The 45,678-nt window shown below is 70.7% G+C and carries 46 protein-coding genes (1 of these 46 only partly in view); 23 read left to right on the top strand and 23 right to left on the bottom strand.

Translation table 11 applies throughout. The features are described 5' to 3' along the window. Positions 1–253: 253 nt before the first annotated feature. Both ACZ4WS_RS36935 and ACZ4WS_RS36930 read left to right on the top strand, forming a co-directional pair. The gene (locus ACZ4WS_RS36935; RefSeq protein WP_467987284.1) at positions 254–928 is read left to right on the top strand and encodes a response regulator transcription factor; all 675 of its coding nucleotides are present in this window, start codon (positions 254–256) and stop codon (positions 926–928) included. 8 nt (positions 929–936) lie between these two features. After that, positions 937–2,616, top strand: coding sequence for a hybrid sensor histidine kinase/response regulator (locus ACZ4WS_RS36930; protein WP_467987283.1), 1,680 nt, complete (start codon positions 937–939; stop codon positions 2,614–2,616). A gap of 34 nt (positions 2,617–2,650) precedes the next feature. On the opposite strand, the gene ACZ4WS_RS36925 is transcribed toward ACZ4WS_RS36930, so the two are convergent. The 4 genes from ACZ4WS_RS36925 to ACZ4WS_RS36910 all read right to left on the bottom strand — a co-directional run bounded on the left by ACZ4WS_RS36925 (position 2,651) and on the right by ACZ4WS_RS36910 (position 6,280). Next, a complete protein-coding gene (locus tag ACZ4WS_RS36925) occupies positions 2,651–2,779 on the bottom strand; it encodes a hypothetical protein (RefSeq protein ID WP_467987281.1) in 129 nt (42 codons plus the stop codon). Next, positions 2,776–4,176 carry a dihydrolipoyl dehydrogenase gene (lpdA, locus tag ACZ4WS_RS36920; RefSeq protein ID WP_467987280.1) on the bottom strand — a complete coding sequence of 467 codons (1,401 nt, stop codon included), beginning with the start codon at positions 4,174–4,176 and terminating at the stop codon, positions 2,776–2,778. Before lpdA ends, ACZ4WS_RS36925 begins: the two co-directional genes overlap by 4 nt. Positions 4,177–4,294: 118 nt before the next feature. After that, entirely contained in the window at positions 4,295–5,224 is a 930-nt protein-coding gene (locus tag ACZ4WS_RS36915) for a hypothetical protein (protein ID WP_467987279.1), read from the bottom strand. 138 nt (positions 5,225–5,362) lie between these two features. Further along, positions 5,363–6,280 (bottom strand): Lrp/AsnC family transcriptional regulator, encoded by a 918-nt coding sequence (locus ACZ4WS_RS36910; protein ID WP_467987278.1) that lies wholly within the window; start codon positions 6,278–6,280, stop codon positions 5,363–5,365. A gap of 235 nt (positions 6,281–6,515) precedes the next feature. Between ACZ4WS_RS36910 and ACZ4WS_RS36905 the strand changes: the two genes are divergently transcribed. From ACZ4WS_RS36905 to ACZ4WS_RS36860, 10 genes are all read left to right on the top strand, one after another. Beyond that, positions 6,516–7,619, top strand: coding sequence for an extracellular solute-binding protein (locus ACZ4WS_RS36905; RefSeq protein ID WP_467987277.1), 1,104 nt, complete (start codon positions 6,516–6,518; stop codon positions 7,617–7,619). Beyond that, a complete protein-coding gene (locus ACZ4WS_RS36900; protein ID WP_467987276.1) occupies positions 7,616–8,485 on the top strand; it encodes an ABC transporter permease in 870 nt (289 codons plus the stop codon). Before ACZ4WS_RS36905 ends, ACZ4WS_RS36900 begins: the two co-directional genes overlap by 4 nt. After that, positions 8,485–9,309 carry an ABC transporter permease gene (locus tag ACZ4WS_RS36895; protein WP_467987275.1) on the top strand — a complete coding sequence of 275 codons (825 nt, stop codon included), beginning with the start codon at positions 8,485–8,487 and terminating at the stop codon, positions 9,307–9,309. The genes ACZ4WS_RS36900 and ACZ4WS_RS36895 overlap by 1 nt, the downstream gene beginning before the upstream one ends. After that, a complete protein-coding gene (locus tag ACZ4WS_RS36890) occupies positions 9,306–10,361 on the top strand; it encodes an ABC transporter ATP-binding protein (RefSeq protein WP_467987274.1) in 1,056 nt (351 codons plus the stop codon). Before ACZ4WS_RS36895 ends, ACZ4WS_RS36890 begins: the two co-directional genes overlap by 4 nt. Beyond that, positions 10,358–11,290, top strand: a complete 933-nt coding sequence (locus ACZ4WS_RS36885) for an NAD(P)-dependent oxidoreductase (RefSeq protein ID WP_467987273.1) — start codon at positions 10,358–10,360, stop codon at positions 11,288–11,290. Before ACZ4WS_RS36890 ends, ACZ4WS_RS36885 begins: the two co-directional genes overlap by 4 nt. Beyond that, complete coding sequence (locus tag ACZ4WS_RS36880) at positions 11,287–12,138, top strand: sugar phosphate isomerase/epimerase family protein (RefSeq protein WP_467987272.1); 852 nt, start codon at positions 11,287–11,289, stop codon at positions 12,136–12,138. The genes ACZ4WS_RS36885 and ACZ4WS_RS36880 overlap by 4 nt, the downstream gene beginning before the upstream one ends. Continuing rightward, entirely contained in the window at positions 12,135–13,319 is a 1,185-nt protein-coding gene (locus ACZ4WS_RS36875) for an aromatic ring-hydroxylating oxygenase subunit alpha (RefSeq protein ID WP_467987270.1), read from the top strand. The genes ACZ4WS_RS36880 and ACZ4WS_RS36875 overlap by 4 nt, the downstream gene beginning before the upstream one ends. Continuing rightward, the gene (locus tag ACZ4WS_RS36870) at positions 13,306–14,049 is read left to right on the top strand and encodes a class II aldolase/adducin family protein (protein ID WP_467987269.1); all 744 of its coding nucleotides are present in this window, start codon (positions 13,306–13,308) and stop codon (positions 14,047–14,049) included. The genes ACZ4WS_RS36875 and ACZ4WS_RS36870 overlap by 14 nt, the downstream gene beginning before the upstream one ends. A gap of 3 nt (positions 14,050–14,052) precedes the next feature. Continuing rightward, positions 14,053–15,078, top strand: a complete 1,026-nt coding sequence (locus ACZ4WS_RS36865; RefSeq protein WP_467987268.1) for an isopenicillin N synthase family dioxygenase — start codon at positions 14,053–14,055, stop codon at positions 15,076–15,078. A 124-nt stretch (positions 15,079–15,202) separates the two neighbouring features. Further along, the gene (locus tag ACZ4WS_RS36860; RefSeq protein WP_467987266.1) at positions 15,203–16,117 is read left to right on the top strand and encodes an SGNH/GDSL hydrolase family protein; all 915 of its coding nucleotides are present in this window, start codon (positions 15,203–15,205) and stop codon (positions 16,115–16,117) included. Between the two features lie 6 nt (positions 16,118–16,123). Here ACZ4WS_RS36860 and ACZ4WS_RS36855 read toward each other — a convergent pair whose 3' ends face one another. Genes ACZ4WS_RS36855 through ACZ4WS_RS36825 form a run of 7 tightly spaced genes read right to left on the bottom strand, consistent with a single transcriptional unit; the run spans position 16,124 to position 24,055 of the window. Next, positions 16,124–16,246, bottom strand: a complete 123-nt coding sequence (locus ACZ4WS_RS36855) for a hypothetical protein (protein ID WP_467987265.1) — start codon at positions 16,244–16,246, stop codon at positions 16,124–16,126. Then, complete coding sequence (locus ACZ4WS_RS36850) at positions 16,243–16,890, bottom strand: TetR/AcrR family transcriptional regulator (RefSeq protein WP_467987263.1); 648 nt, start codon at positions 16,888–16,890, stop codon at positions 16,243–16,245. The genes ACZ4WS_RS36855 and ACZ4WS_RS36850 overlap by 4 nt, the downstream gene beginning before the upstream one ends. Next, complete coding sequence (locus tag ACZ4WS_RS36845) at positions 16,887–18,896, bottom strand: CocE/NonD family hydrolase (protein WP_467987261.1); 2,010 nt, start codon at positions 18,894–18,896, stop codon at positions 16,887–16,889. The genes ACZ4WS_RS36850 and ACZ4WS_RS36845 overlap by 4 nt, the downstream gene beginning before the upstream one ends. After that, the gene (locus ACZ4WS_RS36840) at positions 18,893–20,623 is read right to left on the bottom strand and encodes a dipeptide ABC transporter ATP-binding protein (RefSeq protein ID WP_467987260.1); all 1,731 of its coding nucleotides are present in this window, start codon (positions 20,621–20,623) and stop codon (positions 18,893–18,895) included. The genes ACZ4WS_RS36845 and ACZ4WS_RS36840 overlap by 4 nt, the downstream gene beginning before the upstream one ends. Next, the gene (locus ACZ4WS_RS36835) at positions 20,623–21,516 is read right to left on the bottom strand and encodes an ABC transporter permease (RefSeq protein WP_467987259.1); all 894 of its coding nucleotides are present in this window, start codon (positions 21,514–21,516) and stop codon (positions 20,623–20,625) included. The genes ACZ4WS_RS36840 and ACZ4WS_RS36835 overlap by 1 nt, the downstream gene beginning before the upstream one ends. Continuing rightward, a complete protein-coding gene (locus ACZ4WS_RS36830; RefSeq protein ID WP_467987257.1) occupies positions 21,513–22,469 on the bottom strand; it encodes an ABC transporter permease in 957 nt (318 codons plus the stop codon). Before ACZ4WS_RS36830 ends, ACZ4WS_RS36835 begins: the two co-directional genes overlap by 4 nt. Positions 22,470–22,471: 2 nt before the next feature. Continuing rightward, a complete protein-coding gene (locus ACZ4WS_RS36825) occupies positions 22,472–24,055 on the bottom strand; it encodes an ABC transporter substrate-binding protein (RefSeq protein WP_467987256.1) in 1,584 nt (527 codons plus the stop codon). A 251-nt stretch (positions 24,056–24,306) separates the two neighbouring features. Here ACZ4WS_RS36825 and ACZ4WS_RS36820 point away from each other — a divergent pair, with 251 nt between their 5' ends. Next, positions 24,307–26,094, top strand: a complete 1,788-nt coding sequence (locus ACZ4WS_RS36820; RefSeq protein ID WP_467987255.1) for an ABC transporter ATP-binding protein — start codon at positions 24,307–24,309, stop codon at positions 26,092–26,094. A gap of 72 nt (positions 26,095–26,166) precedes the next feature. Here ACZ4WS_RS36820 and ACZ4WS_RS36815 read toward each other — a convergent pair whose 3' ends face one another. The 3 genes from ACZ4WS_RS36815 to ACZ4WS_RS36805 form a co-directional block, all read right to left on the bottom strand. Then, positions 26,167–26,649: a VOC family protein gene (locus ACZ4WS_RS36815; RefSeq protein WP_467987254.1), complete on the bottom strand. Its 483-nt coding sequence runs from the start codon at positions 26,647–26,649 to the stop codon at positions 26,167–26,169. Positions 26,650–26,772: 123 nt separating this feature from the next. Further along, a complete protein-coding gene (locus tag ACZ4WS_RS36810; RefSeq protein WP_467987252.1) occupies positions 26,773–27,555 on the bottom strand; it encodes an aquaporin in 783 nt (260 codons plus the stop codon). A gap of 82 nt (positions 27,556–27,637) precedes the next feature. Then, complete coding sequence (locus tag ACZ4WS_RS36805) at positions 27,638–27,952, bottom strand: ArsR/SmtB family transcription factor (protein WP_467987251.1); 315 nt, start codon at positions 27,950–27,952, stop codon at positions 27,638–27,640. 67 nt (positions 27,953–28,019) lie between these two features. Between ACZ4WS_RS36805 and ACZ4WS_RS36800 the strand changes: the two genes are divergently transcribed. Beyond that, a complete protein-coding gene (locus tag ACZ4WS_RS36800) occupies positions 28,020–28,439 on the top strand; it encodes an arsenate reductase ArsC (RefSeq protein ID WP_467987248.1) in 420 nt (139 codons plus the stop codon). A gap of 13 nt (positions 28,440–28,452) precedes the next feature. Here ACZ4WS_RS36800 and arsM read toward each other — a convergent pair whose 3' ends face one another. Beyond that, positions 28,453–29,214 carry an arsenite methyltransferase gene (arsM, locus tag ACZ4WS_RS36795; protein ID WP_467987247.1) on the bottom strand — a complete coding sequence of 254 codons (762 nt, stop codon included), beginning with the start codon at positions 29,212–29,214 and terminating at the stop codon, positions 28,453–28,455. A gap of 150 nt (positions 29,215–29,364) precedes the next feature. On the opposite strand from arsM, the gene ACZ4WS_RS36790 reads away from it, so the two are divergent. From ACZ4WS_RS36790 to ACZ4WS_RS36780, 3 genes are all read left to right on the top strand, one after another. Further along, positions 29,365–30,561 (top strand): epoxide hydrolase family protein, encoded by a 1,197-nt coding sequence (locus ACZ4WS_RS36790; RefSeq protein ID WP_467987245.1) that lies wholly within the window; start codon positions 29,365–29,367, stop codon positions 30,559–30,561. A gap of 162 nt (positions 30,562–30,723) precedes the next feature. Beyond that, positions 30,724–31,377, top strand: coding sequence for an ATP-dependent Clp protease proteolytic subunit (locus tag ACZ4WS_RS36785; RefSeq protein WP_467987244.1), 654 nt, complete (start codon positions 30,724–30,726; stop codon positions 31,375–31,377). A 1-nt stretch (position 31,378) separates the two neighbouring features. Further along, positions 31,379–31,981 carry a ClpP family protease gene (locus tag ACZ4WS_RS36780; RefSeq protein ID WP_467987243.1) on the top strand — a complete coding sequence of 201 codons (603 nt, stop codon included), beginning with the start codon at positions 31,379–31,381 and terminating at the stop codon, positions 31,979–31,981. 30 nt (positions 31,982–32,011) lie between these two features. Here the strand turns inward: ACZ4WS_RS36780 and ACZ4WS_RS36775 are convergent, their stop codons facing one another. The 3 genes from ACZ4WS_RS36775 to ACZ4WS_RS36765 all read right to left on the bottom strand — a co-directional run bounded on the left by ACZ4WS_RS36775 (position 32,012) and on the right by ACZ4WS_RS36765 (position 34,736). Beyond that, the gene (locus ACZ4WS_RS36775) at positions 32,012–32,479 is read right to left on the bottom strand and encodes a helix-turn-helix domain-containing protein (RefSeq protein WP_467987241.1); all 468 of its coding nucleotides are present in this window, start codon (positions 32,477–32,479) and stop codon (positions 32,012–32,014) included. A gap of 155 nt (positions 32,480–32,634) precedes the next feature. After that, positions 32,635–33,156: a DinB family protein gene (locus ACZ4WS_RS36770; protein ID WP_467987240.1), complete on the bottom strand. Its 522-nt coding sequence runs from the start codon at positions 33,154–33,156 to the stop codon at positions 32,635–32,637. Positions 33,157–33,287: 131 nt separating this feature from the next. Beyond that, positions 33,288–34,736, bottom strand: a complete 1,449-nt coding sequence (locus tag ACZ4WS_RS36765; protein WP_467987239.1) for a DUF6777 domain-containing protein — start codon at positions 34,734–34,736, stop codon at positions 33,288–33,290. Between the two features lie 162 nt (positions 34,737–34,898). Between ACZ4WS_RS36765 and ACZ4WS_RS36760 the strand changes: the two genes are divergently transcribed. Further along, on the top strand, positions 34,899–36,206 hold the full coding sequence (locus tag ACZ4WS_RS36760) for a streptophobe family protein (protein WP_467987237.1): 1,308 nt from the start codon (positions 34,899–34,901) through the stop codon (positions 36,204–36,206). Between the two features lie 111 nt (positions 36,207–36,317). On the opposite strand, the gene ACZ4WS_RS36755 is transcribed toward ACZ4WS_RS36760, so the two are convergent. From ACZ4WS_RS36755 to ACZ4WS_RS36745, 3 genes are all read right to left on the bottom strand, one after another. Continuing rightward, complete coding sequence (locus ACZ4WS_RS36755) at positions 36,318–36,938, bottom strand: hypothetical protein (protein WP_467987236.1); 621 nt, start codon at positions 36,936–36,938, stop codon at positions 36,318–36,320. A 6-nt stretch (positions 36,939–36,944) separates the two neighbouring features. Next, complete coding sequence (locus ACZ4WS_RS36750) at positions 36,945–39,287, bottom strand: ABC transporter ATP-binding protein/permease (protein WP_467987234.1); 2,343 nt, start codon at positions 39,285–39,287, stop codon at positions 36,945–36,947. Positions 39,288–39,403: 116 nt separating this feature from the next. Beyond that, positions 39,404–39,814, bottom strand: a complete 411-nt coding sequence (locus ACZ4WS_RS36745; RefSeq protein ID WP_467987233.1) for a hypothetical protein — start codon at positions 39,812–39,814, stop codon at positions 39,404–39,406. A 339-nt stretch (positions 39,815–40,153) separates the two neighbouring features. Between ACZ4WS_RS36745 and ACZ4WS_RS36740 the strand changes: the two genes are divergently transcribed. Beyond that, positions 40,154–40,531, top strand: a complete 378-nt coding sequence (locus ACZ4WS_RS36740) for a nuclear transport factor 2 family protein (RefSeq protein WP_467987232.1) — start codon at positions 40,154–40,156, stop codon at positions 40,529–40,531. A 126-nt stretch (positions 40,532–40,657) separates the two neighbouring features. Here the strand turns inward: ACZ4WS_RS36740 and ACZ4WS_RS36735 are convergent, their stop codons facing one another. After that, complete coding sequence (locus tag ACZ4WS_RS36735; protein WP_467987231.1) at positions 40,658–41,587, bottom strand: AraC family transcriptional regulator; 930 nt, start codon at positions 41,585–41,587, stop codon at positions 40,658–40,660. 260 nt (positions 41,588–41,847) lie between these two features. On the opposite strand from ACZ4WS_RS36735, the gene ACZ4WS_RS36730 reads away from it, so the two are divergent. Continuing rightward, positions 41,848–42,024, top strand: a complete 177-nt coding sequence (locus ACZ4WS_RS36730; RefSeq protein WP_467987230.1) for a hypothetical protein — start codon at positions 41,848–41,850, stop codon at positions 42,022–42,024. Here ACZ4WS_RS36730 and mgrA read toward each other — a convergent pair. Then, a complete protein-coding gene (gene mgrA, locus ACZ4WS_RS36725; RefSeq protein WP_467987229.1) occupies positions 42,005–43,003 on the bottom strand; it encodes an L-glyceraldehyde 3-phosphate reductase in 999 nt (332 codons plus the stop codon). The two genes, ACZ4WS_RS36730 and mgrA, sit on opposite strands and share 20 nt — an antisense overlap. A 108-nt stretch (positions 43,004–43,111) precedes the next feature. Here mgrA and ACZ4WS_RS36720 point away from each other — a divergent pair, with 108 nt between their 5' ends. From ACZ4WS_RS36720 to ACZ4WS_RS36710, 3 genes are all read left to right on the top strand, one after another. Then, positions 43,112–44,005 (top strand): LysR family transcriptional regulator, encoded by an 894-nt coding sequence (locus tag ACZ4WS_RS36720; RefSeq protein ID WP_467987228.1) that lies wholly within the window; start codon positions 43,112–43,114, stop codon positions 44,003–44,005. Positions 44,006–44,103: 98 nt separating this feature from the next. Further along, positions 44,104–45,600, top strand: a complete 1,497-nt coding sequence (locus ACZ4WS_RS36715) for a carotenoid oxygenase family protein (protein WP_467987227.1) — start codon at positions 44,104–44,106, stop codon at positions 45,598–45,600. 27 nt (positions 45,601–45,627) lie between these two features. Further along, positions 45,628–45,678 carry the beginning of a mycothiol transferase gene (locus tag ACZ4WS_RS36710; protein WP_467987226.1) on the top strand. It continues 465 nt past the right edge of the window, so 51 of the gene's 516 nt are visible here — the first part of the coding sequence; the start codon lies at positions 45,628–45,630; the stop codon falls past the right edge of the window.

The following is a 45,678-nucleotide window of genomic DNA, read 5'->3' as shown; positions in this document are numbered from 1 at the left end:
CTGTCGTACACACACCGGGCAGATACACACAAAACAACACCAAACACCCCCCCCCCCCCCCCCCCCCCCCCCCTCCCCCCCCCGCCGCCCCCCCCCCCCCCCCCCCCCCCCCCCCCCCCCCGGAACTCCCCCCGGGCGGCTCCCCCTTGAACCGTGGGCGGTTCCTGTTCTACCTTCGCCACATGGTCGGGGCATCAACGCCCGCTCACCAGCGACACAACATGGGGGCGGCAGCTGGGCCGGGTGGTGCGGGATGCGTCCTCACCTCGCGCTGATCGAAGACGATCCCGATTTCGCACTGATGTGCCGTTCCTATCTGGTGCGCGAGGGGTTCACCGTCACGTGGGCGATCGACGCCCGGGCCGGGAAGGCCGCCATGTACGACGGTGCGATCGAGCTGGCCGTCCTCGATCTGGGGTTACCGGACGGCAGTGGCCTGGAGCTGCTGCGGGCCCTGCGCTCCACCAGCCGTCTCCCCGTGATCGTCATCTCCGGGCGCGGTGACGAGACGGACCGGGTGGCGGGCCTGGAGATCGGCGCCGACGACTACCTGGTCAAGCCGTTCTCGCAGCGCGAACTCGTGGCCCGGATCCGTGCCGTGCTGCGCCGCTCCCAGCCGCCCGATGCGCCGGCCGTCCTCCAGGTCGGGGCGTTGCGCGTCGACACGGCGGCCCACCAGGCCTACGTCGCGGGCGTTCCGCTGACGCTGCGGCCCAAGGAGTACGCCCTGTTGGAGCTGCTGGCCCGCTCCCCCGGCCGGGTCTTCTCCGCCGAGCAGTTGCTGGAGCAGATCTGGGGAGCGTCCTGGCAGCAGCCCGCGACCGTCGTCGAGCACGTCTACCGGCTGCGCGGCAAGCTCACCGGCCTGCCCACACCCGCACCGCGGATCACCACGGTGCGCGGCTACGGCTACCGACTCGATCCCTGAGGGCCGCCATGTCCGCGAGCGTCCCGCATCCCGTCCCGGACTTCCGGCGCCTGTTCGACTCGACGCTGTCCCCACTGCTGGTCCTGGCGCCCGACTTCACGATCGTGGAGGTCAACCGCGCGTATCTGACGGCCACCCGCACCGGGCGGAGCATCGTCGGGCGCCTCATCTTCGACGTGTTCCCCGACAACCCCGACGACCCCTCGGCGGACGGTGTCGCCAACCTGCGCCGCTCGTTGCGGACCGTGGTGGCCACCGGGCGCACGGACACCATGGCGTTGCAGCGGTACGACATCCCGACGGGCGAGGCGGGGGCGTTCGTCGAGCGGTACTGGAGTCCCGTCAACACGCCGGTGCTGGACGGGGACGGCCGGGTGTCGCACATCATCCATCGCGTGGAGGACGTCACCGACTTCGTCCATCTGCGCCGGGTGGGACGCGAGCAGGAGCGTGCCGCCGCCGAGGCACAGATGCGCGCGCAGGGCATGGAGATCGACCTCTTCGTCCGGGCCCGGGAGATCCGCGAGGTCAATGAGCAGCTCAGCCGCGCCAACGCCGAACTCGACGCGGCGGGGCGGACGTTGCGGGAGGAGCAGCAGGCCAAGGACCGGTTCATCGCGACCCTCTCGCACGAGCTGCGCAATCCGCTCGCCGCCGCCACCGCGGCCACCGAACTGCTCGCGCTCGACCTGCCCGAAGGCCATCCGGCGCTGTCGGTCCTGGAGCGGCAGCTCGGCACACTGGCGCGGATGAGCAACGACCTCCTCGACGGGACGCGGGCCGTGACCGGCCGCCTGGATCTGGTGCGCGAACGGACCGATCTGCGCGCCGTCGTGGACAGCGCCTGCGCGGACATCCGCGGCCTGTTCGGCCATGAGGGCCGTGTGCTCGACGTCGCGCTGCCCGCCGAGCCGGTGCTTGTCGACGGGGACCGGCTGCGGCTCGCCCAGGTGCTGACCAATCTGCTGTCCAACGCGCTCAAGTACACGCTCCCCGAAGGCCGTACACAGGTGCGTCTGTCGACGGCGGACGGACAGGTGCGGCTGACCGTCGAGGACGACGGCATCGGCTTCGAACCGGGCCAGGCCGAGGACCTGTTCGGGGTCTTCATGCGGGCGGCTCCGGCGGGCCCCAGTACCCCCGAGGGGCTCGGCCTCGGGCTCGCGGTGGTCCGCACGATCGTCGAACTCCACGGCGGCCGGATCAGCGCGCACAGCGACGGACCGGGTACCGGTGCCTCGTTCAGCGCCCTGCTCCCCCTCGCCCCCTCAGGCACCCCGGAGCCGCGCCTCGCACCGCCGGCCCGTCCCGCGCCCCGACAGCTGGCCATCCTGATCGTCGAGGACAACACGGACCTGGCCACGACCTATCGCACCCTGCTGGAGCGGCAGGGGCACCACGTCACGGCCGTACACACCGGCGCGGACGCCCTCACGGCCACCGAGTCCCACCTCTTCGACGTCGTGCTGTGCGACCTGGGGCTGCCCGACATCGACGGGTACGCGGTCGCCCGCGAGGTGCGCTCGCGCCCGCACGGCGACAGGCTGCGCCTCATCGCGGTCTCCGGGTTCAGCCGGGGCTCCGACCACGGTCAGTCCCGCGCGGCCGGGTTCGACGCGCACCTGGCCAAGCCACTGCCGCTGGCGGAGCTGCTGGAGCTGCTGACGGGCGACTCTCCGGAGAGGTGAGCGTCAGGAACACTCTGTGGTCCGGGCTTCACCGTCAGAGCATCAGCTGGAGGGTGACCGCCACCAGGATCATGGCGGTCACCGCCCAGCTCGGCTCACCCGCGCGCCGCCCGGCGCCACGCGGGTGCCACCGCCGGTCATGGCGACGATGGCTCCGGGTCACATGTTGATCATGTGACCGGCCAGCCCGTGGATGGCCTCCTTGACCGCCTCGCCGAGCGTCGGGTGGCCGTGCACATTGCGCGCGACCTCGTGGACGGTCAGGTCCCACTGCTGGGCGAGGGTCAGTTCCGGGAGGAGCTCGGTGACCTCGGGGCCGATCAGGTGAGCGCCGAGGAGCTCGCCGTACCGGGCGTCGCTGAGGATCTTGACGAAGCCCGCGGTGTCGCCCAGACCGTGCGACTTGCCGTTGGCGGTGAACGGGAACTTCGCCACCTTGACGTCGAAGCCCTTCTCACGGGCCTGCGCCTCGGTCCAGCCGAAGCTGGCGATCTGCGGCTGGCAATAGGTCGCCCGCGGGATCATGACGTAGTCGAGCTCCATGGTCTCCGCGTCGGCGATCGTCTCGGCCGCCACGATGCCCATCGACTCGGCCGCATGGGCGAGCATCAGCTTCGCCGTCACGTCACCGATGGCGTAGATGTGCGGGACGCTCGTGCGACAGCGCCCGTCGATGTCGATCGCCCCGCGGTCGGTGAGCTTCACACCGGTGTTCTCCAGACCGTAGCCCTGCACGCGCGGCTGGAAGCCGATCGCCTGCAACACCTTGCCGGCCTCGAGCGTCTGCCGCTGGCCGCCGGTGGTCACCATGACCTTGACCGAATCGCCCGAGTCGTTGATCGCCTCGACCCGGGTGGAGGTCAGGACGTTGACGCCGAGCCGCTTGTAGCGGCGCGTCAGCTCCGCGGAGACCTCCTCGTCCTCCAGGGGGACGATGCGGTCGAGGAACTCGACGAGGGTGACCTGGACGCCGTAGTTGTGCAGTACGTACGCGAACTCGACGCCGATGGCGCCGGCGCCCGCGATGATGATGCTCTCCGGGAGTGTGTCGGACAGGATCTGCTCCTCGTACGTCACCACACGCTCGCTGAGCGAGGTGCCGGGCAGCAGCTTCGTGGTGGCGCCGGCGGCGATGATGCAGTGGCCGAAGGTGACGGTTTCCGTACCGCCGTCGGCGAGGGCGACCTGGAGGGTGTGGTCGTCGCTGAAGGTGCCGTGGCCGGTGTACTGGGTGATCTTGTTCTTCTTCATCAGGAAGTGGACGCCCTTGACGCGTCCGTCTGCCACCTTGCGGCTGCGGGTGAAGGCCTCGCCGTAGTCGAAGCTCACCTCGCCGTTCACCCGGATGCCGAAGGTCTTGGCCTCCTGGGTGAAGATGTGGGCCAGCTCCGCGTTGCGCAGCAGCGCCTTCGACGGGATGCACCCCACGTTGAGGCACACACCGCCCCAGTACTTCTCCTCGACAATCGCTGTGCTGAGGCCGAGCTGGGCGGCCCTGATCGCCGCGACATATCCTCCCGGGCCGGCGCCCAGGACCACCACGTCAAAGTGTGCGCTCATGACGGCCAGCCTAGGTTCTGTTCGGCGCATCATGCGGGGAGTCAGGGCCGAAGCAGGGTGCGCCATCCGGGCAATGCGACTGGTTGCGACCCGGTATCCGGGGTCCGCCCCCGTCGGCCTACCGCGGCCCGCGCGGTGCTGCGGCGGTCGACCGAGCTCGGTGTCCGCCACGGTCGCCGGCAGCCAGTCGCTCAACGTGCGCGGCCGCAGTGGTCGCTCGGCTTCGGGCGTCACGCACCTGACGGTCCGTCTCGCGCAACCGCTCTCGCGCCCGGCGCTCGTCGGCACGTGCCTGTCCGTGCTGCTTTTCAGCGTTGTTGAGGTCCTCGGTCAAGGCGCTGACGCGCTGCCGCAGTGTGTCCAGCCGCTCCTTGGCGTCCTGCGCCTCCCGGCCTGCTGCCGCTGCCTCCTCCTCGCGCGCCCGCAGTTCGCGTTCGGCGTCCCCGGCCGCCCGGCGGGCTTGGGAAAGCTCTTTGCGCCGCTGTTCCGCCGCCGCGGAATCCTCCCGGTCGGCCGGCGGCGGCTTCGCCGGACGGACCGGTGGACTGCTTCGGCGCGGCGGCGTCCGAACGGCGGCGGGGAAGCCGACGGCCGGGCCAAGGGGCTTGACCAGCCGGCCCGCGGCCCATCGCCTCGCCGCGTCCGGATCGGCGAGCACCGCCTGCAGGGTGTCCTGGACCTCCTGCCGGGCGTCGTCACTGATGGGATGCCCCGCGTCGGCGGCGAGCCGTCCGGCCTGCCGGGACAGCGCACTGGTCAGAGCCCGCTGCCGTTGGGTGAGCTCACGCAGCTGCTCGCCGTTGAGGTCGTGGTGTGCCTGCCGCAGGGCTGCGCCGAGGTCGAGAAGGGGCTGGATCTCGTCGGGCTGTTCGTGTACCAGGAGGTTGCTGGCCCAGGCGGACAGGCTGGGGCGGCGCAGGCCGCTGATCTGCTCCGCGAGCGTGCGATCCCCGGCCGTGCGGGCTGCCGCCGCGCGCTCGTTCCGGGCGGCGGTGAACTGCTCCGGCCGCAGCCCGTACAGCTCGTCGGCGACGGCATCCAGGGCCACGCGCATCCCCTCTTCGGACGGGAAAGCTTCGTATCGATTTTCTCACCATCTGCGCATATACGGTGATTGTTCCGGTACAGGAGGAAACAAGCCGGCGTGAGGCTGCTTGAGCGCGAGGCCCAGGGCGGACCCCGGCACTCAGGAGCTGCCGCCGGCCGCCGGTGGCGCGTAGTCCTCCTTCAGGAGCCGCAGGTGCGTCCACGATTCGACCGAACGCACTCCGGGGACGGCCCGCAGGGTTTCCAGGAAGTGCAGTTCGCCCTCGGCTGAGTGGCTCGCTGCGGTGCCGATCGCGTCGCTGCGACCGAGGGAGTTGGCCAGGTACTCCACCTCGTCCAGCTCTCGTACGACGGAGAGCGCCGCGTCGGAGCGGGCTCCGTCGAGGGTCAGCTGGAATCCGCACAGGCGGGTCGCGCCGAGCGCGTCGGGCTGGACGCGCGCCCCGATGTGCACGGCGCCCGACTCGAGGAGGCGCAGCACCCGGGTGCGGGCCGCGCTGGTGGACAGGCCGACCGCGCCGCCGAGTTCGGCGAAGGGCGTACGGCCGTCCCGCTGGAGCCATTCCATCAGGGCCCGGTCCGTCTCGTCGATCGGGGTGGCCTTGTAGGGGCCGGGCGGGAAGTGGGCGTGTTGCAGGATCTCCGTGTAGACGGCCGTGCGGGTCTCCCGGACGCCGGGCAGCGCGGACACCCGCCGGACCGCGTCGGCCAGCGCGGCCTGGTCGGTGCTGCGCAGCTCGGCGACGAGCGGGAACCGGCCCGCGACGGCGGAGACATAGACGGCGTCGCCCATCGCGCAGACATGTTCGGCGACGGGCAGGACGGGGCCGTCGACGGCGACGGCGACATGCGCGTACGCCGTGAGGCCGAAGACCGACGGGTGGACGACGCCGACGATGCTGACGACCCCGGCGTCCAGCAGTCGCTGCAACCGGGCGCGGGCGGCGGGGCGGGACATGCCCAGGGCCAGGGAGAGCGCCTCGTAGGTGGTGCGGCCGTCGCGCCGGACCTCGGCCAGCAGCGCCTGATCGGTGGCGTCGAGCGCGATCTGCGTCATTCCGTCCTCAATCGTGGGGTCTGCGCGGGGTGTTGACGGAGCCGGGCCCCGCGCGTCGGAGCGGCGTGTTTCAGACGCGTAAGTATCTACGGCTGAATTATTTCGTGACCGCAACATCGGAAGTTCGAGTCCTACTCTACTTCCACATCAGCTGCCGTCTCCCGCTTCTCGGAGCCAATCCGTCGGAGGCTTCATGTCTCACCCTCGCTTTTCTCCCTCTTCCCGGCGCCAGTTCATGTCCCGGGCCTTCTGGACCATGGGGGGCGCCCTGGCGGCGCCCGCTCTGCTGACCGCGTGCGGCGGTGCGGAGAACGACAGCGGCGGCACGACGGGGGCGGCGTCGACGTACGCGCCGTCGGACGTCGACGCCAAGTGGCCGCGGATCAGAACGCGTCAGGTGGTCGTCTCCGGGTTCGGCGGTGAGACGTACGAGATACGCCAGAAGGACTGTTTCGATCCGTACGCGAAGGTCTCCGGGGCGCGGGTCGTCCAGGCGGCCTGGGACTACGGCAAGTTCCTGTCGATGCTGGACAGTTCGAGCCCGGCCTGGGACCTGATCGACTTCGACGGCTACTCGGTGGCGGGACTGATCGCCTCGGGCAAGGCGCCGGGCAAGCTGGCCGACTGGGTCCGCCGCTGCGATCTGGTGCCGAAGGCCTACCAGGACTACTGCGCGGGCGGCTACGCGTGGAGCCAGGTGATGGGCTGGTCCACCAAGCTCGCGTCCACGCCGACGAGTTGGGCCGACTTCTTCGACACCAAGAAGTTCCCCGGCAAGCGCGCCTTCCCCAAGTCCCTCTACATGGGCGTCTTCGAGCTGGCCCTGCTCGCGGACGGTGTCGCCAAGGACAAGATCTATCCGCTCGACTTCGACCGCGCAATCGCCAAACTGAACGAGCTCAAGCCGCACATGATCTTCTACGACACCTATGCGCAGGGCCAGCAGTACATGGCCCAGGGCAGCGCGTCGATGATCGCCACCTCCAGCGCCCGCATGATCCAGCTCAAGAACGACGGCAAGCCGGTCGACTTCACCTTCCAGGACGCGATGCTCTACCCCTGGAGCTCCTTCACGATGCCGCAGAAGCCGCAGCACGCGGACGCCGCCAACGCGCTCCTCGACTACATGTCGACGCCCGAGCAGCAGGCACTGATGGCGAAGAAGATCTATCTGGGGCCGACCGTCTCCAAGGCGCTCGACCTGCTCTCCGCCAAGGAGCTGGCCCTCACGCCGAGCGCCCCCGACAACGTCGCCAAGCAGCTCAGCGTCGACGTGGACTATCTCGGCAAGACGGACGCCACGTACGTGGAGAAGTTCACCAACTGGGTGGGCGCATGACGGCCGTCCTCGACAAGTCACCGATACGCACCCGCAGTTCGGCAGGGAGCAGCGGCGCCCGCTGGCTGTTCCTGCCGCCGCTCGCCCTGCTGCTGTTCGGGCTGGCCGGTCCGCTGGTCGCGGTGGTGGTCGCGGGCAGCGCGGACCACGGTCCGCTCGGCATGTTCGCCGAGCCGTTCCGCAGCGCCCTGTTCCTGCGCGCGGCCTGGCGCACACTGTGGATGGCGACGCTGGTCACCGCCTGCACGGCCGCGCTCGGGGTGCTGTACGCCCTCGCGCTGGGCCTCGCCCGCAAGACGCTCGCCCGTGCGCTGTTCGGCGCACTCTTCCTGACCTTCTGGATCTCGCTGCTCGTCAGGACGTACGGCTGGGTGCTGATGCTGCAACCGCAGGGCGCGCTCGACTCCCTCGCGAAAACGCTGGGACTCTCGCGGGACGGCCTCGGCCTCTATCAGACGCTGCCCGGTCTGATCCCGGCGATGGTCCACATCATGCTGCCGTACATGGTGCTGCCGGTGTACGCGGCGCTGCGCTCCCTCGACCCGGCACAGATACGCGCCGCGCGCAGTCTGGGCGCGGGCGAGTGGCTGGTGCTGCGCACGGTGGTGCTGCCCGCGCTGCGCCCGGGTGCGGTCGCCGGCGCGGTCCTCGTCTTCGTGATGTCGCTGGGCTTCTATGTGACACCGGCCTTCCTGGGCGGTCCCGGAAGTCAGGTGACGGCGACGGTGATCGGCACCGAGTTCGGGCGGATGCAGAGTCTGGGCGGGGCGGCCGCCATGGGGGTCGCGCTCCTGGTCGCGACGCTCGGGCTCTATCTGGTGGCCGACCGGTTCCTGCGCATCAGCGAGCAGTGGGAGCGGGTGTGATGGACGAGACCGACGTGACGGGTGAACTACGCGGCGCCTTCCGGCGGTTGTCGCCCTGGGTGATCGTGGTCGCGGTCCTCACGGCCGTGTTCCTGCTCGCTCCGCTGCTCGCGATCCTACCGATCGCGTTCAGCGCGGACCGCTACCTCACCTTCCCGCCCTCCGGGTTCTCGCTGCGCTGGCTGACGGAGGTGTTCACCAGCGCCGACTGGCAGGCGGCATTCGGGCAGTCCCTCTACACGGCCGGGACGGCGACCGTGCTCGCCGTGGTCGCGGGTACGGGCGCGGCCCTCGCGCTGCGCCGGACGCGCCGCGGTGCCCGGCTGCTGCGGACGGTCATGATCGCGCCGATGGTCGTGCCCCCGCTGGTGCTCGCGCTCGGCCTGTATCTGGCGGTGGACGACCTGGGCGGCAGCGCGGGCATCCGCACCCTGATCCTGGGTCAGGCCACGCTCGCCGCGCCGCTGGTCTGTCTGTCCGTGTCGGCCGGGCTCAGCAAGGTGGACCCCGCCCTGTCGCGGGCCGCCCGCAGCCTGGGACACGGCTGGCCGTCGGTGCTGTGGCGGGTCGAACTCCCGCTGGTGGCACGGAGTATCGCCGGATCCGCGGTACTCGCCTTCGGGCTCTGCTTCGACGAGTCCGTTCTGTCCTACTACCTGAGCCCGCCCGGCGAGGAGACCCTGCCGACGCTGCTGTGGCTGGACGCGGGCCAGCAGGCCTCGCCCGCGATCGCAGCCGTCAGCGCGCTGGTGATGGGCATGGCCGTGGCGCTGCTCGGGCTCACCGTGCTGCTGACCGGCCCTCGCACAAGGAGGAAGTCATGAGCGTGACCGTCGAGATCGACGCCCTGAACGTCAGCCTGGGAGGCACTCCGATCCTCCGGGACGTCAGCCTCACCGTGCCCGCAGGTTCGTTCGTCACGCTGCTCGGGCCCAGCGGCAGCGGCAAGACGACCACCCTCAACGTACTGGCCGGGTTCACGGAGGCGGCCTCGGGCCGGGTGCTGCTCGGCGGGCAGCCGCTGACGGGCGTACCGCCGGAGAAGCGGGACATCGGTGTGGTCTTCCAGAACTACGCCCTCTTCCCGCACCGCACGGTCGCACAGAACGTCGAATTCCCGCTGCTGGCCCGGAAGATGCCCAAGGAGCGGCGGCGCGAGCGCGTCGCCCGCGCCCTGGAGCTGGTGCGGCTGCCGGAGCTGGGCGACCGCCGGGTGCAGTCGCTCAGCGGCGGTCAGCAGCAGCGCATCGCGCTCGCCCGCGCCCTGGTGTACGAGCCGGCGCTACTGCTCCTGGACGAGCCGCTGGCCGCCCTCGACAAGCAGTTGCGGGAGGCGATGCAGTACGAACTGGGCCGTATCCAGCGGGAGACCGGCACGACCACCGTCGCGGTCACCCACGACCAGACCGAGGCGCTGTCGATGTCCGACCTCGTGGCCATCATGAACGGCGGCCGGATCGAACAGATCGGCACGCCCGAGGACGTGTACCACCGTCCGGCCACGCCGTTCGTGGCGCAGTTCCTGGGCGAGGCGAATCTGCTGCCGGTGAGCGGCGGACGCGTCGAAGCCCTCGCGCTGCCGGTGGCGGGCGCGGCGGACGGGTCCACGGTGATCCGGCCGGAGGACCTCGTGCTCACCGACGACGCGAACGCGACCCGGGTGGCGGTCGAGGGCGTGGTGTTCCAGGGTCCGCGTACGCGGGTGACGGTGAGCGTGGCCGGATGTGCGGAGCCGCTGGTGGTGACCGTGCCCGCCGGTGGCCGCGTGCCCGCGGTGGGGGCCGAGGTGGGTCTGCGCTACCGAGGCGGCGGGGCGCGCACCCTCAGCGAACCGGTCACGCCGGTGGACAAGCCGGTCACCGCGGGGCGTTCATGACGCCGCGGGTGGTGCTGCTGGACGCGTACGGGTCGGTGGACGACGTCGCCGCCGGGCTCGGCGGCGCGCCGGTCGAGACGACGGCCGCCGACCGGGTGCCCTGCGGTCCCGACGTGGTGGCCCTGCTCGCCGGGCCCGAGATCCCGCTCACCGCCGATCACATTCGCGCCCTGCCCGGTCTGCGGATCGTGGCCGTCACGTCCACCGGGTACGACCATGTGCCGGTCGACGCCGTGGTCCGGCAGGGCGCGTGGGTGACGGCCGGCGCGGGCTACTGCACCCAGGAGGTCGCCGACCACACCGTCGCGCTGGTTCTGTCGCTGTTGCGCGGCGTGACCGCCCTGGACCATTCCGTGCGGGCCGGCCGCTGGGATGTCACGGAGGCGGCCCCGCGCCGGATCGCGGGGACGGTGCTCGGGCTGATCGGGCACGGGCGGATCGGACGCGCGGTGGGCGATCGGGCGGCGGCGCTGGGCATGCGCGTCGTGGTCCATGACCCGCGCCACCCCACCAGCTGCGCGCTCACGGACGTCCTCGCTCAGGCAGACGTGGTCAGTCTGCATCTGCCGCTGACCGCCGAGTCCGCCGGGTTGATCGACGGGGCCGCGCTCGCCGCCATGAAGCCGGGCTCGTACCTCGTGAACACCGCCCGCGGCCCGCTGATCGACCACACCGCGCTCGCCGCGGCCCTGCGCACGGGCCATCTCGCGGGCGCCGCGCTCGACGTACTGCCCGTCGAGCCACCACCACCGGACGCCCCGCTCCTCGACTGCCCGAACCTGATCCTGAATCCGCACGCCGCGTGGTACTCCGCAGAGGCTCTCGCGCGCCCCTTCCGGCAGGCCGCCGCGGCCGTCGCCGACGTCCTCGCCGGGCGCGAGCCGCGCGGCGTGGTGGCCCGCCCGTACGCTTCGGAGGTCGCCCTGTGACCCGCAGCCTTTCCGTCTTCCAGTCGTTGTGGGCCATGGAGGGCCTGCCGTGGCGCGCCAGGCGGACCTGGACGCTCGAAGAGCGCGTCGAGCGGATCGCCGGGGCCGGTTTCGCGGGCGTGGGCCTCGATCTGTACGCCCGCGAGGCACCGGCTGCCGCCGAGGTGGCGCCGCTGCTGCGCGCGTGGGGACTGCGCTCGCTCGTGACCGCCTTCGTCAACGACCGCACTCCCCTCGCCACGAGTCTCGAGTACGCCACCACCGTCGGGGCCGAACTGATCGTCGTCTGCGGCCAGTTGTTCCCGGACGACCCCGCCGAGGCCGCGGAACTCGTCCGTGGCTGGCGCAAGGAGACGCAGGCCGCGGGCTTCGCCTTCCAGCTGGAGACGCACCGCTACACACTCACCGACGACTTGGCGTTCACCGGCCGATTGGTGCGTGAAGTGCCGGATATCGGGCTCTCGTTGGACCTGTCGCACTACGTCGTCGGCAATGAACTGCCGGACACCTCGGACGCCCGTGTGGACGCCCTGATCGGGCGGCTGCTGGAGCACGGCGCCTCGCTCCAGGGACGGGTCGCCACCCGCGAACAGGTCCAGGTGTCGGTCGAGTTCGCGCAGCACGCGGCGCAGGTGGAGCGGTTTCGCGGTTGGTGGGAGCAGGCCATGCGGTCCTGGCGGAGCCGGACGGAAGGGGATGCGGACCTGGTCTTCCTCTGCGAGCTCGGCACGACGCCGTACGCCATCACCGGCGCGGACGGCGAGGAGCTGTCGGACCGCTGGCGCGAGGCGCTGCTGTTGAAGTCATGGGCCCAGGAGCTGTTCGCGGGCACGGAGGAGGGGCGATGACGGGGCATGTACGGGAGGCGGCCGGGCCGCTCGACGGACGGGCGGTGGGCAGCAGCGTCCTGGCGGCGAGCGCGTACACCGACCAGGACGTCTTCGACGCCGAACGCCGGCTGATCTTCGAACGCCGTTGGGTGTGGGCGGGGTTCAGCCACTGGGTGGACCGGCCCGGCAGTTCGCGGCCGGTCGGCGTGGCGGGCAGGCCACTGCTGCTGACGCGTGACCGCGAGGGCACGCTGCGGGTCTTCCACAACGTGTGCCGCCACCGCGGCATCGTCCTCTCGGAGCAGCCCAGCACGCGCGCCCGGCTGCGCTGCCCGTACCACTTCTGGACGTTCAACCTGGACGGCTCACTGTGCGGGACCCCGTACTGGGACCGCACCAAGGGCTCGGGCCCGCCGCCCGAAGTACGCGACGAGCTGGGCCTGTTGCCGGTCGCGCACAGCGAGTGGGCGGGGATGGTCTTCGTCCACCTCGGCGAACCCGCCTCTCCTGTTGAGGAGTTGCTCGCCCCCCTGGCGGCTCGCTGGGCACCGTACGACCTGAGCGCGCTGCATCTCGCCGAGGAGCGGCCGTACGACATCGACGCCAACTGGAAGCTGGTGGTGGAGAACTTCCTCGACTTCTACCATCTCCCCTTCGTGCACCCCCAGGTCGGTCCTGCCGCGACGCTCCTCGACATCGAGGACGAGGTCCTGTCGGAGGAGATTGTCGGCGGCTACTACCCGCGGGGTGCCGGGGCCAAGGCCTCGGGCCGGACGGCGGCGGGCGGTTCCGGCGGCCCGGCGCTCCCGCTGCTCGGTGACGTGCCCGACGGGCTGCACGAACAGCAGGACATCTTCTGTGTGTTCCCGAACGCGCTGCTGTTCATCGAGCCGGACTTCTTCCAGGTGATCGCCCTGGAGCCGGTGGCGCCCGACCGCACGGTCGAGCACATGGCGGTGTTCGTCGCTCCCCAGGCGGCCTCGGCGGCGTACGACACCGCGCGCAAGGATCTCTGCGAGGTGCTGTTCGAGGTCAACGACCAGGATCTGCCGGTGCTGCGGCAGCTCCAGCGCGGGCGGCACTCCCCCGCCGCCGACCGCAACCACCTCGTATCGCACTGGGACCAGATCACCGCGCGCTTCCAGCATCTGATCGCCGGCGCGCTCGCTCAGGAGGAGGCCTCACATGAATCCCGATGAACGGGAGGCACGGCGTCAACTGGCCGCCGTCTACCGGCTGGTGGCGCACTTCCGGATGACCGACCTCATCTTCACGCACATCTCGTTGCGGCTGCCGGGGCCGGAGCACCACTTCCTCATCAACCCGTACGGGTTGCTCTTCGAGGAGATCACTGCCTCCTCGCTGGTGAAGATCGATCTGGACGGCAGGCCCGTCGACGAGACGCCGTACCGCGTGAACCCGGCCGGTTTCGTCATCCACAGCGCGATCCACGCCGCCCGGACCGACGCCCGGTGCGTGCTCCACACGCACACCAGAGCCGGGTGCGCGGTGGCCGCGCAGAGCGGCGGTCTGCTGCCGGTGAGCCAGCTGGCCATGGAGTTCTACGACCGGGTCGCCTACCACGACTACGAGGGTGTCGCCCTCAACCTCGCCGAGCAGAAGCGACTGGTCACCGACCTCGGCAGCCGTCCCGTGATGATCCTGCGCAACCACGGGCTGCTGACGGTGGGGACCACCGCCGCCCAGGCCTTCCTGCGCATGTACTACCTGGAGAAGGCCTGTGAGATCCAGACGACCGCCCAGGCGGGCGGCCCGCTGGTGCTGCCGCCGCCGGACGTGTGCGAGTACACCGCGCGCCAGCTGGCCGGTGAGGACGTCGCCGACTTCACCGACGACGACGCCTACGACCTCGCCTGGGCGGCGCTGCTGCGCCTCCTCGACCGTGTCGCCCCCGACTACAAGGACTGACCCATGCCGCAGACCTTCACCTCCCTGCCGGTCGTCGACGCGTCGGGTCTGCTGCACGGCGGGCCGGAAGACGTCCATGCGGTGGCGGAGCAACTCGGCCGCGCAGCCCGCGAGGTCGGATTCATGTACGTTTCCGGGCACGGCGTCCCACCGGAGCTCTTCGACGGTCTCCTCGACGCGGCCCGCCGCTTCTTCGCCCTGCCGCAGGAGGAGAAGATGCGCAGCTGGATCGGCCGCTCCGCCCACCATCGCGGCTTTGTCCCGGAGGGCGAGGAGGTCTTCGCGCAGGGCACCGCGGACCGCAAGGAGGCCTTCGGGCTCGCGCTCGACCTGTCGCCCGACGACCCCGACGTCCTCGCGGGCACACCCATGCTCGGCCCCAACACCTGGCCGGGCCTGGACGGCTTCCGCGAGGCCACGACGGCGTACTACGAGGCGGTCCTCGCCTTCGGCCAACTCCTGTTCCGTGCCTTCGCGGTGGCGCTCGGTGAGGAGCCGGACGCGTTCAGCCGGCACGCCACCAAGGCACCCAGCGGGCTGCGGCTGATCCACTACCCGTACGACGCGGCGGCGACCGACCGCCCGGGCATCGGCGCCCACACGGACTACGAGTGCTTCACACTGCTGCGCCCCACCGGGCCCGGCCTCGAAGTGCTCAACGGGGCGGGCGAGTGGATCGACGTACCTCCGCTCGGCGACGCGTTCGTCGTGAACATCGGAGACATGCTGGAGCTGTGGACCAACGGCGAGTACGTCTCCACCACGCACCGCGTCCGCCGGGTCAGCGAGGAGCGCTACTCGTTCCCGCTCTTCTTCAACGTCGACTACCACACCCGGGTCGACCCGCTCCCCCGGTTCGTCACCCCGGACCGTCCCGCCCGGCCAGGTCTGGTCGCCGGTGAGCACCTGTGGGCGCAGGTCGTGCAGATCTACGGCTATCTCAAGGACCGCAGGGCGAACGGCGAACTGGCCCTTCCGGACGGGGCACTTGCCCTGTCGTCGAGGTTCGGGAGGGAGCTGGACGTGTGACCACAGCGGCTGCCGGTCGGCGAATTCCGTCGACGCGCTCCCGTGGCCGACGCGTGTCTTCCCCCTTTCGCCCGCCTGTGCTTGCCTGGGGAGCCCTTTCGGTGGGCGGGGCGGGAGTTGCCGTATGCGGAAGCCGTGGATCGTGGGGGTGCTGTTGGCCGGGCTGCTGCTCGGCGCGTGCGGTGATCCGGCGTCGGGCCCGGAGGCGTCACCGCCCGCTCCCGCGGCGCCCGGAGCCACTCAGTCGCCGACCTCTACCACGCATCGGCGGGCCGCCGCGTCCCCGCAGGCCTCCGCGACGGCGCCCACGGTGCTCTACCTCGGGGACTCTCTCGCCATGGAGAACCAGAAGGTGCTCGGGCAGTCGCTCCGGGACCGGCTGCACGCGCGGTACACGAGCGCCCCGTACTCGGGCACCACCCTGTGCGACTACCTGGAGGGCACCCCGACGAAGTCCCTCGTACCGACCGCGGACAAAGCGGCCGCCCTGGTCCGCTCACTGCGCCCCGACTTCGTGGTGCTGCAGTTCTGGGGCAACTCCTGGGGTTACACGCCCTGCATGGACGGCATCACGTACGACAAGGCGCGCAACACGTACTTCAAGCGGTACGAGGCGGACATGGAACGGCTCACCGACCAGATCACGCAGGCGGGCGGGGCGCGGCGGCCCAGGATCGTGTGGGTGCTGCAAGGTCCGGACCCGATCACTCCCACCCGGGTCCAGACCGTGAACGCGCTGTACGAGGCGCGCGCCCGCGCCTCCGACGACCTGCTCGCCGACGCCGGCAAGGCGGTGAGTCCCGCCTCGGCCCGCTACACCTGGGCCCAGTACCTGCCCTGCACCTCGTACGAGCACGATCATCCCGCGTACTGCACGCAGCCCGGCCGCGATCGCACCGCCCTGCACCGCGACGACGACTATCTGCACTTCTGTCTGGCACCGACCACGTCCACGCCGAAGCCGTGCCCGGTCCGCTCCCCGGGGATCGTGCGCATCACGCGGGAGATCACACAGGTGATCGCCGAGCATGTGAGCTGACGGGATTCAGGCGGCGCTCACCATGGCCGCGCCGATCGCCGAGGCCACCGACGGCACGTCCCAGTAGCAGGAGTGCGTCCGGATCATTTCGCCATCGTCCAGCACCTTCCGGGCGGCGATGGCCGTCACTCGGCCGAGGGGCGCCGAAGCTCCGTCTCGACCAGGCGGTTGAGGTGGCGCCGGGCGTCCTCCGTGCTCAACGGCGGCGCCTGGCGCAGCCTTTGCAGGGCCAGGCCGTCGGCGAGCGCGGCGAAGCGGACCGTGAAGCCGTCCAGGTCGTCGGAGGTGAACTCCCCGTCGGTGACGCCCCGTTCGGCCAGTTCCCGGATCTGGGTGTGCCAGGCCTCGTACCGCTGACTTTGTCCTCGGGCGAAGGCCTGGTCCGGGTCCTGGTCGCCCGCGTTCCAGTAGTCGAACCACATGCGCCAGTGCCGGTCGGTGTCCTCGGTGAACAGCGCGTCGACGAGCAGCCGCAGTGCCTCGGCACTGCTGGTCGCCTGCTCGGCTGCCTCGCTGAGCGCCGCGTAGTACCGCTCGATGTGCAGCACCATCGCCTCGGAGAGGATCTCCTGGACGCTCCCGAAGTGATACGTGACCGTGCCGACCGAGACCCCGGCCGCCGCGGCGACGTCACGCACGCCCACCGACGCGTAGCCGCGCTCGGCGATCAGCGGTACGGCTGCCTCCACGATGAGGCGGCGGCGCACTTCGGTGGGCTGGCGGGTGCGGTCGGCGGCGGCGACGGCACGGCGAGGGGTTTTGGCGGCCTTCATGCCGACGTCCTCGGGGTGGTGCGGTGCCATGCGCGCTTGGCCACTGTCTCTCCGTTCGCCCGTGCTTCGATGCGACTGTCCATGATGAAGTCCACGGCCGTGGCCCGCAGCTCCGTACGCGCGACGATCTCCGCGTCCCCATCGTCCCCGCGCCTCAGCCTGATCGTCCACTCGGAGGTGGCCACGGCGGACAGCGGGTCGGCGGTGCGGATGCGGTAGGTCTCGCGGGCGCTCTCCTCGTAGCGCAGCCCGTCCGGGTACGTCCGTGACCCCCCGTAGTTGGGGTCGACCTCCAAGGTCCACTCCCCCTTGGCGACGTCGTGGGTGATCAGCCGCTCGGGCCTCGGGTCGCTGGGCAGGTCGTACGTCACGGGAAGCGGCGGCGCCTGCTCGGGTTCCTCGAAGCGGATCGGCGGCTCCGCGTTCCCGGCTTCCCGTACGGGAAGGAGCAGTGCGCTCCGCGCCGGTACGACGCTCAGTTCGCCGCGTTCGCCGTGCGGCCACACCCACGGCCAGTACGCGTCGGAGACGGCGACGCGGATGCGATGGCCGGGCGGGAAGGCGTACCCGATGCCGTTGAGCTCGAACTCGACGTCCTCGTACGTGCCCGGCGTCCAGTCCACGGCCTTGTCGCGCCCGTGCCGGGACAAGAGGTTCAGCACGCCTCGGGTGACCAGCGTGGACGAGCCGTCGGGGGCGACGTCGCAGACGCGGGCGATCACGTTGGCGCGCGGGGTCGCGCTGTCCAGGCGGAGCCGGACGCGCGGGCGCCCCAGGATCTCGACGCGCTCCTCCAGCGGCGCCGAGTCGAAGCAGACCGAGCGGCCGTCCTCCTCGCGCTGGTCGGGCGGAAGGTCGCTCGCGTTGCCGAACGGGAAGAAACGGCCCGCGTCGAGGCCGGTGTGCTGGGGCGATCGTACGAGGACGGGGGCGTCGCCCGTACCCAAGGGCCGTTCGTCCCACGTGACCGCCGGGGAGGGCCAGTTCGGGTCGCCGACCCAACGGCCCGGCATGACGTCGTACGAAGTGGCGGGCGGCACCGGCTCGTTGATCCAGGCGCGGAGCGGCGGTTCCCGCATGACTCCCGTGTCGGCGCCCTTCAGGTGCTGGTCCCACCAGCGCAGGGTCTCCTGGAGGAAGCCGATCGCGGGGCCCGGCGGCAGTCCACGGTCCGGGTACTGGTGCGACCACGGGCCGATCAGTCCTCGTACGCGGTCGTCCGGCAGGTGTTCCACGAGCCGCAGCACCGTGTCCCGGTACGGGTCGTTCCAGCCGCCCACCGCGAAGACCGCCGCGTCGATCGCGCCGTAGTCCTCACAGACGCTGCCGTGCCTCCAGTAGTCGTCTCGCTGCTGGTGTTCCAGCCATGTGTGGAGGAAGGGTTCGAGGGCTTCGAGGCGTTCGCGCCACATGGGCAGCCAGCGGTCCCGGCCGACGTTTGCCGGGTCCGGCGGGCGGGAGGCGAAGGCCAGCATGGTGCCCGCCCAGGCGAGCATGTCGATGCCGAGGAGGGCGCCGCCGGTGTAGTGCACGTCGTTGTCGTAGCGGTCGTCCGTCGAGCAGACGGTGACGATCGCCTTGAGCGGTTCGGGGGCGAGGGCGGCGATCTGGAGGGAGTTGAAGCCGCCCCAGGAGATGCCGAACATGCCGACCTTGCCGATGCACCAGGGCTGTGCGGCAAGCCAGTTGACGACGTCCACGCCGTCGTCCAGCTCCTGCGCGTCGTACTCGTCGCCGGGTGTGCCCTCGCTGTCGCCGTGGCCCCGGATGTCGACGCGGACGGAGGCGTAGCCGTGTCCGGCGTACCAGGGGTGGCGCTGGGCGTCGCGGGGCGCGGTCCAGTCGCTCTTGCGGTACGGGAGGTATTCGAGCAGCGCGGGCACGGGATCGGTGTCCGCGTCGGTGGGTCGCCAGATGCGGGCGTGCAGGCGCGCACTGCCGTCGCGAGTGGGGATCCAGACGTCCTCGCTAAAGACCTGGCGATCGAACTGCTCGCGGTACTTCACGAAACTCCTTCGGCGCTGGGGTGGCCGGCCGGGCGCCAGCGGCGCACCCGGTGGCCGTGACCGTGGTCGGTCCAGGGATCGTCCGGTTCGGCGGCGTCCGCCCAGTCGACGGTCTCGTCGACGAACGGCCTGGCGTCCGGTTCGGGTTCGAGGGCGGCCGCCATCAGCCGGCGCGTATAGGGGTGACCGGGCGAGGCGAAGACCGCGTTCGTGGGCCCCTCCTCGACCACGACGCCGTGCCGCAGTACGACGACGCGGTCCGCGATGCCCCGTACGACGGCGAGGTCGTGGCTGATGAACAGGCAGGCGAGCTCGCGTTCGCGGCGCAGGTCGTCGAGGAGTCGCAGCACCTCGGCCTGGACGGAGACGTCGAGGGCCGTGGTGATCTCGTCGGCGATCAGGACGTCCGGCTCGCCCGCCAACGCCCGTGCGATGCCGATGCGCTGGCGCTGACCACCGGAGAGCTGGGCGGGCAGGCGGTCGGCGAGGTCCGGGTCCAGGCGTACGTCGGCGATGAGTTGCCGGGCCCGGTCAGCCGCTTCTGTGCCCGAGGCGGCTGTGCCGAAAAAGCGCAGGGGACGGCGGACCGCATCGCCCACCGAGCGGCGCGGGTTCAACGACGTATCGGCGTTCTGGAAGACGAGCTGAACCCGGCGCCGCAGGGACGTCGGCCGCTTCTGCGCGGGGCGGGCGAGGTCGCCCGACTCATGGGTCATCGTTCCGCCGGACGGGGTGCGCAGGCCGGCGAGCGTCCAGGCCAGCGTGGACTTGCCGCTGCCCGACTCCCCGACGAGCGCGAGGACTTCGCCGCGCCGGACCTCGAAGGAGACGCCGTGCACGGCGCGCGAGGAGCCGTAGTCGATCGTGACGTCACACGCGGACACCGCCACGGGCGCGCCGTTGGGCACCTGTGCCTTGGGCCGCACCTCACGCTCCCCCGTCTCGCCGACGAGCGCGAGCCCTGCGTCGTCGAGACGCGGGACGCTCGCCAACAGCCGTCTGGTGTACGGGTCTTGGGGCATCGCGAAGAGCTGACGGGTGGGCGCCGCCTCCACAACTCGGCCGGATCGCAACACCGCCACCTCGTCGGCCATGTGCGCGACGACGCCGAGGTCGTGGCTCACCAGCACGGCGGCCAGGCCGAGTTCGTCGCGCAGGGCGCCGATCAGGTCGAGAACGCTGCGCTGGGTGACGACGTCGAGGCCGGTCGTCGGCTCGTCGAGGACGAGGACCTTCGGGCGGGCCGCGATGGCCATGGCGATGGCGACGCGCTGCTGCTGACCGCCGGAGAGCTCGTGCGGGTAGCGGCGGGCGAGTTCGACGGGGCGGGGCAGCCGGACCTGGTCGAGGAGGTCCACGACGGGCACCTCGCCGCCCGCCTCCTCGATCTGCCGCCCGATCCGCATGGACGGCGTCAGCGCGTGGCCCGCGTTCTGGGCGACCATGGCGATGGTCCCGCCACGCAGCCGCCTCAGCTCCCGTGCGGACAGGCCGAATACGTCCTGTCCGTCGACGACCACCGAGCCCGCGGTGATCCGGGACCCGTGCCGCAGATGGCCGAGCAGCGTCGCGGCGACGGTCGACTTCCCGCTGCCCGACTCGCCCACCAGCGCCAGGGTCTGCCCGGCGCTCACGTCCAGCGACACCTCGTGCACGACGGGCACGTCACGCCCGCCCGAACGGTAGGCCACGGAAAGCGAGTTCACGGAGACGATCGAGGTGGTCATCAGGAGCCCTCCCTGATCCGGTCGACGCCCCACGCCTTGGACAGGCCGTCGGCCGCGAGGTTGAGCCCGACCACGAGCGTGGCCAGGGCGATGATCGGCGCGAGGCTCGCCATCGGCACGACGGTGATGGCGGTGCGGTTCTCGGCGACCATCAGCCCCCAGTCGGGGGTCGGCGGATCGGCGCCGAAGCCGAGGAAGGACAGCGAGCTGATCAGCAGCACGACCCACGACGCGCGCATCGCGAACTCCACGCACACCACGTCGGTGATGTTCGGCAGGATCTCGCGCCGCAGAATCGACCAGGTGCCCTCGCCACGCGCGCGCGCCGCGGTCACGTAGTCGGCGGGAACCACGGCGAGCGCCGCGCCCCGCACCACCCGTACGACCTGAGGCACGTACACGACGGCTATCGCGAAGACGATGACCGCCGGGCCCGTGCCCAGCGCCGTCACGATCACGAGCAGCGCCAGGATCGACGGCACGGAGAGCACCGCGTCCAGGACCCGCCCGAGCACGTCGTCGAACCAGCCGCCGCGCAGCGCCGCCGCACACCCCACGACCGTGCCGAGCGCGACGGTCAGCAGCGTCGCGGCGACGGAGACGCCGAGCGCGTACCGGCCGCCGTACAGCACCCGGGCGAGGACGTCGCGCCCGTACTGGTCCGTGCCCGCCCAGTGCTCCAGGCTCGGGCCGAGCAGCGCGCGCGAGGCGTCGTTGGCGATGGGGTCGTACGAGGTGAGGAGCGGGGCAAGCACGGCGATCAGTACATGTACGGCGACGATCATGAGGCCGATGGCGGCGGCCCGTGAGGAGCGCAGGGTGCGCCAGGCGCGGACGGCGCGCGCCTCGGCGGCGGGCGGCGCGGCCACCGGAGCGGTGTCGAGCGTGGTCATCGGGTCCTCCCTCGCGTACGGAGCTTGGGGTTGAGGGCCATGGCGCCGAGGTCGGCGGCAAGGTTGCAGGCGACGTACACGACGGCGCTGATGAGGGCGATGGCCTGGATGACGGGCAGGTCGCGGTTCTGCACGGAGGAGAGCATCAGCTTGCCGATGCCCGGGTAGTTGAAGACGTTCTCGACGACGGCGACTCCACCCGCGAGCCAGGCGACGTTCAGCGCGACGACATGCAGAGTCGGCAGGAGCGCGCTCGGCAGGGCGTGCCGGGTGACGACCCGCCAGGTCGACAGGCCCTTGAGGCGGGCGGTGGTGACGTACTCGCTCGCCATCACGTCGATGACGGATGTACGGGCCATCCGCACGATGTACGCGGCCATCACCACGGCCAGGGCGAGCGCGGGAAGCCATACGGCGGGCAGGAGTTGACCGACGCTCGCCTCGGGTCCGTACAGCACGACGGCGGGGAACCACGGCAGTGCGACCGAGAAGCACAGCACCAGCACGGTGGCGACCACGAACTCCGGGACGCTCATTCCGACCAGGCTCACCGTCGAGATCAAGTGGTCCGGCCAGCGGTCGCGGTACAGGCCCGCGAGGATGCCGAGCAGCAGAGAGCCGGTGACCGCGAAGAGGACGGTGACGAGGGCGATCAGCGCGGAGTTGCCGAGGTACATGGAGACTTCGCCGCCGACCGCCTTCCCGGAGACCAGGGAGACTCCGAAGTCCCCGTGCAGGGCTCCGCGAACCCAGTCGACGTACCGCTCCCACGTCGGCTGGTCGAGCTTCAGCTTCTGACGCAGGGCGGCCACGGCGTCCGGTGTCGCGTCCTTGCCGAGGACCTGGGTGGCGACGTCGCCGGGCAGGGCCTGTACGGCGAGGAAGACGAGGACCGAGGAGAGGAACAGCGTGCCGATGGCGGAGACCACCCGGCGGGCTATGAAGGAGAGCATGTTCAGGCCCCCTTCAAACCGATGTTGAGATAGTCGAACTCGAAGCCGTGCTCTGCGTATCCGCGCACTTTGCGCGAGATGCCGACGAGCCGGTCGGCGAACATCGGGGTCATGGCCCCGCCCTTCTCGACGACGAAGGTCTGCGCCTCGCCGTACAGTTCGCGCCGCCGCTTGTCGTCCGTCTCGCGCCGGGCGCGGTCGAGGAGGGCGTCGAAGTCCTTGTCGGACCAGGCGGTCTCGTTGTACGAGGAGCCACTGCGGAAGACCTGGGTGAAGAGCTGGTCGACGGGTCTGCCGGTGAACCAGTAGGTCGCCATCAGCGGCTTCTTCATCCAGATCTGTGTGTAGTACGAGTCGGCCGCGGCCGTCTTGACCTTGATCCGGATGCCCGCGCGCTTGGCCGAGTCCTGGTAGGCAAGGGCCATGGGCGTGAAGATCGGGTCGTACGAGGAGGTGTAGAGGTCGACCGCGAGACCCTCGTGCCCGGCCTGCTTCAGCAGGTACTTCGCCTTCTCCGGGTCGTGCTTCGGGTGCGCGGTGATGTGGGCCGGGTCGCTGGGCGGCACCGGGTTGTCCCAGCCGGCCGTGCCCGCGCCCTGCAACGCGACCTTCACCACGTGTTCGGGGTCGTAGGCGAGCTTCATCGCCTGCCGGACCCGTACGTCCGTGAAGGGCTTCTCCGTGGTGAGCAACGGCAGCACGTACCACTGGGCGTTCTTGACACGGGCGATGGTGGCTCGGTCGGAGGCGGCGACGACACGGGCCGTCGCGAAGTCGAGGTTGGTCTGCGAGAGGAGGTCAACCTGCCCTGCCAGCAAGGCATTCGAGCGTGCCGACATGTCGGCGACGGAGTAGAAGGCGATCGCGTCGAGGACCGGGCGGCCCTGCCAGTGGTCCTCGTAAGCGGTGACGCGGCCGGGGCCCGCGGGTGCGAACGACTCCAGTTCGAAGGGGCCGGTGCCGATGCCGGTGCGGCCGATCGAGCGGGCGCTGCCGTCGGGGACCACATAACAGTTGTAGTGCGTGAGGAGGCTCGGGAACTCCGCGTTGGGGGTCTTGAGCGGGACGACGAGGGTGTGGTCGTCGGGGGTGCGGAGCGTGCCGGGGTCGATCAGCGGGGCGAGGACGGCGGCCTGGGGTGAGGCGGTCGCCTTGTCGAGGATGTGGCGCAGGGTGTACGCGGCGTCGGCCGCGGTGAGCTTCCGTCCGTCGTGGAAGGTGACGCCCTTGCGGATGCGGAAGGTCCAGGTGCGAGCCTTGGCGTCGGGCTCCCAGGATTCGGCGAGGTCGGGGGCGAGGTCGCCGTTCGTGTCGATGCGGACCAGGCGGTTGTAGAGGGCGCCGAGGTATTCGTACGCCGACAGGGCGCTCGCCGGGTCGAGGGTCTCGGCGTCGGAGGCGGGCGGCCGAGCGATGCGGAGGGTGCCGCCGCGGTCGGGGGTGCCCTTCTGCGCGGCGGCGGGCAGAGCGGGTGCGGCCGCGGCACCCGTACAGCCGGTGAGCAGCCAGGACGCGCCGAGCGCCGCGGCGCTCGCGGCTCCCGCGGCGAGGACCGACCGCCGTCCCGGGTGGTGGATGTCGGACATCGACCGACCGTCCTTCGCGCTATTCGTTCAGCGGAACGATTGAGTAGGGCTCGTGAACGATAACGACAGGACGGTCCCGCGCCAACCCTCGGGACGCGGAAATTAACCTCGGAAACCCACTCGTTACGCGGCCGCTCGGGGCCGCGGCCGTCCCCCGCGACCTCTTGAGGCGCATCGCTCGGGTGTACTCCGGTGCAGCGCGGGCAGTAAGCGCTTGCCCTTCATTCGGCCACTGGGGAGGACCACCGCCGATGGCGTCGTCCGAGAGACCACTCGACCATCGCTACCGGGGCGAGCACCCGATACGCACCCTTGCCTACCTGTTCCGCGCCGACCGGCGACGGCTCGCCGCGGCGTTTGCCGTCTTCACGGTCAAGCACAGCCCGCTGTGGCTGCTGCCGCTGATCACCGCGTCCATCATCGACACCGTCGTCCAGCATGGGCCGATCAGCCGCCTGTGGGTGAGCTCCGGGGCCCTGCTGCTGATCCTCGCCGTCAACCTCCCGCTGCATCTGCTCTACGTACGTCTGCTGTACGGCAGCGTGCGCCGCATGGGCACCGATCTGCGCTCCTCGCTGTGCACGCGGATGCAACAGCTCTCCATCGGCTACCACTCGCGGGTCAGCGCGGGCGTGCTGCAGGCCAAGGTCATCCGAGATGTGGAGACCGTCGAGCAGATGGTGCAGCAGACCGCCGAGACCGGGCTCGGCGCGCTGACCGTGCTCACGGGCGGCCTGGTCGTCATCGCCGTGCGCACGCCCGAGTTCGTGCCGGTCTTCGTGTGCGTCGTGCCCGTCGCAGCCCTTCTGGTGGCACGGCTGCGGACACGGTTGCGCACCCACAACGAGGACTTCCGCCACGAGGTCGAGCACCTGTCCTCGCGGGTGACCGAGATGACCCGGCTCATCTCGGTCACCCGGGCGCACGGCCTGGAGAGCAAGGCGTTGCGGCGCATGGACAGCACGCTGCGGCAGGTGCTCCGCTCGGGGTTGAGGCTCGATCTGCTCAACGGACGGTTCGGCTCGTTGGCATGGGTGTTTCTCAACGTGGTCGGTGTCCTGTTCCTGACCGCCGCGGCGCTGGTGTCGTACTACGGCTACTGGGGCGTCACACCCGGCGACGTCGTCATGCTCAGCGCCTTCCTGACCACCCTCACCAACTCCACGACCACGCTCGCGGCTCTCGCGCCGGTCATCACCAAGGGCCTGGAGTCCGTACGTTCGGTCGGCGAGGTCCTCCAGGCACCCGAGTTGGAGGACAACGAGGGCAAGGCGGAGGTCACCTCGCTGCGCGGTGCCGTCACCTTCGAGGGGGTCGGCCACACCTACGTCGAGGGTGTCGGGCACGCACATGAGGAAAGCAGGCCCGCCGTACGGGACTTCACGCTGTCCGTGTCCCCCGGCGAGACCGTCGCCCTGGTCGGCGCCTCGGGAGCCGGGAAGTCCACGGTACTCAACCTCGTCATCGGCTTCATCCGTCCGACCTCGGGCCGGCTGCTGCTCGACGGGACCGATATGAACACCCTGGACCTGCGCACCTATCGGCGTTTCGTGTCGGTCGTGCCGCAGGAGTCGATCCTCTTCGACGGCACGGTCCGGGAGAACGTCGCGTACGGCATGGACGACGCCGGGGACGCCACGGTGCGCGAGGCGCTGCGCGACGCCAACGCGCTGGAGTTCGTGGACCGGCTGCCGCAGGGCCTGGACACCATGGTGGGTGAGCACGGAGCCCGGCTCTCGGGGGGTCAGCGACAGCGGCTGGCGATCGCGCGGGCGCTGATCCGCAATCCCCGGGTGCTCATCCTCGACGAGGCCACCTCAGCGCTGGACACGCACTCCGAGGCCCTCGTCCAGCAGGCCCTGGCCCGGCTGCTGCACGGCCGCACCACGTTCGTCGTGGCACACCGGCTGTCGACCATCCAGGGCGCGGACCGCATCGTCGTGATGCGGGACGGGGCCATCCGCGAGGTCGGCTCGCACGAGGAGCTGCTGCGCCGGGGCGGCGCGTACACGGCGCTGCACAGCGGCCAGCTCGCCTGATCCTTGCGGGAGGGGGCGGACCGGCCGCCATGACCGAGAGTCTTGGGTGGGCCGGCCGCCTCCACGGGAGCGCTACTCGCCCGCGTACGCCTTCTCCAGGGCGGCGATGTCCAGCTTGGACATCTGGAGCATCGCCTGCGTCGTGCGGGCCGCCTTCTGCGGATCCGGGTCGCTGATCAGGTCGATGAGCCTGGCCGGGACGACCTGCCAGGACAGGCCGTACTTGTCCTTGAGCCAGCCGCAGGGGCCTGCCTCGCCGCCGTCCTCGATGAGTTTGTTCCAGTAGAAGTCCACCTCTTCCTGGTCGTCGCAGTGGATCTGGAAGGAGATGGCCTCGTCGAACTTGAACTGCGGGCCGCCGTTCAGGGCGACGAACTTCTGTCCGTTGGCCACGAACTCGGCGGCCAGGACCGAACCGGCGGGTCCCGGCCCGGACTCCGTGTAGCGGCCGATCCTGCCGAGCCGGGAGTTCTTGAAGATCGAGACGTAATAGTGCGCGGCCTCCTCGGCCTGTCCGTCGAACCACAGACAGGTGGTGAATCCGTCGGCGGGCATACGTACCTCCTCGGGCGGGAAACGTCGTCACTTCTGTCGACTGATCGTCGCCCGAAAACTCATCGGCGGCGCGCGCACGGGATCCGCCCGGGTGCGTGCCGCCGATTCGAGGCGCCGCCCGCGTCAGCCGGAGGGCTGCTCGGCGGTGGTTCGACCGGGCATGAAGAGGAGCGCCACGAGCGCGAGCCCCACCACCGCGCCGACGAGCTGGGCCCCGATGAACGCGGCGACCGAGCCCGGCGCGATGCCCGCGAAGGTGTCCGTGAAGGCGCGGCCGATCGTCACCGCCGGATTGGCGAAGGACGTGGAGGAGGTGAACCAGTAGGCGGCGCCGATGTAGGAGGCGACGGCCACGGGGGCGAAGCGCAGGCGGTCCGTGCGGGCCAGGCCGAAGATCAGCAGGATCAGGCCGGCGGTGGCCACGGCCTCGCCCAGCAGCAGGTGCCCGGCCGACCGGTCGTGCGTGGACCATCGCACCAGCGGCTCGCCGAACATCGCGTCCGCCAGGACGGCGCCCGCGATCGCGCCGACGATCTGCGCGGGGACGTACACCGCGGCCTCACGCGCGGTGACTCCGTCGCCGCCGCGCCGTGCCGTCCACCACTCGGCCAGCGTGACCGCGGGGTTGAAGTGCGCACCGGAGACCGGGCCGAGCAGCACGATCAGCACCCCGAGGCCGAACACGGTGGCCAGGGAGTTGGCCAGCAGTTGCAGACCGACGTCCTGGGTCAGCTCGGTGGCCTGGATGCCGGAGCCGACCACGACTGCGACCAGGGCCGCGGTGCCGACCAGTTCGGCGGCGGCCCGGGCGGTCAGGGGCGTACGGGGCAGGGTGGCACCCGGCGCCGGCTGGGGCTCGCCCGCCGGTACGGCGGACTCCGCGGCGCTCTCCTGGGTGGCGGTCAACAAGGACTCCTCGGTGCGGTCGCCTCGGGCGACGGGGACAGGGGCGACTGGGACTCGGGCGACCGGGGTCAAGGACCGGGGATCAAGGGCAGGACCGCTTGATGTTGTTCTCGGCCGTGGCACGCGCGGTCTCCGCCAGGTCGGCGAACCGACCGGCGAGGGAGGCGATGACGTCCGGCTTGAGCCGGTAGTAGGTGAAGCGGCCGCAGGGCTCCGTGTCGACCACGCCCGCCTCGCGCAGCACCTTCATGTGGTTGGAGAGGTTCGTCTGCTTGGCACCTGTCTCCTCGATCAGGTGCGTGGTGCAGAGCGTCTCCCGGGCGAGCAGGGTCACGATCCGCAGCCTGAGCGGGTCGGCCAGAACCCGCATCAGATCAGTGTCGACCGACGTCATCATGGGCTGATACTTTCACATCACTCAAGACTGATACCAGCCTGTACTGATTTCGCGAAGGAAGAACCCGATGCCCGCGACCCCGCTCGCCTCCGTGCTGTTCGTCTGCGTCCACAACGCCGGGCGCTCGCAGATGGCCGCCGGATTCCTCTCCCACCTCGCAGGCGACCGGGTCGAGGTGCGCTCCGCCGGGTCCGTCCCGGGCGACCGGGTGAACCCGGCGGCGGTCGAGGCCATGAAGGAGGTCGGCGTCGACATCTCCGACCAGAAGCCGAAGATCCTGACCACCGAGGCCGTCCAGGCGTCCGACTACGTCATCACCATGGGCTGCGGCGACGCCTGCCCGGTGTTCCCCGGCAAGCACTACCTCGACTGGACCCTCGAAGACCCCGCGGGCAAGGGTGTGGAGTCCGTCCGCCCGATCCGGGACGAGATCAAGGCGCGCATCGAGGCCCTGATCACCGAGATCGACGCGCAGCAGGAGGCCTGAGTTCGGCGACCGGCTACGGCGCCACCTTGACCGGCTTGACTGCCCGTACGACGGCCGAGTGCATCCCGTCGGCGACCCGATGTGTCGCGGTGACCTCGATCCCGGTGAACCCGGCGGCCTCCAGGCCCTGTTGGTACTCGGCGAAGGACAGGGCTCCGGCGATGCAGCCGACGTAGTTCCCGCGCTCGGCCCGTTGCGCCGGCGCGAGGTCGTCGTCGGCGACGACATCGGAGATGCCGATGCGGCCGCCCGGCGCGAGCACGCGGAACATCTCGGCGAACACGGCGGGCTTGTCGACCGACAGATTGATCACACAGTTGGAGATCACGACGTCGATGGTGTTCGCGGGCAGTGGCACGGATTCGACGGTGCCCTTGAGGAACTCGACATTGGTCGCACCGGCCTTCTTGGCGTTGGCGAGGGCCAGCGCGAGCATCTCCTCGGTCATGTCCAGTCCGTACGCCCTGCCGCTCGGCCCGACCCTGCGCGCCGACAGCAGGACGTCGATGCCGCCGCCGGATCCGAGGTCCAGCACGCGCTCGCCTTCACGGAGTTCGGCCACGACGAGCGGGTTGCCGCAGCCGAGCGAGGCGGCGACGGCCTCGGCCGGAAGCGACGCGCGCTCACCGGCCTCATACAGCCCGGCCCCGAAGTTCCCGTCGACCTCGATCTCCCCGGGGACGCAACACGCGACCCCTCCCTGGGCGGCCCGCACGGCGGCTGCCGCGTAGTTGGCACGGACCTGTTCGCGCAGGTCACCGCTCGGCTCGGTCATGACCGACCTCCACTGCATCGACACTTGTGGATACAACAGTGCCCCCTGCATAGACAGACGTCAACATAGATGACTGTCTAATTAGCGGCCGGGCCCGTGCGGTGAAAATGGCCGGAGCGATCGCCCACCCCGGAGATAGCATGCGCGGACATGACATCTTCGGACGCCCCGCGCATTCACCCCTTCCGTATCGACTTCCCGCAGAGCGACCTCGACGATCTGCGTCAACGCCTCGACCGCACCCGCTGGCCCGACGAACTGCCGGGAGTGGGCTGGGCGTACGGAATTCCGCGGGACTACCTCCAAGAGCTCGTACGGTACTGGCGGCACACGTACGACTGGCGTGCGGCGGAGGCGCGGCTCAACGAATGGCCGCAGTTCACGACGGAGATCGACGGGGCGCGGATTCATTTCGCGCACATCCGGTCGCCGGAACCGGACGCGACCCCGCTCATCATCACGCATGGCTGGCCGGGCTCGATCGTCGAATTCACCGACGTCGTCGGCCCGTTGACCGATCCGCGTGCGCACGGCGGCGATCCGGCCGACGCTTTCCATCTGGTCGTGCCGAGCATTCCCGGGTTCGGGCTCTCCGGCCCGACCAGGGACACCGGCTGGGAGTTCCGACGGGTGGCCGCCGCTTTCGCCGAGCTGATGGAGCGGCTCGGTTATCGACGGTACGGCGCCCAGGGCGGGGACTGGGGCGGGGCCATCTCACGGGAGCTGGGCCGCGCGCACCCCGAGCACGTCATCGGCGTCCATCTGAATCTGCTGCCCGGCTCCTCCGCGACCGCAGAGCCGGACCCCGGGGAACTGGCCGCGTTGAGCTCCGAGGAGCGTGAGCGCACGCTGGCGTCCTGGCGGCGGGGCCAGGAGTGGAGCCGCGACGAGCAGGGGTACGCCGATATCCAGTCCACCCGGCCGCAGACCCTGGCGTACGGGCTCACGGACTCGCCGGTCGGCCAACTCGCCTGGATCGCGGAGAAGTTCAAGCAATGGGCGGACACGAAAGACCGTCCGGAGGACGCCGTCGACCGCGATCAGCTGCTGACCAATGTGATGCTGTACTGGCTGACCGCTACGGCCGGTTCGTCCGGGCGCATCTACTACGAGCGGGCCCACGCGGACTACTGGGGCACACCGCCCGAGCCGTCGACCACGCCGACCGCTCTCGCCGTGTTTCCCCGGGAGAATTTCGTACCCCTGCGGCATATCGCGGAGCGCACCGACAACATCGTCCGGTGGACGGAATTCGACCGGGGCGGCCATTTCGCGGCGATGGAGGCACCGGATCTGCTGATCGCGGATGTACGGGCCTTCTTCCGGGAGCTTCGCGGGGCCGCCTGAGGGCCGTTCCAGCAGCTCCGGGATGACTCCGTAAACGCCGGTTCCGTATCGGCCTCTGCCCACAGCGAATCTGCCGCAAGCCGAGAAAGCTGATCCCAAGTCCCGTTCCGGCCGAGAGTGGAGAACGCGGCGACGACAGCCGCGCCACGACAAGGAGGACCGATGACTCCACTCATCACGGGCTGGGACCCGGCCCGCGCGCCGCGGGCCGAGGAGGGCGACACCCCTCCGTCACGCTTCGACGACCATCTGGCCGCGCAACTGCTCGCGCAGCGGATCGTCTTCCTCGGCACCCAGGTCGACGAGGTCTCCGCGAACCGGATCTGCGCCCAACTGCTCCTGCTGTCGGCGGAGGACTCCCGGACCGACATCAGCCTGTACATCAACAGCCCCGGCGGATCGGTGACCGCGGGCCTCGCGATCTACGACACGATGCGGCTGATCCCGAACGACGTCTCGACGCTCGTCATGGGATTCGCGGCGAGCATGGGGCAGTTCCTGCTCAGCGTGGGCACGCACGGGAAACGCTTCGCGCTGCCGAACGCGCGGATCATGATGCATCAGCCGTCGGCCGGTATCGGCGGCACCACCGCCGACATCGAAATCCAGGCGCAGAACCTGGAGTTCACCAAGAAGGCCATCGAGCGGATCACCGCGGAGCACACCGGCCAGAGCGAGGAGACGATCTCCCGGGACGGCGACCGCGACCGCTGGTTCACGGCCGAACAGGCCAAGGAGTACGGCATGGTCGACCGGGTGGTGGAGTCGCTCGACGACGTCCGCCCGGCCGCGTCACGGCGACGGATGGGGCTCTGACATGGGTACGTACACGATTCCGAACGTCGTCGAGCGGACCCCGCAGGGCGAGCGGTCCTACGATGTCTTCAGCCGGCTGCTCTCCGAGCGGATCATCTTCCTCGGTACCGAGATCGACGACGGGGTCGCGAACGTCGTCATCGCGCAACTCCTCCATCTGGAGTCGTCGAACCCGGAGAGCGAGATCGCGATCTACATCAACTCGCCCGGTGGCTCCTTCACTTCGCTCATGGCGATCTACGACACGATGACGTACGTGCAGGCGCCGATCTCGACGTTCTGCGTCGGGCAGGCGGCCTCGACGGCGGCGGTGCTGCTGGCCGGGGGCGATCCGGGGCGGCGGTTCGTGCTGGAGCACGCGCGGGTGCTGCTCGGCCAGCCGGCGAGCGGCGGCCGGCAGGGCACGGTCTCGGACCTCACTCTTCAGGCCAAGGAGATGCTCCGCATCCGCTCCCAGGTCGAGGAGGTCCTCTCCCGGCACACGCACCACGACATCGCGACACTGCGCGCGGACATGGACCGCGACAAGGTCTTCACCGCGCAGGAGGCCGTGGCGTACGGGATCGCGGACGAGGTGGTGAGCCGACGGCTCGCGGTGGTCTGACACCCGGGGCGCCGGACCACCGCGGGCGGGTCAGGCCGCGAGGCACATGCCGTTGTACGGGGACGTCGTACGGCTCGTACGGCTCCTGTCGGGCCGCGGCCGGGCGAGCCGGGTGAGCTCGTCCTGGGCCAGCGACAGCAGGTCGGTGAGGCCGAGGCCGAGGGCGCGAGCGGCGGCCGCGAGGACTTCGGAGGAGGCCTCCTTGCGGCCGCGCTCCAGCTCGGAGAGGTACGGCATCGAGATCCGGGCCGCGTCGGCCACGTCCTTGAGCGTGCGCTCCTGAGCGAGACGCTCGCGCCGTAGGACGTCGCCCACGAGGTCGCGCCACAGCGGTTCCTTGATCGCGGGGCCCGGTGGCGCCTGCCGCGGCGCGAGAACGGGCAGGGGCCGCTGCGGCGCTCGTACCGGAGCGTCGCCGGCCGGAGCCGGGGCCGTACCCGGCGTGGCCGCCGGGCGCAGAGGAATGACGCGGGCTTCGTTCGGTGCTTGGCTGCTCACCCCTTCAGCCTAGAAGCGCTGAGCTGCACGGGAAGGGATCGACGTTCTGCTCTCGGTGAATCCGGGGCGCCGGGCAAGGCGTCACGACGGCTCATCCGGCGCCCGCGGGATGACGACGCGCCGTCGATCCGGTACTGACGCACCGCTGTCCCTTGCTACTGCCCCACCCGGCCGTCGATCCGTTCGCGCAGGAAGTCCGCGTGGCCGTTGTGCCGGGCGTACTCCTCGATCATGTGCACCAGCACCGAGCGGAGTTCGATGGACTCGTCGCCGTTCCTGCCGGTGACATCCAGGTCGGGCGCCTCGGCCACGAACCGTTCGGCGAAGGCGACTTCGGAGCGCCAGGTGTCCCAAGCCTGTGCGACGAGCTCGGGGTCGGGCGCCGCGCCGATGAAGTCTCCGTTGGGATCGTCGTCGGAGCGGTAGTGCCGTGGCACGTCCTGTCCGGCCATCACCCGCCGGAACCAGGTCTGTTCGACTCCGGCGAGATGCCGCACCAGCCCGAGCAGCGACAGGTTCGACGGCTCGACCGAACGCCGGGCCATCGCCTCGGCGTCGAGCCCGGCGCACTTCATCTCCAACGTCAGCCGCTGGTCCCGCAGACCCCCGACGAGCGTGTCCCGCTCCCCCACGAACCCCCCGTCGGTCCGCGGATCCTCGTCCGGGTGCAGGAACATGTCCCACCATCCGAAGCTTCGCTCAACCCCAGGATTGTCACCGGATTTTGGTGGGACGCCGTCGGCCATACGCATGAGCATCGACCGCCGCCACGAGATCCGCCACCGGTTTTCCACCGGCGGCCAGTGCCCTAGGACTCCGGGGGGTTGATGTCCGGGGCAGAGGCGGAGGGCGCCTCCGAGGGCACCTCCGAGGGCACTTCCGAGGGCACTTCCGAGGGCACTTCCGTCAGATCGGCCGACGCGGAGCCGGACGTCGAGGCCGACTCCTCCGTCGTCTGAGGCTCGCTGGACGTCGAGGCCGACTCCGCCGTCGTCTGAGGCTCGCTGGACGGGGGCTCGGATTTCGACGACGCCGAGGACGACGGTGCGGACGGTGACGACTTGGACGAGGAAGGTGCCGAGGAGGACGTCGAAGGCGACGCGGACGACGGTGACTCCGAGGACGACGAGGACGACGAGGACGACGAGGACGACGAGGACGACGGTGATGACGAGGACGAGGAAGGCGACGAGGACCCAGGCGACGGGGACTTCGGCGTCGGGGACGAGACGCTCACCGACGGGAAGGGCGGATGCGCCGGCGGGTGCGTCTTCTCGTCGTGGCGGCCGGTGTCGCCCTTGTGCCGGGCGATCCACTCGTCATTGTCGGGGTCGAAGATGACGAACACATTGACGATCGTCGTCGAGGGCGCGATGACCACGACGTTCTGTGGCCGGTACGACGGCCACTTGGTTCCGACCGGCTTGGGCGTGGTCTTCTGCTGGACCGGTGCCAGCAGAGGGTTTCCGCACGCGCAGCGAGCACGGGGCACGCCGTGGGAGTCGACGAGGACGGAGGTGCCCGCCTGGAGAACCGCCTGGTAGCTGGTGGAGGCGCCGTTGCGGTAGCCGTGGTTGGTGACGCGGGTGTCCGTGCGCAGCTGTACGGGGGTGAGCGAGCGCAGATACCCCGGGACCGCGGACGGCTGGACGCCCTGCACCGCGGCGAACGACCTGTTCTTCGCCGGGTCCGCCTGCAGCGAGCTGATCTGCTTCTCCACGTTGCAGCTGGAGACATTGCGGGTGCCGCTGTAGAGCCCCGGCGCGGCACCGTCCACGCTGCGCGTGACGTTGGCGGATCCCGACGGGGCCGAGGCCAGGGGGGACTCCGATGCGGTGGAACTGCCGGTCGCCGTCGACTCGGTGTACGGGTCGGGGCCGGCCGCCCCCGCGGGCTGGAGGAAGACCTCACTGCCGGTGTTCTTCCCGCCGCCGGAGTTGCCGTTGGTGAAGACGAGGCCCAGAATCACCGCGACCGCCACACCACCACTGATCAGCGCGATGCGGGGCGCCGACTTCCACCAGGGATGCTCCGGCCCCTTGCCCGGCTCTTCCGGGCCGGCCGGACCGCCGGGCCCGGAAGAACCACCCGAGCCGCCCGCGCCACCACTGCCACCCGCACCGCTCGGCGGTTCCGAGGGTGCGCGGCCGGCCGGCTGAGTCGGGCTCTCTCCGGAGGAACTCGGCTGCGACGGGCCCTGGAGGGGGCCCGAAGGCGGTCCGGTGGGTCGGCCTGAGGGCGGCGGTTCGACGCTCACGAGCTCTTCTTCCCGCTGTAGGGATCCCGCGGCACTTCACACATGTTGTCCCGCATTTTCCGTAACGCACCTATTGTGTGCTCCGATCCCGTGCCGCCCGCAAGCTGACGCGGTCGGCCCTCCCGAGGGGCGGACCGCGTCGTCGCTGCTTAGCGTGGCAGTGTGAGCCCCCAATCACCGTCCGACCAGGCAGTTGCCCGCAACGGTCAGCGGACGGCCGCCCGCCACGGCTGGGGCCAGGCCGTCCTGGCCGTGCTGGCCGGGCTGATCGTCATGGGCGTGGTCGCCGCACTCGGGCTGTGGGCGGCGGGTGCCACGGACCTCCCCGACAACGCGTTCCCCCGGGTCGTGGCGGCCACCGTCGTGACGGCGGTCGGCGGCACCATCGAGTTCGCGGGCGACGCCGGCGTCATCGCCGACACCCAAGCGGGTCTGACGGTGATTCCGCTGTCGGTCACGCTGGCCGGAGCCCTGGTGATCGCCGCCGGGTTCCTGCGGCCGCTGCGGCACCGGGCGGTCACCGGCGCCCCCGAACTGGCCGGGTGGGCCGCCCGGATCGCGGTCCTGTGGGTGCTGGCCCTCGTCGGGCTGGCGCTCTTCGCCCGCCAGAACTTCAACGTCTCCCTCGGCAGCGGCACCATCGCCGACATCGGCGACCTGTTCGGCGCCTCGCCCAAGGTGGGCTTCAAGACCGACCTGCCGCAGACGCTGGGCTTCGGAGTGCTGTGGCTCGCGGGCGTGTTGGTCCTCGCCCTGCTGGTCTCGCGCGGGGCGCCGCTCCCCGCCCGGCTGCTGCGCTTCCAGGAGTCGGTACGTCCGGCCGCCTTCGCCATGGTCGCGCTGCTCCTCGCGTACGTCGCCCTGGGCGTGGTCATCGGGCTGGTGGTGGCGGCGACCCGCGGGCACGTCCCCGAGACGTTCGCCGTGATCCTGCTCGGGCTCCCGAACCTCGTCTGGCTCACTTTCACGATTGGGTTGGGCGCCACCTGGAACGGGCGCGTGGACGGGCCCTTCGGGCTGCCGATGCCGCATCTGCTGAACGAGGTGCTGCGCACCCCGGACGTCTCCACGCTCAACCTCCGCAGCCTCGCCGACCACGACAGCAGAGTGTGGTGGCTGGTGGTCGTCGACGCGGTGCTGCTGCTCGCGGCCGCGTTCCTGATGGCGGCCCGCTCACCGGCCCGGATGCGGGCCTGGCAGCACGCCCTGCACATGGCCGTCGCGCTCGCGCTCACGGTGCTGATGATCTGTCTCATCGGCCGGATCTCGGCGCACTACGGCCTGTCGATCCTCGGCATCGGCGACGTCGGCGGCGGCCTGAAGGGCGAACTCTTCCTGAAGCCCAAGTTGTGGACCGCGCTCGGGCTCGCCGTGCTGTGGGGGCTTGTCACCGGGTTCCTGGGCGGCCTGCTGGCGAAGGGCGTCCGCCGAAAGGGCGAAGTCAAGGGCGGAATGTCCGAGCGTTCCTGAGAGTGCCTTCCGGCCATCGTCTCTTACACGACGAAGCCGAGGCTGGGGACGGCCGACGTCATGCCGGGCGCCGTCCCTCAGCCGTCACCGGTCAACCCCACGTGCTGCCCGTCAGCCCTCACCCCGCTCGTCCCCGTCGTACGTCACGAGGCGGGTCGATTCGTGCCCGTTCGGCGCCGGTTCCCGTACGACCTCGGTCTGCTCCCGCGCCTTGGGCGCCTCCCCGGTGCGCCCCGGCGTCGCGGCCGCCGGATCGCCCTCGGCCGCGAAGGTGCTGAGCCGTGTCCCGTCGCAGTACACCCACCGTTCATGCTCGCCGTCGTACAGCCAGACGGACTCGCCGTCGACGACCACCCCGATCCGCTGCCCCTGCGTACGACTGTGGAAGGACTTCCCGTCGAGCTTCCCGGCCGCGAGTTCCTCGGCGGCGCTGCGGTAGTGGGTGAGCGCCTCCTCGACCCGGGCGAGCAGCGGGCGTGGGTCGGCCGTGCGGGCGAGTGGGCTGCTGGCGGCGGGCGGTGCCTGCGGTACGGCGATCAGGAGGCGGCCGTCGACCCAGGCCGACCAGCCATTGGCGCAGACGACCCGGCCCCAGTCCCCGAGCCGGTCGACCAGCTGGACCGGCAGCAGCGCGTCGAGCGGAACGGTGGGCCGGGACGGGTCCGGGCTCTCCCAGGCGGCCAGGCCGTCCTGGGGGACGACGTGCGTGGGGCGGAAGTCGGGGGTCGTCATCGGCACCTACTTCCGCATGACCTCGGGTTCGTACCGCCGCAGCAGGCGGACGACCACGTATCCGAAGACGACGGAGAGCACGACCAGCATCGACACGTTGAGCAGCCAGACGTCGGTCAGGTGCCGGAACAGCGGGTCGGCGGTCAGGGGCCCCGGGACGATCCGGGCCAGCCCGATGGTCCCGGCCATCGCGCCCAGGGCCCAGCGCGCGGGGACGAGCCAGGCCAGTTGCTCCATGCCGGGCACCCCGTGCAGCTTCAACAGCGCACCGCTGAAGACCACCTGGACGATGGCGAGCAGCACCAGCAGCGGCATGGTGACCTCCTCCTTGGGCACCGCGGCGGAGACGACGAGGCCGAGCATCATCGCGGCGAAGGAGAGCAGGGCCACGGAGAACGTGATCTCGAGGAGCGGCGGCATGAGGACTCCCTTGCCGCCCGGCGCGTTGAGGTCGACGCCGAACAGGGCGACGAGGCTCAGCACGACGGCCTGGAGCACGGTGATGGTGCCCAGGACCACGACCTTCGACATCAGGTACGCCGATCGGGACAGGCCGACCGCGCGCTCCCGTTGGTAGATGACCCGCTCCTTCACCAGTTCGCGCACGGCGTTGGCCGCCCCCGTGAGGACTCCGCCGATGCACAGGATGAGCAGCACGTTCATCGCCGTCTCCACGGTGAGCTTGCTGCCGGCCACCGCGCGGGCCATCGCGCCCATCACGCACGGCAGCCCGATCATGACGGTGAGGAAGGTCCGGTCGGCGCTGAGCACGGCCGCGTACCGGCGGACCAGGGTGCCGAGCTGGGATCCCCAGCTCTGGGCCTCGGGCGGCGGTCCGAAGTCCGCGCCCGGGGCGGGCCGCGGCAGATGCGGCTGGGAGCTGGAGTTGTCGATGTACTCGCGGTGGAACGGCGAGTCCCGGTACTCCCCCGCCCAGTCCCGGTCCTGGTCCCGCTCGAAGGCCTCGAACGCCTCGGGCCACTGCCGGTAACCGAAGAAGGCGAGGGCGTCATCGGGCGGCCCGTGGTAGGCGACCCTGCCGCCGGGCGCGAGCACGAGGAGCCGGTCGCAGACGTCGAGGCTGAGCACGCTGTGGGTGACCACGATGACCGTACGGCCGTCGTCGGCGAGGCCGCGCAGCATGTGCATCACCGAGCGGTCCATGCCTGGGTCGAGCCCTGAGGTCGGCTCGTCGAGAAACAGCAGCGACGGCTTGGTCAGCAGCTCCAGGGCCACACTGACCCGCTTGCGCTGGCCGCCGGACAAGCTGTGGATGGGCTGGTCGACGCGCTGTTCCAGGCCCAGCTCACCGATCACCTCGTCGACCCGCGCGAGGCGCTCCGCCTTCCCGGTGTCCTGCGGGAAGCGCAGCTGGGCGGCGTATCCGAGGGCCCGGCGCACGGTCAGCTGCCCGTGCAGGATGTCGTCCTGCGGGACGAGACCGATGCGCTGGCGCAGCTCGGCGTAGTCGCGGTAGAGGTCGCGGCCGTCGTAGAGGACGGTGCCGTGGTCGGCGGGGCGCTGTCCGGTCAGGGCGTTGAGGAGCGTGGACTTTCCGGCGCCGCTCGGACCCACGACGGCGAGCAGGCATTTCTCGGCGACGGGAAAGGACACCTGGTCAAGGAGCGTTTTGCGGCCCCGGTCGACCTCGACGGTGAGGTCCTGGACATCCAGGGAGACCTCACCTGTGTCGACGTACTCCTGCAACTGGTCGTCGACGAGGCAGAACGCGGAGTGGCCGATGCCGACGATGTCACCCGGTGTGACCGTGGCGCGCGCCACGGGCTGGCCATTCAGAAAGGTTCCGTTGTGACTGCCGAGGTCGACGATCTCGTACGTCCCGTCCGATTCGGCGCGCAGTTCCGCGTGCCGCCGGGAGACCACCAGGTCGTCGACGACCAGGTCGTTGTCGGCGCCGCGGCCGATGCGGACGGTGCGGGCGGGTAGTGGCCGTACGGTGGTCGGCCGGCGGAAGGTCCCCGTGGCGGCGGGCATGGAAACGCGGGACGGGCGCTCGGAGGCCGGTGGCGGCCGGTCGACCAGGACGGCGCGCGGCCCGTCGGAGGGGCTGCCGAAGCGGATGACGCTGCCCGGTCCGACGCCCCACTCGTGGACGCGGCGGCCGTCGGCGTAAGTGCCGTTCGTGCTGTGCTCGTCCTCGAGGGTCCAGTGGTCGGCCTCGGGCCGCAGCACCGCGTGGTGCCACGAGACCCGGACGTCGTCGATGACGACGTCACTCAAGGGGTCGCGCCCGACGTGATAGTCGCGGCTCGGACTCATCACCGTGGAGCCGGTCTCGGTTTCGAGAACGAGTTCGGGCGCAGTCGGCGCGACCGGCCGCTCTCCCATGCCAGAATTCTAGCGATTCGTGCAGATGTGCGCCTGATCGGCGGTCCGGGGGCCGACGCGGAGAGCTGGCAGGGGGGCGATACGGAGAGCGGTCCAGGGGCCGATACGGAGAGCGGTCAGGCGGCGGAGATGCCGAGCACGGCAGCGGTCCGCTGCATCCGCAGCGCGTCCACGGATTCGGCGAGCAATTCGTATTCGGTGGTGTCGTCGCTCGTGGCGATACGGACGAGCTTTCCGGCGGCCAACTCCTCGGCGACCAGCTCCTGTTGGACGGTGTCTCCGCACCACGCCCGCAGCACGCTCGGCACGTCCGGGACGGTGTCCGCCACCGGCGCGATCGAGTTCGGCGGGAAGGTCGGGTCATCGGGCTGCGGATCGAGCCGCTCGGCCATCCACGCGGCACGGTCCCGCATCCACCACAGAGCCAGCGCCAGAGTCGGCGCGCGATACGTCCCCAGGGGTACGCCGACGCGCTGACCGCCGCATATTCCGTACGCGGTGACATGGCAAAGGAATTCGTCGTGCACGATCGCTCCCCCATAGGCGTCGCTCGGTGCCGGTCCGGCCTCGCTTTCCCTGCGGCTCGTTTGCTGTGCACGATGGTGCTGTCCGGGCGTGGCTGAATTGCCCTAAGAATCGAGTATCGTCACTCCTGACACTCTGTCACCATGCCATTCCAGCCAGTCTCTTGGCATATTCACAGCCGGGGTTGGCCGAAACCCTGCGGGGCTCCCTTACCCGGGAGGTAATCGACGCCACCGAGTGCCCACGGGCATGGTTGCGGTACCGGATCCCAGCGGGGCACCGCATCTGGGAAATCCGGTCTCTGACCAGCACGTACCCCACTCGATGGAGGCTGATCGACCATGTCCGCGAACAACGACCGTTACGTGACCGCTGTCGCCCGTTACTTCGAGGCCTGGAACGCGGGTGAGCCGGAGGCACTGGCGAAGGCGGTCGCCGCCGCCTGGACCGTGGACGGCAGCTACACCGACCCGCTGGCCGAGGTCCACGGGTACGAGCAGATCGCCGCCGTGATCGCCGCGGCGCACGAGCAGTTCCCGGGGTTCGCCTTCCGGCTCCTGGGCGCGGTCGACGGGCACCACGACATCGCCCGCTTCGGCTGGGAGCTGGTCAACCAGGCGGACGGCTCGGCGCCCGTCGCCGGATTCGACGTGATCACCCTGGACGGCGAGGACCGGATCCGCAGCGTGCACGGCTTCCTCGACCGCGTTCCCGGCTAGGCCGCTCCGACGACCGGGCCGCCGCGATGAGTTTTCGCCTTCCGGGTGGTCTCTTGACCAGGGCGGACCACGGGACGCGGAGGAAGGAGGAGGGGGACACGGTGACCGTCCGCCTGGCGGAGCGCCTCAGCCGGTGACGACCGACCGCGCGGCGTCCCGGTACCGCCTCGGGGCGATGCCGGTGGTCCGCTTGAAGGCGTTGCTGAACGCGCTCTCGGAGGTGTAGCCGACCTTCTGCGCGAGTGCCGACACCGATGTCTCGCCGTCCCGCAGCGCGCGCCGGGCCAGGCTCATGCGCCAGTCGAGCAGGTAGGTCAGGGGCGGTACGCCGGCCACGGTCCGGAAGCGCTGGGCGAAGGTGGTCCGGGACATCGCCGCCGCCCTGGCGAGCTCCTCCAGCTGCCAGGGACGCCCGGGGTCGGCGTGCATGAGACGCAGCGCCGGGGCGATGCGCTCGTCGGCGAGGGCCCTCAGCCGGCCGGCCGGGAGCGCGTCGGCGTCCGCGAGGTAGGCGCGCAGGACCTGGACGAACATCAGCTGGGCGAGCTGGTCCGAGGCGAAGTCGGCACCGGCCCGTCCTGCCGTGAGTTCGTGCAGGAGCTGGTCGAGCAGCCAGCGCAGCACGGGCGCCTCTTCCGCCGCCGCGCGGACATGCATCAGCGGTGGCAGGGCGTGCAGCAGCAACTCCTCGCCCGCCCGGCCCAGTTCGATGTGGCCGCCGACGAAGACGACGTCCTCGCCACCGCCGTAATGAACCATCGGCCCGGGCGTGTCCGCGAAGAGCCTCGACGCGTCCGTCGGCTCCAGCGCCGGATCGCTCGCGACCACGAACGCCCGGCTGCCGTCGAACACGGCCACATCGCCCGACCCCAGCCGGACGGCCTCCGACATGTCCTCGACGATCACCCACATGTGCCCCTTCACCACCGCGGTGATCTTGAGCAGGTCCGGCCGTGGAAAGCGCAGCGCCCAGTCGCCGCCGGCGACGAATCCACCGGAGATGACGCACCGGGCGTCCATGAGACCGAGGGTGTCGGAGAGAGGATCGACAGACATATCCGTACTATCACGCAAGTAATGCGGACTATCAAGCATTCATCGTACGGATGGCCGGCACTACGGTGGCCTGGAAGGCGCCCACGTGAGGAGATCCGAGCCATGACCACCGTCCAACAACCCCTCCACTCCGGTTTCGACGCCGCCTCCACCGCCGAGGACGCGGCAAGCCCCTACGGGACGCCGCCCGGCAGCTGAAGACTGTCCCGCAGGGGGCGGCGACCAGCGTCTGGTGCGCCACCAGCCCGCAGCTCGCCGGGTTGGGCGGTGTCTACTGCGAGAACAGTGACATCAGCCCGCTCGTACCGGAGGCGGACGCGGCCGCCTGGCTGAGCGCCGGGGACGCCCCAGCCGGCGTACTGCCGTACGCGGTCGACGCAGCGGCGGCCGCCCGCCTCTGGGAGATCAGCCGGCGCCTCACCGACCAGCCGGCTTGATGATCGCGTCGATCCGGGCCAGCTCCTCCGGGTCGAAGTCCAGGGCGCGGGTGGCTGTCACGCTGTCCTCCAGTTGCCGGGGGCTGCTCGCCCCGATCAGGGCGGAGGTCACCCGGCCGCCGCGCAGCACCCAGGCGAGGGCCAGCTGCGCCAGGGACTGACCGCGGGACTTGGCGATCTCGTCGAGGGCGCGCAGCTGTCGTACGAGATCGTCGGTGACCGTGTCCGCGCTCAGGAACGGGCTGTCGCCGGCGGCGCGGGAGCCCTCCGGGATGCCGTCGAGGTAGCGGCTGGTCAGCAGACCCTGCTCCAGCGGGGAGTAGGCGATGGAGCCGACCTTGAGCTCGTCCAGGGTGTCCAGCAGCCCGTCCTCGGGGCGGCGGTCGAGCATCGAGTAGCGAGGCTGGTGGATGAGCAGCGGGGTGCCCAGCTCGCCCAGGATGCGGGCGGCTTCGCGGGTCTCCTCCGGCGAGTAGTTGGAGATGCCGACGTACAGCGCCTTGCCCTGCTGGACCGCCGAGTGCAGGGCGCCCATCGTCTCCTCGAAGGGAGTCTCCGGGTCGGGGCGGTGCGAGTAGAAGATGTCCACGTAGTCCAGGCCCATCCGGGCCAGGCTCTGGTCGAGCGAGGACAGCAGGTACTTGCGCGAGCCCCATTCGCCGTACGGGCCCGGCCACATCAGGTATCCGGCCTTGGTGGAGATGACCAGCTCGTCGCGGTAGGGCGCGAAGTCGGCCTTCAGGGCGTCGCCGAGGGCCGACTCCGCGGCGCCGGGCGGCGGACCGTAGTTGTTCGCCAGGTCGAAGTGGGTGACGCCGAGGTCGAAGGCGCGGCGCAGGATCGCGCGCTGGGTCTCCACCGGCCGGTCGGGGCCGAAGTTGTGCCACAGGCCGAGCGACAGCGCGGGGAGCTTCAGACCGCTGCGTCCGGTGCGCCGGTAGGGCATGTCCACGTAGCGGTCGGGGTGTGCGGTGTACAACGCGTACTCCTGAGAGGCCGGGAAACACAGGCCTCCACTGTCGCGCGCGCCCGGGGCAGAGGTCCAACGGGAGAATCGGATGGGATTCAGCGACTAGGCTTCTCAATCATGGAACTGCGCCACCTTCAGCACTTCATCGCGGTCGCCGAGGACCAGCACTTCACCCGGGCGGCGGAGCGGCTGATGGTGTCCCAGTCGGGCCTGTCGTCCTCGATCCGCGCCCTGGAACGGGAGCTTCAAGCCCCGCTGTTCGTCCGCACCACCCGTCGCGTCACGCTGACCGAGGCCGGTCGCGCCCTGCTCGGCGAGGCGGAGCGGATCCTGGCGCAGGTCCGCTCGGCTCACGACGCGGTGGCCGCGGTGCAGGGGCTGCTGCGCGGCACCCTCTCCCTCGGCACCGAGCAGTGCGTCGCCGGAGTCCATGTGGCCAGGCTTCTCGCCGCGTTCCGGCGGCGCCATCCCGACGTCGAGATCCGGCTGCGGCAGGCGGGATCCGGAGCGCTGGCCGAGGAGGTCGCCGCGGGGCGCCTCGACCTGGCCTTCGCCGTCAGAACCCGGGCGGACACCGACCAGCTGCGTTCGGTCCCGCTGACCAGCGAGCCGATGACCGTGCTCTGCCATCCGAGCCACCATCTCGCGACCGCCGCGGTGCTCACGCCCGAGGAGCTGGGCGGCGAGGCCTTCGTCGACTTCCACCCCGACTGGGGGCCGCGCCGCATCACCGACGCGGCCTTCGCCGCAGCGGGCGTCCAGCGGACCGTGACCCTTGAGGTCAACGACGTGCACAGCCTCCTGGAGCTCGTCCACGAGGGCCTCGGCATCGCCGTCGTACCACGGCACTTCGGCCTCAAGCGCGAGGCGGGAAACCTCACCGCACTCCCCCTCAAGGGCGCTGCCGAGGCGTCGTACGAGACCGTCGCGATGCTGCCGCCGTCGGACGCCACCAGTCCGGCGGCGCGAGCACTGATGGTTCTTCTCGACACCTCCGAAGAGGGGGTCTGACACCACCCCCGGAGGGGCCCCAGCACTCCTGACCAGGCCCGCTCGCCGTCGCAGACTCGTGGACGTCAACACGCGAACTGCGAGGCAGGAGCACGGAGATGACGGATCACACACGACGGACGGTGCTGCGCGGAGCGGCAGCGGCGGCGGGAGGACTCGTCGGCGGGATGGGAGGCCAGGTGGCGGCGGCTCAGCCGAAGGCACGGCCAACGGCGCAAGGCGGGCGCCACTATCCGTTCCTGGAGGGGGCGTTCAAGCCCGTCGCCGAGGAACTGACGGCGTTCGACCTGCCGGTCACCGGCTGCATCCCCCGGGAACTGAACGGCCGCTTCCTCAGGAACGGCCCCAACGTGCTGGGACTTGAGGATCCCCGGGCACACCACTGGATGCTCGGCGACGGCATGGTGCACGGCGTGCGGCTGCGGGACGGGCGTGCCGAGTGGTATCGCAACCGCTGGATCCGCTCGTCCTCCGTGGCCGAGAAGCTCGGCGAGCCCTACCCCGGCCCCGTGCCGCCGGACGACTTCCCGTGCAACACCCATGTGATCGGCCACCGGGGACGGATTCTGGCGCTCCAGGAGAGCGGGCCGCTGCCGTACGAACTCGACCACGAGCTCAACACGGTGGGCACGTACGACTTCCGGGGCACCCTCAAGGGCGCGTTCGCCGCGCACACCAAGTTCGACGCGGCGGCCGGTGAACTGCACGCGATCTCCTACTACCCGACCTGGGACCACGTGCGGCACCTGGTCATCGGCCCCTCGGGCCGGGTCGTACGGACCACGCGGATCCCGGTGGCGGACGCGCCGATGCTGCACGACTTCGCGCTCACCGAGAAGTACGTGGTCATCTTCGACCTGCCGGTCACCTTCGACCCGGCGGGCGCGGAGCGCGGCGACCTGGTGCCGTACGTCTGGAACACCGAGCACCCCTCGCGCGTAGGCCTGCTGCCGCGGGCCGGAGGCCCCGTGCGGTGGTTCGAGGTGGAGCCGGTCTACTACTCGCACACCCTGAACGCGTACGACGAGGGCTCGTCGGTTGTCGTCGACCTGACGACCTACCCGGCGCCCTTCTTTGTCGCGGGCCGCGGTTCGGACGGGCCGTACGGAGCCGGTACCGCCTCGCTCGAACGCTGGACCGTCGATCTGGCCCACGACCGCGTCCGTACCAGGACGCTCGACGACCGCCCGCAGGAATTCCCGCGGGTCAGCGAGGCGTTGGTGTCCCGGCGACACCGGTACGCCTACACGGCGGCAGCCGCCGACATGACGCTGGCGTACCTGACGGTTGACGGCAATCCGCCCGACCGGGCCTTCAGCAACGCGCTGATCAAGCACGACCTGTTCCGCGGGACCACGCAGGTCCACCGGCTGCCGAGGGACGCCGCCGCGGGCGAAGCCGTCTTCGTCCCCTCGGAGGGGGCGAGGTCCGAGGACGACGGTTACGCGATCGCGTACGTGCACAATCCCGACCGCGGGGCGGCCGACCTGGTGATCGTGGCCGCCCAGGACTTCACGGGCGAGCCGGTGGCCCGGGTCCATCTGCCGGGGCGCGTGCCGCTGGGCTTCCACGGGAGCTGGATTCCGGACGCGTGAGGGACCGTGATGCGCGATGGTGGACGCATGCATGCAAAGGACATCCTCATCGACGCGTACAGCCGCATCCAGGAAGAA

The sequence above is a fragment of the Streptomyces sp. NPDC029292 genome (genome assembly GCF_055569295.1).
The sequence above is the reverse complement of the archived record's forward strand: the minus strand, read 5'-3'. Positions and strand labels throughout refer to the sequence as shown.

Bases quoted from the DNA above. Each gene is read 5' to 3' on its own strand.
- ACZ4WS_RS36935 (WP_467987284.1), top strand. From the start codon at position 254: ATGCGTCCTCACCTCGCGCTGATCGAAGACGATCCCGATTTCGCACTG.
- ACZ4WS_RS36930 (WP_467987283.1), top strand. From the start codon at position 937: ATGTCCGCGAGCGTCCCGCATCCCGTCCCGGACTTCCGGCGCCTGTTC.
- lpdA (WP_467987280.1), bottom strand. From the start codon at position 4,176: ATGAGCGCACACTTTGACGTGGTGGTCCTGGGCGCCGGCCCGGGAGGA.
- ACZ4WS_RS36910 (WP_467987278.1), bottom strand. From the start codon at position 6,280: ATGACGCAGATCGCGCTCGACGCCACCGATCAGGCGCTGCTGGCCGAG.
- ACZ4WS_RS36905 (WP_467987277.1), top strand. From the start codon at position 6,516: ATGTCCCGGGCCTTCTGGACCATGGGGGGCGCCCTGGCGGCGCCCGCT.
- ACZ4WS_RS36900 (WP_467987276.1), top strand. From the start codon at position 7,616: ATGACGGCCGTCCTCGACAAGTCACCGATACGCACCCGCAGTTCGGCA.
- ACZ4WS_RS36895 (WP_467987275.1), top strand. From the start codon at position 8,485: ATGGACGAGACCGACGTGACGGGTGAACTACGCGGCGCCTTCCGGCGG.
- ACZ4WS_RS36890 (WP_467987274.1), top strand. From the start codon at position 9,306: ATGAGCGTGACCGTCGAGATCGACGCCCTGAACGTCAGCCTGGGAGGC.
- ACZ4WS_RS36885 (WP_467987273.1), top strand. From the start codon at position 10,358: ATGACGCCGCGGGTGGTGCTGCTGGACGCGTACGGGTCGGTGGACGAC.
- ACZ4WS_RS36875 (WP_467987270.1), top strand. From the start codon at position 12,135: ATGACGGGGCATGTACGGGAGGCGGCCGGGCCGCTCGACGGACGGGCG.
- ACZ4WS_RS36870 (WP_467987269.1), top strand. From the start codon at position 13,306: ATGAATCCCGATGAACGGGAGGCACGGCGTCAACTGGCCGCCGTCTAC.
- ACZ4WS_RS36865 (WP_467987268.1), top strand. From the start codon at position 14,053: ATGCCGCAGACCTTCACCTCCCTGCCGGTCGTCGACGCGTCGGGTCTG.
- ACZ4WS_RS36860 (WP_467987266.1), top strand. From the start codon at position 15,203: ATGCGGAAGCCGTGGATCGTGGGGGTGCTGTTGGCCGGGCTGCTGCTC.
- ACZ4WS_RS36850 (WP_467987263.1), bottom strand. From the start codon at position 16,890: ATGAAGGCCGCCAAAACCCCTCGCCGTGCCGTCGCCGCCGCCGACCGC.
- ACZ4WS_RS36840 (WP_467987260.1), bottom strand. From the start codon at position 20,623: ATGACCACCTCGATCGTCTCCGTGAACTCGCTTTCCGTGGCCTACCGT.
- ACZ4WS_RS36835 (WP_467987259.1), bottom strand. From the start codon at position 21,516: ATGACCACGCTCGACACCGCTCCGGTGGCCGCGCCGCCCGCCGCCGAG.
- ACZ4WS_RS36830 (WP_467987257.1), bottom strand. From the start codon at position 22,469: ATGCTCTCCTTCATAGCCCGCCGGGTGGTCTCCGCCATCGGCACGCTG.
- ACZ4WS_RS36825 (WP_467987256.1), bottom strand. From the start codon at position 24,055: ATGTCCGACATCCACCACCCGGGACGGCGGTCGGTCCTCGCCGCGGGA.
- ACZ4WS_RS36820 (WP_467987255.1), top strand. From the start codon at position 24,307: ATGGCGTCGTCCGAGAGACCACTCGACCATCGCTACCGGGGCGAGCAC.
- ACZ4WS_RS36815 (WP_467987254.1), bottom strand. From the start codon at position 26,649: ATGCCCGCCGACGGATTCACCACCTGTCTGTGGTTCGACGGACAGGCC.
- ACZ4WS_RS36805 (WP_467987251.1), bottom strand. From the start codon at position 27,952: ATGATGACGTCGGTCGACACTGATCTGATGCGGGTTCTGGCCGACCCG.
- ACZ4WS_RS36800 (WP_467987248.1), top strand. From the start codon at position 28,020: ATGCCCGCGACCCCGCTCGCCTCCGTGCTGTTCGTCTGCGTCCACAAC.
- arsM (WP_467987247.1), bottom strand. From the start codon at position 29,214: ATGACCGAGCCGAGCGGTGACCTGCGCGAACAGGTCCGTGCCAACTAC.
- ACZ4WS_RS36790 (WP_467987245.1), top strand. From the start codon at position 29,365: ATGACATCTTCGGACGCCCCGCGCATTCACCCCTTCCGTATCGACTTC.
- ACZ4WS_RS36785 (WP_467987244.1), top strand. From the start codon at position 30,724: ATGACTCCACTCATCACGGGCTGGGACCCGGCCCGCGCGCCGCGGGCC.
- ACZ4WS_RS36780 (WP_467987243.1), top strand. From the start codon at position 31,379: ATGGGTACGTACACGATTCCGAACGTCGTCGAGCGGACCCCGCAGGGC.
- ACZ4WS_RS36770 (WP_467987240.1), bottom strand. From the start codon at position 33,156: ATGTTCCTGCACCCGGACGAGGATCCGCGGACCGACGGGGGGTTCGTG.
- ACZ4WS_RS36755 (WP_467987236.1), bottom strand. From the start codon at position 36,938: ATGACGACCCCCGACTTCCGCCCCACGCACGTCGTCCCCCAGGACGGC.
- ACZ4WS_RS36750 (WP_467987234.1), bottom strand. From the start codon at position 39,287: ATGGGAGAGCGGCCGGTCGCGCCGACTGCGCCCGAACTCGTTCTCGAA.
- ACZ4WS_RS36740 (WP_467987232.1), top strand. From the start codon at position 40,154: ATGTCCGCGAACAACGACCGTTACGTGACCGCTGTCGCCCGTTACTTC.
- ACZ4WS_RS36735 (WP_467987231.1), bottom strand. From the start codon at position 41,587: ATGTCTGTCGATCCTCTCTCCGACACCCTCGGTCTCATGGACGCCCGG.
- ACZ4WS_RS36720 (WP_467987228.1), top strand. From the start codon at position 43,112: ATGGAACTGCGCCACCTTCAGCACTTCATCGCGGTCGCCGAGGACCAG.
- ACZ4WS_RS36715 (WP_467987227.1), top strand. From the start codon at position 44,104: ATGACGGATCACACACGACGGACGGTGCTGCGCGGAGCGGCAGCGGCG.